Raw genomic sequence first — 55,289 nt, 5'->3', positions numbered from 1 at the left:
ATATAAGTAAAATTGAAACCCATTTATAAGAAAAACTTATATCCAGTTTAAAGAAAAGATGTTGCAATTTTCACAATCTTTTTTTAAAATAGTATTACATAGCAAAGGAGACATGTATGGTTACTTTTGACAAATCTATTCCTAAAGCGACAGCTAAACGCCTATCACTTTATTATCGTATTTTTAAACGATTCCATTCAGAAAATATTGAAAAGGCAAGTTCTAAGCAGATTGCTGAAGCAATTGGTATCGATTCAGCAACAGTCCGCCGGGATTTTTCTTATTTTGGTGAGCTGGGACGTCGCGGTTTTGGCTATGATGTCAAAAAATTAATGAATTTTTTTGCAGATATTCTCAACGACACCTCTACGACTAATGTACTGCTTGTCGGCGTCGGTAATATCGGCCGTGCTCTTCTCCACTATCGTTTCCACGAGCGCAATAAGATGAAAATTGCCATGGCTTTTGATACTGATGATAATGAGCAGGTCGGCAAGCGGACAGATGACGGTATTCCTATTTATGGTATTTCCAGCATCAAGGATAAGCTGGTCGGAACAGACGTTAAGACGGCTATTTTAACGGTTCCCAGCAGCAAGGCTCAGGAAGTTGCCGATACTTTAGTTGAAGCCGGTATCAAAGGTATTCTATGTTTTTCCCCTGTTCATCTGTCGCTTCCAAAAGGAGTCGTCGCTCAGTATGTTGATTTGACCAGCGAATTACAGACGCTATTATATTTTATGAATCAAGAAAAAAATGCTAAGAACTGACAAAGTAAGGAGGGTCTATGACCAAACCCAGACCAATTATCGGTATATCGGGCAATGAAAGATCTCATGCGAAATTTCCTGATATACTGTGGTCCTATACACCATCCGGCTACGTCAAGGGAGTACAGGAGGCTGGCGGCCTTCCGCTTGTTATTCCTATAAGTGAGCCGGATTTTGCTGCAGCTTATGTTTCCATGGTTGATAAGCTCATTTTAACAGGCGGTCAAAATGTTGACCCTGTTTTTTACGGGGAAGAAAAAGACGCCAGTGACGATGATTTTTATCTAGCGCGTGATTTGTTCGAATTTGCTCTTGTTGAAGAAGCCATTAAACAGGGAAAGCCAATTTTTTCTGTCTGCAGGGGAACACAGCTGATGAATATCGCTTTGGGCGGAACCCTTAATCAAGACATTGAGCACCACTGGCAGGATAAACCCAGTGATTATCTCAGCCAAAACATGCTGGTAAAGACCGGGACTGATCTGGAAAAAATTTACGGGACTTCTACTTCTATCAACTCTTTTCATCATCAGAGTATCAGGCAGCTGGCTGACGACTTGGAAGTTATTGCCTATGATCCTGCTGATGATACTATTGAGGCGGTGATGTCCACCAATCCCGACATAACGTTTTTGGGCGTTCAGTGGCATCCCGAACTCTTGCTTGAATCGCGCGAGGAAGATCGAAAACTTTTTAAATATGTTGTTAAAGAACTTTAGATCAGATCTGTTTCCTCACGAAAGCTGTAGTATTCCTTTTTTCCAACTATAATATGATCCAAAAAAACGATTCCCAGATCATCACAGGATCGTTTTATTTTTTCTGTAAATACCAGATCATTTTCACTGGGATAGGTTGAGCCTGAGGGATGGTTATGAACGACAATCAGCGAAGTTGCCATGCTTTTGCAAGCATAGTGCAGAATTTCTCTGGGCTCGGCAACGGAGCGCCTGACACTGCCGATAAAGATAATTTTCTTTTTAATAATACGGTTCTGCGTATCAAGATAAATGGCCACCAGATGCTCCTGTCTCTTGTCACCCAGCTCAGCCATCATTACTTTGGCTAAGCGTTCGCTGCTTAAAATGCGCTCTTTAAAACTATATTCTGACTGATTGATTCTTTTGGAGAATTCCAGAATGGCCTTGATTTCTATTGATTTTAACTGGCTGATTCCAGCAATAGTCTGCAGTTCTTCGATTGATAGGGTATGAAAGTCCGCGATACTGTCTAAACGCTCTAAAATATTATTGGATAAATTTAAAACATGCTCTTTCCTGGTACCAGTCCTCAGGATAATAGCCAACAGCTCCTGATTGCTGAGGCTTTCAGGACCGTAGGTCAGCAGACGTTCCCGCGGCAGCAGAGCTTCTTTTGTGAATTCAATACTATACATATGGATACCTCCACTACTATTATTCGTATTCATCCATGCGTTTTCCAAACATAATTAAAAAGATTTCTATTGTGCGGAAATAGAAATCTTTTTGATTATATTAAGCAAAGGGCATATGCTGCCAAAACACTGATAATACTGAATAGAGAACCTATGAGGTAGTATTCTGCAAAAGCCTGATTTTTAGAAATTTTATCATAACGCGCAATCGACTTGGCCGTAAAAACCAAACCGATAGAAGCAAACTGGCCAAATAGAAGAAATATTCCCATGATCAAGCGTTCCAGCAAACCAATGGTTGCTCCTGCGCCTGTAATGGTTTCATCGTCATTGACAGTTTTGACCTGATATTTGCTGAAAAATAGCTTAAAGATGATATTGACCGGTTTGGTAATAAGAACCACAAACAAAATTAACTTAAGGCCGTACCGAATATCGTTTAGCCATCCTACTGTGATTTGTTCGCTAAAAAGATAGAGCGCAGTTATCATTAAAAGATGCAGAGCTTGATCAAGAAGAAAAATAGCCTTATCTAATTGCCGCTTATGGTAAAAAGGGTAGAGCAGGAACTTAGCACTATCAATAACGACATGGCTGGCAAAGACCAACAGAGCCAAACCAAAGGATTGGGGAATACACAGACTAATCAAAATCAAAGGCAGGGCAACAATGCAAAGATGTTTGGCCAAATACCGCCAATCACGAGATTTTAAATCTGCCATTTTTTGACTCTGCCATTGAAAATCAGCTAAAAAATGAGCAAGGAAGAGCAAGGTCAGCATAGGGTTATGCGACAGAAAATGTGATACAAGATTTAAATTAATCATTCGCCGCCTCTCCTTCACTTTCAATAGCACCCAGCAATAAATCTGCAGCTGCCTTTTTATTTCTCAGGTAAATTTTTAAACCACTGGATTTGAGACGCTTGTTAAAGCTGCTGGGGCTTAAATGAAGCACCTTGGCCATCTCTTTATTAGAAAACTTTTCTTCATAAATTCCTTGGTGCAGCAGTGCCTCAAGCAGTTCTGCCTGAGTAGCTGTCCATTTTGATTTAATAAATTCACAGGCAGCCAAAACAGCATTGATTTGCCGGGCTGCTTTTTTATCATCTAAAGCTACCGATAAATGGTTGCTGCCGTAATCATTATTGTCATGGATGTAATCAATGGCAGCTCTGGCATGCCAGTAAGCCGGGCCATCTGACCCGATGCTTTGTTTGGGATTGACTGCCGTCAGCATACTGCCTGCTCCAATGCCAAATCTAATTTGATAGGGCCGAAATCCCATGGCAATATCATCAACAATCTGAAAAACATGTCTATTGGGACGCAGTAAGGCCTGAAATTCATCACCCGTTGTTATGGTAAATGGAGATTCCAGTACAGCTTTATAGCGAGAATTGACCCGATCTAAAATATCTTGAAGCTTCTCTTGGCTTTCGGACCGATCTTTTATTTCTCGTGAAGCAATAATATCTCCGATGATCGCTATATGAATCATAGTCCCTCCTTATAATGTCTATTATAACGGAAATTATTAAAAATGTCTGTTATAACGGAAATTTTAAGAAATAGCTGTTTCAGGGAAAATTCCGCCAGAGGTACTGCCGGTTTCAAGAAGCATTTGAGCCCTTATTTTCTTCTTTTCTTAGCCTTTTTCATTTTCTTAGCCATTTTTTTCATGGATTGTTTCATGGCAAATTCTCCGACCTTGCCTTTGAAGCCGCCGCCAAACATCTGACTCATATCCATATTGCCGCCAAGAGCTGACATATCGGGCATTCCGCTTTGTCCCATCATTCCATCGAGAGCTGATGTATCCATATTTTTAGGCATATTATTAGGATTAAGTCCCATTTGTTTCATCATTTTGTTCATATCACCAGACAAGACGCCCTGCATCATTTTTTTAGCCTGATTGAAGTCCTTGATGAATTTATTGACGTTAACAAAAGTATTGCCAGAACCTGCTGCAATACGGCGGCGGCGGCTCGGTGTCAAAAGATCTGGGTTTTCACGTTCAGCAGGTGTCATTGACGATACTATGGCACGTTTTCTGGCGATATCGCGCTCATCAACCTTAACATTAGCAAGTGCCGGATTATTGGCCATTCCCGGAATCATTTTGAGAATATCTTCCATGGGGCCCATATTTTGCACCTGATCTAACTGATCAATGAAATCATTAAAGTCAAAGGTGTTTTCGCGCATTTTTTCAGCAAGCTCTGCCGATTTTTGCTCATCATAGTCCTGACTGGCCTTTTCAATCAAGGTCAAAAGGTCACCCATGCCCAAGATACGCGAAGACATCCGATCCGGATGGAAGGTTTCAATGTCGGTGATCTTTTCACCAGTACCCGTAAATTTGATCGGTTTGCCAGTGATTTGACGGATAGAAAGAGCCGCACCGCCGCGTGTGTCGCCGTCAATCTTGGTCAGAACCAGACCGGTTATTTCCAGCTGATTGTTGAATTCCCGAGCTACATTGGCAGCTTCCTGACCGATCATGCTGTCAACAACCAAGAGAATTTCATTGGGCTGAGCCAGCGCTTTGACATCTCTCAGCTCAGCCATGAGCTTTTCGTCAATTTGCAGGCGTCCTGCTGTATCGATTAAGACATAGTCATTTCGATTTTCTTTGGCCTGAGCCAAACCTGCTCTTACAATCTCAACGGCTGTATGCTCTGTTCCCATTTCAAAAACAGGGACATTGATTTGCTGACCGAGAGTTTTCAATTGGTCAATGGCAGCCGGCCGGTAAATATCTGCAGCGATCATCAGCGGCCGGGCATTTTCTTCCTTGACCAGTTTATTGGCCAGTTTTCCGGCAAAGGTTGTCTTACCAGCTCCTTGGAGTCCGGCCATCATAATGATTGTCGGAATCTTAGGAGACTTTTCCAGTTCAGATGTTTCAGATCCCAGAATCGCTGTCAGCTCTTCATCAACGATTTTAATGATTTGCTGTGATGGATCAAGAGTATCAATAACTTCATGCCCGATAGCGCGCTCACGCACACGCTTGATGAAATCTTTTACAACCGGAAGAGCCACGTCTGCTTCAAGAAGAGCCAGACGGATTTCCTTAGTCACTTCCTGAACATCTTTTTCTGAGAGTTTTCTCTTGCCGCGCAAATTTTTAAAAACACCCTGCAGGCGTTCGGTTAAACTTTCAAAAGCCATTTCATTTTCTCCTTATTGTTGGAAATATTAATCTCGATTGTCAATACTGATAAGAACAGAAATCTTTTCCTGTAGATAAGCATCTTCAGGATACTTGTCCAGCAGATCGTCAAAAATCTCACTGCGAACAATATAGTCAGAATACATGTGCAGTTTCATTTCATAATCTTCTAAGATTTTTTCCGTCCGTTTGATATTATCGTAGACTGCCTGGCGGCTGACCTTAAATTCCTCAGCGATTTCAGCAAGACTGTAATCGTCAGCGTAATAGAGCTCAATGTAGTTCATCTGCTTATCTGTCAGCAGCGCTGCATAGAACTCAAAAAGGGCATTCATACGATTGGTTTTTTCAATTTCCATAAGCTTTATTTTATCATATTTGAGCCCTAAAATCATCTGGCGAGGAAAATAAAATGAGATTAGAACACTTCCTAATCTCATTTTATTGTTATTATTCATAACAGCTGAACTTATTTACTGTCTGTCCAAGAAGCAACTTTTTTAGGATGGTTTTTCACCCATTTTTTAGCTGCCTTCTCAGGTGACATCCCCTTATTAATATCAAGCATGACAGATTCCATATCGTCCTGTGTCCAATTGAAACGGTCAATAATCTTGTTGACTTTAGGCATATCTTTTTTCAGATTCTTCCGAGTAATTGAGTGGATATTTTCCTCGCTGCCAAAGTCTTTTTTAGGATCCTTTAAGTATTTCAGCTTATACTTGGCAAATATCCAGTGAGGAGACCAAGCAGTTACAACGATTTCTTTTTTATTTTTATAAGCTTGATCCAGACTGGTTGTCATCGCTCCTGTCGAAGAAGAAACCAACTCCCAGCCAGACAGGTTGCTATAGGATTTCTGAGCTTTTTGGGCGGCTTTCATAATACCGGCACCTGGTTCGATACCCGTAATTTTTTTATCAGCCTGATCGCTCAAATCTTCGATGCTGTTGACATCTTTCATATAAGTTGGTACAGCAAGTCCAAGTCTGACACCTTTTAGATTTGCTCCTAAATCAACAATATCTTGCTTATACTTTTTGTACTGGTCTGCATGTGTATTGGGCAGCCAGGCACTAACTGCGGCATCGGTTTCACCTTTGGCGATTGACTGCCACATAATAGCATTGTCAAGCGGGGTCATCTCTACTTTGTAGCCCTGTTTTTTCAAAACTTGGGCTAATACATTAGTAGAAGCGACTTCTGAGTCCCATTCAACATAGGTCAATTTGACGGTCTGTCCGGCACCTGCTGAGTCTCCTTGCACAAATAGGCGTGCCAGAGCGGCAAATACAAATAAGGCAAGAGCTGCGACAGCAACGTATGTGTTGGCTTTTGAAGATTTCTGCTTGGCATCTGTTACTTTTTTATTGGCCATCTGGCTGAAGCGGTCAATAATAATAGCTAAGATAACCAAAGCAAGACCATTGACAAAGCCCGATCCGATATCAGCGTGCTGCAGGGCAGATAAAACACCGCGGCCAAGACCGGGAGCTCCGATCATGGAACCTGTGACAACCATGGAAAGTGCCAGCATAATCGTTTGATTGACACCAGCCATAATTGTATTTTTGGCTAAAGGCAGCTCAACCTTGAACAATTTTTGTCTGGGGGTGCTGCCGAAAGCGTCTGCTGCTTCAATCAGCTCTGTCGGAATTTCACGAATGGCAAGATTGGTAAAGCGAACGGTTGGAGGCAAAGCAAAGATAACAGAAGCAAATACCCCCGGAACAATACCAATGCCAAAGAAAGCTACGGCTGGTATCAGGTAAACAAAGGCCGGCATGGTCTGCATGAAGTCCAAAACAGGATTAATCACCTGCTTAACGGTATTGTTCTTTGCCATCCAAATTCCTAAAGGAATCCCGATAACAATGGAAACAAAACTAGATACCAAAACCAATGTGAAAGTATTAATCAGATCTCCCCAGAGGCCCTGATTATAGATAAAGAGCAGGCCGATCAGGGTAAATGACGGCAGCGTCCATTTTTTTCCGGCTAAGAAAAAGGCGGCAACTGTCACCAAAGCAATCAAGAGCAAAGGATTAATAAATGACAGGGTATTTGTAATCCCGTCCATGATAAAGTTACCAACGAACTGGATAAAGCTAAATAATCCAGAAAAAGTATGCGTCAGCCAGTTGGTAAAAGCTTCAATCCATTGAGCAACAGGTAATTTTCCTATTAAAAGTGCATTCAAAACTATTCTTCCCCTCCTTCTTCTGCATCCTCTTTTGTGTTAGCCAGAGCTTCAATAACGCGGCCCTTGATAATGACACCTAAAAGCCGATTATTATCGTCCGTAACTGCGATTGGTGCAGCTGAATCATAAATCAGAGGCATAATATCCGTAATAACAGTATCTTTAGAAACTGTCCGCACATCGCGGTCAACGACATCTGCCAAAGGAACTCCTTTGCGTCTTGCTTCGATAGCAGCTTCTGCGGTAACCGAGCCTACCAATTGACGGCGTCGGTCAGTAGCCATCAGCATGCTGACTTCTTCATTGTGCATTCTGGTCAGGGCCACCTGAGGACCGTCAACTCCAATAAGAGTTGTCAGCGGCTTGATCATGATATTCTGAGCTGTTAACACTTTAGAACGGTCAACATCTTCAACGAATTCACGGACAAAATCATTAGCAGGCTTGGTTAAAATTTCTTCCCCGGTACCAATCTGCATGATTTGCCCATCCTTCATCAAGGCAATACGATCGCCGATTCTCAGAGCTTCATTTAAATCGTGAGTAATGAAGATGATTGTCTTTTGAACCTTCTCTTGTAAGTCCAAAAGTTCATCCTGCATTTCCTTACGAATCAAGGGATCCAAAGCTGAGAAAGCTTCGTCCATCAAAAGAATTTCCGGATCGTTGGCCAGAGCACGCGCCAATCCAACCCGCTGCTGCATACCGCCGGAGAGCTGATTAGGATATTGGTCCTTAAAAGCCAGCAGGTTGGAATTATCAAGAGCACGTTCAGCTAGTTCAACCCGCTCTTCCTTAGGAACACCTCTTAGCTCCAAGCCAAACTCTGTATTTTCTAAAATCGTTTTGTGAGGAAAGAGACCAAAGTTTTGGAAAACCATATTCAGTGCATGCCGTCTAACCTCACGGAGCTCTTCGGCATTCATCTTGGAAATATCGCTGCCGTTGATATAGATATCTCCTGAAGAAGGTTCAATAAGGCGGTTTAACAGTCGGATTAAGGTTGACTTACCTGATCCAGAAAGTCCCATGATGACAAAAACTTCACCTTCTTTGACATCAAAGCTGACATCATAGACCCCCACTGTAGCGCCTGTTTGTTCTAAAATCTCTGTCTTGCTTTTTTGCTGTTTGATCATCTCAAGCGCTGCTTTTTGCTTTTTACCAAAAATTTTGGTGAGATGCTTGACTTCAAGTTTGTTCAAGTATATCCCTCATTTCTAATCTATTTCCAAAAATCAACTGACCACACTATTATATAGTTATATGGTCAGTATGTCAAAGAGAAAGGCAGGCAGAAGCCTGCAATGTTTATTAAATTATTGTGTCATAAGATGTCAAAAAGATTTTTCATGCGGGAAAAAGACCGGTCATCGCCGACAAAGTAGAGGGTGTCGCCCTTTCTGACGGTGGCATAGGGACCCGGCGACAAAAGCAGCTCTTCTTGGCTTTTCAGAGCTACGACTGTTGCTCCCGTTTGATGCCATAAATTTAAATCTGCTAAACTTTTGCCCAGATTAGCACTGTCACTGTTAAGAACTAATTCAAAAGGTTCGAAGGGAAATTTCTTGCGAATCAGACTGGCCTGTGATAAAAAGACCTCAACCATCTTATTCATCGCTTCCAGTTCTTCTTTTTGTTTTTTTAAACTAACTTGAATATTCTGCTTAATCTCCCGTAAACCCGAAGTAGCCTCAAACTGCTCCAGAAATTCGATGGCTTTGTCTCTTGAAACAACAATAACTCCGCTTCCCTGCCTGACTGAAACGATGTCTAAATCAGCCAGCACATTAATCGCCTTTCGGGCAGTTTCTGGAGAAACATTGAAATAACTGGAGAGGGTCGAACGGGATTTTAATTTTTGACCCAGAGGAAATTTACCATCAACAATTCGTTGAGCAATCCCAAGAGCTACTTTTTGATAGCGGGGATTGCTGACCATTTTTTCTTTTGCTGCCATTGCACCTGCTCTACTTATTTTCTAAATAAAATTCAAAACGATCGCCAACATATTGGCTGCGAACATATTCAAAGGGAGTGCCATCCTCAAAAAAAGAAATCTGTGTCAGGCTTAAAACCGCATGACCGCGCGGAATCGCCAGATAATCAGCAGTTGTTTCACTGGCATTGCTGGCCGAAATAGTCTGCTGGCTCTTACCGATGACAAAGCCGTTATCTGTCAGAGTCTGAAAGAAGTGCTTGGTAATTTCTTCTTTTTTGAAATTCTTGATAATTTTTTCAGGGATAGCTGCTACTTCAAAGACGACAGGGATGTCATCGGCATAGCGTACCCGCTCCATTCGAATTACATAGGCATTTGGCTTCACATCCAAAAATTTAATTTCCTGCTCGCTCGGGTGTACCCGCTTATATGAAACGACTTTAGTTGAGGGTATTTTTCCTTGCGATTTGACAATCTCAGTAAAACTGGTCGTTCCCCGCATCTTTTCCTGAACGCGGCTGCTGGCGACATAGGTGCCGCTTCCTACACGGCGCTTTAAAATCCCCTCCTCAACAAGCAGCGTTACAGCCTGCCTGAGCGTCATCCGGCTGACTTCAAAACGGTCTGCCAGATCGCGTTCACTGGGAAGACGGGTACCAATTTTCCACAGTCCCTCATCGATTTCTTTTTTGATTTGATCATGAATCCGAATATAAGCTGGTAGCATGCTCTCTCCTTGTCCACATAAAACGGTTTTGTACTAATGTTACCAAATTTACAGGCCTTTTGCAAAAGCTCTCGAATGCTGAGCGAGCTGATTTGGCAAGGTTTTTTCTGAAAATTGGCTGTCAAATCCTGCAAATTATGCTAAAATAAAGTGATTATGTCTTTGCTAGCCGGCCTAGCAAAACAGTAAAAGAAAGGGAGACAATGACTGACATTAAAGACATTCAAAAAATCATTGTGCTTGACTACGGCAGTCAGTACAATCAACTTATTGCCCGGCGCATTCGTGAATTTGGTGTCTTCTCAGAACTGAGAAGTCACAAGATTACAGCCGATGAAGTTCGGGCTATCAATCCCATCGGTATTATCCTATCCGGGGGGCCAAATTCTGTTTATGCTGATAATGCTTTTGGAATTGATGAGGGTATTTTTGAACTTGGCATTCCCATTCTTGGAATCTGCTACGGAATGCAGCTGCTGACAGATAAACTTGGCGGCAAAGTGGTTCCAGCTGGTCAGACCGGCAACAGCGAATACGGTCAGTCCCTTCTTCGTTTAGCGGCTGATTCAGAGCTTTTTAAAGGAACTCCTGCAGAGCAGACTGTTTTAATGAGCCACGGCGATGCGGTTACCGAAATTCCTCAGGGTTTCCAGTTGATAGGGGACTCTACAGACTGCCCCTATGCTGCTATTGAAAATACCGATAAGAAAATTTTTGGCATCCAATTTCACCCTGAAGTCCGCCATTCTGTTTACGGCAATGATATCCTGCGTAATTTCGCCCTTGATATCTGCGGCGGCAAGGGAGATTGGTCCATGGATAATTTCATCGATATGGAAATCCAAAAAATCCGCGAGCAGGTAGGCAGCCGCAAGGTTCTTTTAGGGCTCTCAGGCGGAGTTGATTCATCTGTCGTCGGTGTTCTTTTGCAGCGTGCTATTGGTGACCAGCTGACTTGTATTTTTGTTGACCACGGTTTGCTTCGTAAAGGTGAGGGCGATCAGGTTATGGAAATGCTCGGCGGCAAATTCGGACTCAATATCATCCGTGTTGACGCTTCAGAACGCTTTTTGGAGCTTTTAGCCGGTGTTGAAGACCCCGAAAAGAAACGAAAAATTATCGGCAATGAATTTGTCTATGTCTTTGATGACGAAGCCAGCAAGCTCAAAGGCGTTGATTTCCTTGCTCAGGGAACACTTTACACAGACGTTATCGAATCGGGTACTGAAACAGCTCAAACCATCAAATCACACCATAATGTCGGCGGTTTGCCTGAAGATATGCAGTTTGAATTAATCGAACCCTTGAACACACTCTTTAAAGATGAAGTAAGAGCGCTGGGCACTGCCCTCGGTATGCCTGATGAAATTGTCTGGCGTCAGCCTTTCCCGGGACCGGGTCTTGCTATCCGTGTCATGGGAGAAATTACCGCAGAAAAATTAGAAACCGTCCGCGAATCCGACGCGATTCTTCGTGAAGAAATCGCTGCAGCAGGTTTAAACAGAGATATCTGGCAGTATTTCACAGTCAATACCGGCGTCCGCTCGGTCGGTGTCATGGGTGACGGACGAACTTATGACTACACTATTGCTATTCGCGCCATCACTTCTATCGATGGTATGACAGCCGATTTCGCCCGTATTCCTTGGGATGTCCTTCAAAAAATTTCCGTTCGCATCGTCAATGAAGTCGACCACGTCAACCGCATTGTCTACGATATCACCAGCAAACCGCCGGCAACGGTTGAGTGGGAATAAGATACTGTTTTTCAGTTTATAGTTATAAAGGCAGGACAAAATGTTCTGCCTTTTTGTCATGTCTTCGAAGCGAGACAAATAAACCACCCGTTAGACGGGCGGTCATGATTATTTCCCCCAGAGAAACCGGATAAGCACTTTATCGAGCTGAGGGTTCTCGTGAAGTTTACTGTGACTGGCTAATTTGCCGCTAAAGCGATGCTCTTTATACGATTTTGCTCTGTCGACAATCAAGTATTTCAGCGTGCGAGAAGATTCATTGGTAACTAATCCATCAGAACCATCTCCTATGTCTCCGTACAGATTTAAAACATCTACCTGATTTTTAGGATAACAGTTTCGCAGTTTCAGCAAACGTTTATAAGCTGCGGTCATCTTATTGGGACGTCCGGTTTTGCTGTCTACTGTCAGTCCCTCAGGCAGCTCATAACCTTTGATGCCATTAAAATGTCCGGCAATATCTACCTGCTTTTGCAGCTGAGGAAGCTTTGCATTTTGAGCATTGGCCAGCAGGTAAAAATGAATCGCCATATTCCCCATGGAATGCCCCACCATATTCATCTTTTTGAAGTGGTAGACAGCCTGCAGCTTGCTGACAACGGCCTTAGTATAGCGGCCGTCAGCTGCATAATCTGTGTTGCGGTTGTCCGCAAAATTGACCTTGACAATCGGATTAATGGCATTTTCAGGAATCTTCCCAACCAAAGCAACCTGTCCTTTGCGGTCAACATTGGCGCGAATAACCGTTTTTGTGACACCGGCATTTTTAGCGGCATTCACCATATGTGTTTCTGCACGGGCACTGCTTCCATAACCATGAAAGAAAATGGTCGGTGTTCTGGACTGAATATAATCAGCTTTATTGAGAGGATGGGCTAGACTTTGATAGGCAAAAAGAGCCAAAATCCCTGCGAGAGCTGCCATTAAGCCGATAAGTAACTGTTTCTTTTTCATTCTACTGCTTTCTTTATTAATTTAAGTCGTTATTTTATCATATTTTTCAGAAAAATTGGGCAAAATGATGTTTCAAATCCTTTAAAATCACAAAAACGGGTTAATCGCACGCCCTTATCTTCTTTAAAGGGAAAAAGAGAGTGATGTGGTCACTCTCCTAATTTAAATGTTCTTCATTGTTCTCTTAGAATAGGCCAAGGGCCGTTCCGTCAGCTGCAACGTCCATGTTCAGCGCTGCCGGTTTTTTAGGGAGTCCCGGCATGGTCATGACATCACCTGTCAAAGCGACGATAAAGCCGGCTCCTAATTTGGGAACCAATTCACGGATGGTAAGTTCAAAGCCAGTTGGTGCACCCAAAAGAGTCGGGTCATCAGAAAAGCTGTACTGAGTCTTAGCCATACAAATCGGTAATTTATCCCAGCCATTTTTAACAATCTGGGCAATTTGTGTCTTAGCCTTCTTTTCAAAAACAACCTTATCAGCACGGTAGATTTCACGGGCAATCTTAGTAATTTTTTCTTCAACGGATAAATTATTGTCATACAAGCGCCTATAGTTGGCTGGCTTCTCATCGATTGTTTTGACAATCGTTTCCGCCAAATCAATTCCGCCGCTGGCTCCGTCAGCCCAAACACTGGCTAACTCAACAGGAACGTCGATTTCGGCGCACAGTTCGCGTAAAACAGCAATTTCTTCCGCCGTATCTGTGACAAATTCATTGATGGCTACTACTACTGGCACGCCGTATTTGCGCATATTCTCAACGTGACGTGCCAGATTGGCAAAACCTGCTTTGACAGCTTCTGTATTTTCCTGACCGAGGGCATCCTTAGCCACACCGCCGTTCATTTTAAGCGCACGAATAGTTGCGACGATAACAACGGCATCAGGATTTGCTGGCAGATTTGGTGTTTTGATATCAAGGAATTTCTCAGCACCAAGGTCAGCTCCGAAACCAGCTTCTGTTACCGTATAATCAGCCAGACGAAGGGCTGTTGAGGTTGCAAGGACAGAGTTACAGCCATGAGCGATATTGGCAAATGGCCCGCCGTGAACAAAGGCCGGTGTGCCGTAAATCGTTTGTACCAAATTAGGCTTAATGGCATCTTTCAGAATCAGGGCCAGCGCTCCTTGAACTTTCAAGTCGCGGACATAAACCGGAGTGCGGTCATAACGGTAACCAATAACGATATCGGACAGACGCTTTTTAAGATCTTCAAGGTCTGTTGCCAGACAAAGGATAGCCATGATTTCAGAAGCAACAGTGATATCAAAACCATCCTCACGCGGAATTCCGTTGACAGGACTGCCCAAGCCCACCGTCACATGACGAAGAGCACGGTCGTTTAAATCCACCACACGCTTCCAGATGATGCGGCGCTGATCAATTCCTAATTCATTGCCCTGGTGCAGATGGTTATCAATAAGCGCTGCTAGGGCATTATTGGCAGTGGTGATGGCATGCATATCACCTGTAAAGTGCAGATTGATATCTTCCATGGGCAGCACCTGAGCATAACCGCCGCCGGCCGCACCGCCTTTGATTCCCATAACGGGTCCTAGAGAAGGTTCCCGAATAGCAATCATCGCTTTTTTGCCGATTTTAGTGAGAGCGTCGGCCAATCCAATGGTGACAGTTGATTTTCCTTCACCTGCCGGAGTTGGATTGATGGCAGTCACCAGAATCAGTTTCCCGGGTTCATTTTTTTCAACTGCTTTAATTTTATCAAAAGTCAGTTTGGCCTTATATTTACCGTAAAGTTCAAGGTCATCAAAATCAATTCCCAAATTTTTGACAACATCTGCAATTGGCTGCAGTTCTGTGCTTTGTGCGATTTCAATATCCGTTTTCATGATGGCTCCCATCCATATTTTTTCTTTATTATAACAAAGAATAATAAAAAACGCACTTTATTTAGATGGATAATTCATAACGTTCGGTTTTTATGTTGAATCTAATAATTATTCTAACTGTTAATCGGTTTTAAGCAGAATTTTTCTAACAATTTTTTTAATTTACTAAATCTTAAATTTACAGTAAAATAACACTATGAAAATTTTGATTACGTCCGGCGGGACTACCGAAAAAATTGATCGAGTAAGGGGTATTACCAACCACTCAACAGGCCGTTTGGGCAAACAAATAGCAGAGCGCTTTCTGGCAGCAAAGCACCAGGTAACCTTAGTTACTGCTCCTTCTGCTGTAAAACCTCCTAAACAAGAAGGTCTGTCTATTGTAGAGATCTCAACGGTTGCTGATTTGATTGAAACTTTAGAACCCCTGGTCAAAAGGCACGATGTCTTAATTCACAGCATGGCGGTATCTGATTATACGCCTGTTTACATGACAGATTTCGAAGAAGTTGAGAAGGCTGACAATCTGGCTCAGTTTTTGACCAAAGAAAATACACAGACTAAAATCTCATCTCAGGCAGATTATCAAGTGCTTTTTCTAAAAAAGACGCCGAAAGTTATCAGCATGGTCAAACAGTGGAATCCAGCTATAAAGTTAATCGGTTTTAAACTTTTGGTCGATGTTGATAAAAAAGAGCTCTTTCAGGTGGCACGCAGCAGTCTGAACACTAATCAAATGGATTATGTTCTGGCTAATGATTTGACCCACATTTCAGCTGAACAGCATCTGGCTTATCTGCTGGATGAAACTAATGCCTATAAAGCACAGACAAAGGCTGAAATTGCTGATTTAATTTTTGAGAAGGTAACTGATCATGACTAAAAATATACTCTTAGCTGTCTCTGGCAGCATCTCAGCCTATAAAGCTGCTGATCTAAGCCATCAGCTGACTAAATTAGGCTACAATGTTACTGTCTTAATGACCGAAGCGGCGGCGCAGTTTATCACACCCTTAACCTTGCAGGTCCTGTCAAAAAACCCCGTCCATATTGATGTGATGAAAGAAGACGATCCTCAGGCTGTTAATCATATTGAACTGGCCAAAAAGGCTGATTTATTCTTACTGGCGCCGGCATCTGCTAATACTATCGCTCATTTAGCTCATGGCTTTGCTGATAATATGGTAAGCAGTGTCGCTTTAGCCCTGCCGCCGGAAGTTCCAAAACTATTTGCTCCTGCCATGAATACCAAGATGTATGACAATCCCGCCACCCAGTACAATATGGACATGCTTAAACAATTCGGCTATGAGGAAATAGAGCCTCGCTCAAGCCTTCTGGCCTGCGGTGATGTCGGCCGCGGAGCTCTGGCAGATCTGGATACCATTATTCAAAAAGTAGAGGACTCCTTGTAGAACTTTGCAGAAAAGCTTGCTAGATTGACCGTAAATTTGTATACTTAAAATATCTATCATTTTAAGGAGAACTCATGAACAAAAAAAGAAAATCATCTGATATCGCTGTTATTGCTATCTTTTTTGCGGTTATGCTGATTATTCACTTGCTTTCCAGTTTTGTTTTTAACCTGTGGCCGGTTCCGATTAAACCAACGATTGTTCACATCCCCGTTATTATTGCTTCTATCGTTTACGGCCCCCGCATCGGAGCAATTTTAGGCGGTTTAATGGGAGTTATCAGTGTTGTCAACAACAGTATTATTTTACTGCCGACCAGCTATCTTTTTTCACCCTTTGTAGAAAACGGCAATTTTAAATCGTTGATTGTGGCTCTGGTTCCCAGAATTCTCATTGGGATTTTTCCCTATTTTGTTTATAAGCTGATGCAAAACCGCTTGGGGCTTGTTTTAGCTGGTGCTGTAGGGTCAGTGACAAACACCGTTTTTGTTCTGACTGGCATTTTTGTTTTCTTTGCTTCGGTGTACGGCGGCAATATTCAGGCCATGCTGGCTGGTATTATTTCTGCAAATTCTATCGCAGAATTAATCATCTCAGCAGCCCTAACTGCAATCACTGTTCCCCGATTGATAAAAGTGAAAAAATAATCACGTGAAAGCGTGATTTTTTTTACTGAAAGTGATATAATGAAAGCGGTTAAATAATTTAACGGAAATTTTCAAAAAGGAGCTTTGCATTATTATGGCTTATCAAGAAACTTATCAAAAATGGCTCGATTACGCCGAACTGCCTGCCTATCTTCGCGAAGAACTGTCCGCAATGGATGAAAAGACTAAAGAAGATGCTTTCTATACAAATCTTGAATTTGGTACAGCAGGTATGCGCGGTTATATTGGTGCTGGTACTAACCGCATTAATATTTATGTTGTCCGCCAAGCAACTGAAGGATTGGCAAAATTAATCGAAACCAAGGGCGAAGCCGTAAAAAAACGCGGTGTCGCTATTGCCTATGATTCCCGCCACTTCTCTCCGGAATTCGCTTTTGAATCAGCACAGGTTTTGGCTCAGCACGGCATCAAAGCTTATGTTTTTGAATCGCTGCGCCCTACACCAGAACTATCCTTTGCTGTGCGCCATTTAGGTACATTTGCAGGTATCATGGTGACAGCCAGTCATAATCCTGCACCATTTAACGGCTATAAGGTTTATGGTGAAGACGGCGGTCAAATGCCGCCTGCTGATGCTGATGCTCTGACCGATTTTATCCGTGCTATTGACGATCCCTTTACTATTGAATTAGCGGATTTGGAAGCAAGCAAAGCTTCTGGACTTATTGAGGTTATTGGGGAAGCCGTTGATGCTGAGTACCTCAAAGAAGTTAAGGATGTTAATATCAACCAGAAACTGATTGATGACTACGGCAAAGATATGAAAATTGTCTACACGCCGCTTCACGGTACAGGTGAAATGCTGGCTCGCCGTGCGCTGGCTCAGGCCGGTTTTGAGTCAGTTCAAGTCGTGGAAGCACAGGCTGTTCCAGATGCCGACTTCTCAACTGTTAAATCACCAAACCCAGAAAATCAGGAAGCCTTCTCGCTGGCTGAAGAGCTGGGCCGTCAAGTGGATGCCGATGTTCTGGTTGCAACTGATCCGGATGCTGACCGTCTGGGGGTTGAAATCCGTCAGGCAGATGGCTCTTACAAGAATCTTTCAGGCAATCAAATCGGTGCTATTATTGCCAAATACATCCTCGAAGCACATAAAACAGCCGGTACTTTGCCTGCCAATGCAGCGCTCTGCAAATCTATCGTATCAACTGAGCTGGTAACCAAGATTGCTGAAAGCTACGGTGCGACCATGTTCAATGTCCTGACCGGCTTTAAGTTTATCGCTGAAAAGATTCAGGAATTTGAAGATCATCACAATCACACTTATATGTTTGGTTTTGAAGAAAGTTTCGGCTACCTCATCAAACCATTTGTACGTGACAAAGACGCTATTCAGGCTGTACTTATTGTTGCAGAAATTGCTGCTTACTATCGTTCTCGCGGCCTGACTCTGGCTGATGGCATTGAAGAAATCTACAAAGAATACGGCTACTTTGCTGAAAAGACTATTTCCGTTACTTTATCAGGTGTTGACGGAGCCGCTGAAATCAAGAAGATTATGGATAAATTCCGCGACAATGGCCCTAGTCAGTTCAATGCGACGGCTATCGCCAAAACTGAAGATTTCCAAGCGCAAACAGCGACTACTGCTGCCGGCGTTGAAAAACTGACAACACCTCCAAGCAATGTGCTTAAGTATACTCTGATAGATGATTCTTGGATTGCTGTGCGTCCGTCAGGAACAGAACCAAAAATTAAATTCTACATTGCAACAGTCGGCAGTTCCCTGTCAGATGCTGAAAGTAAAATCGCTGCTATTGAAAAAGAAATCAATGACTTTGTCGGCTAATGACCGGCTGAATCCGATGAAAGAAAGAACCTGAGTTTAAATCTCAGGCTCTTTTTTTAATCATTGAAATGCTCTTGAGCTGTCTGCATCTGATAATAGACATCGTGCTGCTTCATCAATTCTTCGTGACTGCCCTGCTCAACAATATCGCCCTCTACCATCACCAAGATAAGATCTGCACTTTGGATAGTAGACAGACGGTGAGCAATGATAAAGCTGGTTCGGTTTTTCATCAGTTTTTCAAAGGCTTCCTGGACTAAAATTTCTGTCCGCGTGTCAATAGATGAGGTTGCTTCATCTAAAATCAGGATTTTAGGAATATGCACAAAAATCCGTGCTATGGTTAAAAGCTGCCGCTGTCCCTGTGACAGTGATTCCCCGGCATCCGCCAGATAGGTATCATAGCCTTGGGGGAGCTGCCTGATAAAGAAGTCAGCATTGGCCGCTTTTGCTGCTGCAATAACCTGTTCACGGCTGGCCTCGGGCCAGCCAAAAGCAATATTTTCAAGGACAGTAGCCGTCTTCAGCCAAGTTTCCTGCAAAACCATACCAATCTGCTGGCGGTAAGAGGCTTTGCTGTAGGCTGTTATCGGTACTCCATCCAAAAGAATCTGACCGCTTTGCAAATCATAAAAACGCATCAGCAAGTTAATCAAGGTTGATTTGCCGGCTCCTGTCGGACCAACGATTGCCACTTTGGAACCCGGAGGAATAGTAACAGACAAATTTTTAATCAGGGTCTGCCTGCTATTGTAACCAAAACTGATATCATCAAAAGTAATGGCTCCTTTGACCGATTGACTGTCTAATTCCTGTCGTCCTTCATCCCTAGCTTCTTCTTCGTCCAGTATCATGTACAGACGTTCGGCACAGGCTAGCGCGCTTTGCAATTCTGACAGGACAGATGAAATATCATTAAAGGGTTTGGTGTACTGGGTGACATAATTTAAAAAGGTCGTTAACTGTCCGACGGTAAAACTCCCGCTGATAATCCGCAGAGCTCCGATACCGGCTAACAATGCATAAATCAAGGCATTAATAAAACGAGTAGCCGGATTGACTGTTGACGAATAAAAGATGGCCCCCTGTGAGTATTTGGCATATGTATCATTGAGATGGACAAAGGTATCAATGAACTGTTCTTGCGCATTAAAGGTTTGAACGAGACTTTCCTGTCTCAGGCTTTCCTCAATATGCTGCGTAAAAGCGCCTCTGGCCTTTGTTTGGCTTTGATAAAGACGATAGCTCTTTTGAGCGATAAAACGGGCAACGAATAAAGAAAGCGGCGTCAGCGCCAATACCAGAACCATCATGAAAAGATCCAGCTCAGCCATGGTCAAAATGGTGAACAAAATCGTCAAAAGCCCTACAAAGAACTGGTTAAAAACCATGAGCAGACCATTTGAAAGCTGTTCGACATCCGTGGTCATGCGGCTGACCAAATCACCGGCAGAATGACTGTCCAGATAGGACAAAGGCAGACGGTAGAGTTTTTCAATCAGTTCTTGACGCAATTTTTGACTGTAGGCAAAAACCAGCCGATTGTAAATAAGAGGATTAATCCACTGAATCAAGGTGTTAAAGGCAACGACCAAAATCATTTTCCCCAGAATCGTTGGCAGGAGCTCCTCAACATTTTTAGCAAGGACAGCATCGACTGCCTGACCGATTAATACCGGCAGATAAACGGTTAAGCCTACTTGGATAAAGGTACCAAGCAAGGCAGCACCAACCAGCAATTTTTGCTGCAGCATGCCGGCTGTCAAACGTTTGAGGGTATCTCTGTTGTTTCGTGCTTTCATTGAATCCCCTCCTCTTTTGCATGCTGTGAATAGTGAATTTCCTGATAAAGCGGACTGGTTTCCAGTAACTTTTTGTGGCTGGCAAGAGCAATTTGCTTACCTTGATCTAAGACCAAAATCCGATCTGCTTTTGCAAGGCTGTTGGTCCTTTGAGAAACCATAATAAGGGTTGTTTTTTGTAAATTTTTTCTAATAGCAGCCAGAAGCCTTGCTTCTGTCAGATAATCCAGCGCTGAGGTAGCATCATCCAAAATAAGCAGGGGTCTGTCATGCAGTAAAGCCCGGGCAATGGTCAGCCGCTGCCTCTGACCGCCTGAAAAATTGCGGCCGAAGGCTTCTACCTGAGCATCCAGCTGTCCGGATTTTTGGCGGACAAAATCGCTGGCTTGCGCCATATCAAGCGCCTGCCAAAGTTCTTCATCTCCTACTGTTTTATCCAGACCAAGAGTCAGATTGGAGCGAATGCTCCCTTTAAAAAGCTCAGCTTTTTGCGGAACAAGACTGATCCAATTTCGCCATTCCTTGATTGTAGCGGCACTTCTGCCGCCATTAAAGACAGTTACCTGTCCCTGCTGAGGCGAATAAAGGCGCAGCAAGAGCTGAATGAGACTGGATTTGCCCGACCCCGTTCCGCCGATAATGCCGAAAAATTCCTGTTTGTGAATGGTAAACGAAATATCTGTTAAGGCTGCTTTAGCTGCCTGAGGGTAAGAAAAACTCATGTCGCTGACTTTGACAAGGGTATCATCAGCTGCTGAATCAAGAGGTAAGGAAGCTGTTATATCCTCATCTTCTTGTTCAAAGACCTGAACAATCCTTCGAGCACTGATAAAGCTTTGGTTTAAAGAAGAAACCAGCATAGTCAGCTTCAAAAGTTCAACCAAAATTTGCAGGAGATAATTAACTAAGGCAATGAGCATCCCTTGGCTTAAACGATTATCCGCAATAGCTATCTGCCCCTGCCAAATTACAACAATAAGGGTCCCATTGACTGCCAGATAGGTTAGAGGAGTTATTAAAGTTGCAATATAACCTGTTTTAATCTGCCAATCTGTATAGGCCTGATTGGTTGCTTGGAAATGCTGCTCTTCTGCTTCTATCTGGCCAAAGGCACGGATAACGCGGCTTCCTTCCAACTGTTCGCGTGTCAGACTGACTATTTTATCTGTTAAACGCCGAATCTTGTCATAGAGCGGATTTACAACAACAGACATCAGATAAACCAAGGCAAAAAGCACAACAACCATGAGCAAAAACCAAAGGGTAATGCTCGGGCTGATGAAAAAGGCCATTAGAACAGAGCCGAAGACAATAATCGGTGCTCTCAGAAAAAGACGCAAGAATTGATTGATCCCTGTCTGAATCTGAAAGGTATCACTGACCAGCCGTGTTACTAAGCTTGATGTCGTCAGTTCATCTCGGCTTTCCTTGGGCAGACGCATGATTTTTTCAAACAAGCTGCGGCTGAGCTGTTTAGAATAACCCACAGCTGCCTTGGCAGAATAAAATTGGGCAATAATAGCGACAATGATATTGGAAAAGGCCAGCAAAACAAGAAAGAAAATCATCAAATAGAGATGATTTTTATCATTATGAGGGATGTAAAGATCGACCATTCTGGCAATAACCAAGGGGACCAAAAGCTCAAAAGAAGCCTCTAAAAGCTTAAAAAGAGGCCCCAGAATGGTTTCTTTGAGATAGCCTCTAAAGTAAATAAACAAGTGTTTCATCCTCAGCTCACTTTCTTTTAAAGGGCACTGACAAACTTAATCAAAGCAAGATTGAGTTTGACCTGCTTGGCATAATAAATATTGCCGCCGTCTTTATAGAGCTCACCGCCGCCGTAAAAGAGGGCGACAAGGTTATAGTAACGATAGGTTTCTGCGCTATTATTGCCCAAGCTCGGGGCAACGACATCCTTCGAGTAGCGTTTAGCCAGTTTTATGGTACTTTTGCCGCCGTTTTTAGAAATATAGGCGATGTAGTTTTTACCAAAATTATAGGCTTGAACAGCTGTCCAGGCATCTGTATTTTTCTTTTTTGCTTCTTCCAGATTTTCTGACAAGACCATCACCCCCTGCCGAACACTTTCGCGGCTGTCTGTGATGGTGTTAGCAATGCCGCTTGAGCTTTCGCTGGACTGCATCAGATCGTCTTCTTGCCCCTTGGTTTCTGTATAAATCATGGCCAGTACCAGATTTTCATTGGTTCTTGTGTCATTTTCATCCAAAATTTCCCGCACCATAGGACGGTAGGCAAGAACATTTTTGACATTCTGATAGGTTGTAAAAAACTGGTAGCCAATAAAGAACAAGAGGCCTAAAAGAATGACTTTCACTAGCTTTTTTTTCATATTATTTACTTTGTATATCTTCAATATTTTTGATCAAAATAGAATAGGTTCCGTTTTGATTTTGAATAAATTCAACTGATTCAGCATCCTGATAAACATTGTTGGGGACCAAAAGCTCAATGCCGTTCGAGAGTGACAGCTTTTGGCTTTCTAATTTTTTGATTTGGCGGGAATGGTCAATATCAGCCACCTTAATCGGTTCTGGAATCGTCTCTTTCAGTTCATCAACAAAGGTGAGCCGTGCTGTCAAATTAGCATCAAACAGCTGATCCGCCAATTTTTCCGGAGACAGTTCTTGATCTTCCTCCAAATTTTTATAAATAGCTGATTTCATTTTAGACTGGAAGGCAAAATCATCCTGATTGAAATTGTCAGCTACCTTTTGAGCCGTTTTTTCCATCAGTTTAATGGATTTTTTAACAGACTCTTCAGGCTGAACCTGAAGCAGGTTTTCAGAAAAATAGTTGGCAAAGGAACCGTTGTGCTTGATTCGTTTTTCAATCAGATAGTACTGCCTGTTCTGCCGATTGATGATCAGGGCTTCATCCGGCGTCTGAGCAGCACTGGGCAGGTTGTTCTGAGTCAGGCGAATAGGGCTGTCGCTGCCGTCTGTAATGTGCGCCAAACTTTCCTTTAGAGCTATGCGCAAAAAGGCAAAATGCTCAATCCCTTCCTTGTCAAACTGCACAAAAATCAAATCATTGGTTTTTTGATTGTCACTGATGACAAATTCTTCCTTCCACAGCTGGGCGACTTTCTTGGAGCTTTCCAAGAAGTCCTCACTGAGGTAGCTGAGAAAAACATTATCATCAGCAAATTTTCCCCGCTTAGCTTCGTCTGAAAAGACCCTGCTCAATTTCTTTCGAAAGTACTCGTCTAATTTGGGTGTGATGCTTAAAAGTTTATCCGAAAAAATCAGTTCGGTATCATCTGGCGTGAATTGGTGAATGACAATTTTCTTAAGATATAAATCCATCATGCGAGACTCTCATAAAGCGGGAAAGCATCAGTCAGCACTTGCACTTCTTGGCGGACTTCTTCTAAAACAGCCTCGTTATCAGTATTTTCAAGGGTTTTGACAATAAGCTCAGCAACCTTGCGGCATTCTTTAGGACCAAAGCCGCGCGCTGTTACTGCTGCTGTTCCGATGCGGATACCGGAGGTCTTAAATGGGGACAGTGTTTCAAATGGAATAGAATTCTTATTTAAGGTAATATGAACATCATCCAAAATATTTTGCGCTATTTTCCCATTTTCAATCACTTGTGTCACATCAACGAGGAAAAGATGATTTTCACTGGCACCTGAAACAACACGGAACTTATCATGAGCATTGAAGACCTCAACCATGGCCTGACAGTTGTCCAGAATATTCTGGGCATAGACTTTAAAGTCCGGATCCATATTTTCCTTGAACGTAATGGCCTTAGCAGCAACGATATGCTCTAAAGGACCGCCTTGCAAACCTGGGAAAATGGCAGAATTAATCTTTTTAGCAAGGTCTTCATCATTGGTCAGGACAAGACCGCCGCGCGGACCGCGCAGGGTTTTGTGGGTCGTACTTGTCGTAATATGAGCATAAGGTACAGGACTTGGATGCAGACCCGCTGCCACAAGACCCGCAATATGAGCCATATCAACCATGAGTTTAGCGCCGACTTGGTCTGCAATGTCACGGAATTTAGCAAAATCAATAATGCGAGAATAGGCAGAAGCACCTGCAACAATCAGCTTGGGCTGAACTTCTTTGGCCTGCTCTAAAATTTGGTCATAATCCAATAATTCTGTTTCAGGATCGACATTATAGGCAACAAAGTTATAGGTTTGCCCTGAAAAACTGACAGGTGATCCATGTGTCAAGTGTCCGCCGGCAGCTAAATCAAGTCCCATAACAGTGTCACCGGGTTTGATAAGCGCCATGTAGGCTGCAGCGTTGGCCTGGCTGCCGGAATGCGGCTGAACATTAGCAAATTGAGCACCGAAAAGCTTTTTAGCACGTTCGATAGCCAAACTTTCAACCACATCAACGCATTCTGTACCTCCATAGTAACGGCGGCCCGGATAGCCTTCGGCGTATTTATTGGTTAAAATGGATCCCTGTGCTTTCATGACAGCCTTGGAAACCACATTTTCAGAGGCAATTAATTCAATATTGTGTTGCTGACGCTCTTCTTCTGCATGAATGGCTTCCCATACCTCTTCATCATACACTTCGTAATTATCTTTATCAAAAATCATAATTTCTCCTTAAAATTTAACAGCACTTACACGGGCTTCAATATCAGCCTGTGTGATGTCTCCCTGACGTAAAATTTTAGCGGTCGGGCCGGAAATATCCAAAATGGTCGAGTCCACTTTTCCAATTGCTTCATCATCTTGAATGCCTAACAGCTGATGGTCAAAGCTTGCCTGAACACTGGCATAGTCTAAGCCACTGGTTTGCCCGGACAGATTGGCAGACGGACCAATCAGCGGTCCGGTTTTCTTAATATAGGCTAACGTCAGCGGGTGGCTGGGAACTCTAAAGCCAACAGTCGGCAGACCGGAATTCACCCAGACCGGCACTTTTTCATTAGCTTTTAAAATAATGGTCAGAGGCCCCGGTAAAAAAGCCTGATAGAGTTCTGGCAAATAAGCCGGCACTTCTTTGGAAAAAGCTAAAATATCTGCTAAAGAGGCAACATTTAAATTCATGGCCTTTTCCGGCGGGCGTTTTTTGAGAGCATAGACATTTGCAACGGCCTCGGCATCCAAGGCTCTGGCAAAAAGACCGTAAACCGTTTCTGTGGGTAGAATAACCGCCTGTCCAGCCAGTAAAGCCTCTTCAATCTTATCCATCATCAATCACAACCATTCTATCCTTGCCAAAGCTATCCTGCAAAAGGCGAGTCCGTTTATCAGGAAAATAATTTCGGAAAAGCTCAGAAACAGGAATTCCCTGTTTATAGCCAATTTCCAAATAAATCTTTCCTTTCGCATTCAAATGTTCAGCAGCACCCTCAGCTATCTTTTGATAAACAGCCAAGCCGTCATTTTCAGCAAACAGTGCTAGGTGCGGCTCGTGCAGCAGCACATTTTGACCGACTTCATTCCTGTCCTCAAACGCTATGTAAGGGGGATTGGAAACAATAATATCATATTTATCTGAAATCTGGCTGAAAACATCCGAATGCAGGAAATTGACCGCTGCCTGATTAGCCTTGGCATTATCCTGAGCCAGCAGTAAAGCTTCCTCAGAAATATCGCTGGCGCTGATTTGCCAGCTTGTTCTCGCCTTAGCCAGTGCGACAGCAATGGCACCGCTCCCTGTTCCGATATCCAAAACGGTCAATGATTCATCTGGATTTTCCTCCAAGATCAGATTCACCAGCTCCTCAGTCTCAGGACGCGGGATAAGGACACGTTCATCAACAGCCAAAGTCAAATCTGCAAAATAAGCCTTGCCTGTAAGGTACTGAGCAGGCATGTGCTGCTTTAACAGCTTTGTGATTCTGTCTAATTGCCTAAGATCAGCTTCTGGTATTTCATGGGACTGATGAAGGATAAAATCAAGCCGGTTCCAATTCTTCCAATCATTAAAAACGTAGGCCAAGGCTTCTTTTTCCTCACCATTGGCAGCCAAATCCGCTTCATACTGAGCAAAAGCTTGAGCGTAATTCATTAGTTACCCAGCTCTTCCAGCTTTTGTGTTTGGTCATAAAGGACTAAGGCGTCAATAACCTCATCTAATTTCCCAGCTAAAATAGTATCTAACTTTTGCAGGGTCAGTCCGATGCGATGGTCGGTTACACGATTTTGCGGGAAATTATAAGTTCTTATGCGCTCAGAGCGGTCCCCAGTACCAATCGTGGACTTACGTTCGGCATCCTGTTCATCCTGAGCAATCTGTGCAAAATGGTCTGCCACACGAGCGCGGATAATTTTCATGGCCTTGTCACGGTTTTTTTGCTGCGTCCGCTCCTCCTGCATCTCAACCTTAATATTGGTTGGCAGGTGGATAATCCGAACAGCTGTTGCAACCTTATTGACATTTTGACCGCCGGCACCGGAAGCGTGGTAAATGTCCACACGCAGATCCTTGGGATCAATCTCGTACTCTACTTCTTCAACTTCAGGCATTACCAAAACTGTCGCTGTTGAGGTATGGACACGCCCTTGACTTTCTGTGACAGGAACCCGCTGAACCCGGTGGGCACCGGATTCGTATTTGAGCTTAGAATAGACAGACTGTCCCGAAACCATAGCCACAACTTCTTTGATGCCGCCGACACCGTTCATCGAAGCCTCCATGATTTCAAATTTCCAGCCCTGGCTTTCTGCATATTTTTGATACATATTCAGCAGGTCTCCCGCAAAAAGGGCTGCCTCATCACCGCCGGCAGCACCGCGGATTTCCAGAATAATGTTTTTATCATCATTGGGATCCTTAGGCAAAAGGAGAATTTTAAGTTTTTCTTCATAGTCTTCTTTAGCAGCCTTAGACTCTTTCAGCTCCTCCTTAGCCATTTCTTCAAGCTCAGGATCGCCGCCCGCCTCCTTGATCATCTCTTCTGCATCAGCAATATTTTGGATAATTTGCTTGTATTCGCGATAGACTGTTACCGTTTCGCGAGTAGATGCCTCTTCTCGCGAGAGTTCCATAAAACGTTTGGTATCACTGACAACATCCGGATCACTGAGCAATTCACCCAGCTCCTCGTAGCGATCTTCAACAGCCTGTAATTGGTCATAAATATTCATTTTCTTAAACAGTTCTCCTTCTCAACATCACAAAATAACGAAACTCATCAAAATCAGCACCCTGACAACAGATTGGCCTTAGGTGCTGAGCTGCTTTAGCAGCCATCACCTATAACCGGGTGAAAATAATGCTTCCTGCAAACGGGAATATAGGTTTCATTGCCGCCGATTTGAATCTGCTCGCCCTCATAAACAGGCTTGCCATCCCGAGTTCTCAGCACCATAGTTGCCTTTTTGGAACAAAATTGACAGATTGTCTTAATTTCTTCAATCTTATCTGCCATAAGCAGCAGTTCACGCGACCCTTCAAAGAGATGGTTTTGAAAATCATTTTTCAGGCCGAAAGCCATTACCGGAACATCCAGCTCATCAACAATTCTAGCTAAATCATAGACATTTTTCTTGCTCAGAAACTGGCACTCATCAATCAAGACACAGTAAGGTTTATCTTTCAAATTGGCAATGTAAGCAAAAATATCCATATCATCTGTTATGGGAATGGCTTTGCGCCGCATACCGATTCTGCTTGAAATGACACCGAATTCATCCCGCGTATCGAGACTGCTGGTCATTATAACAACGGGCTTGCCCTGCTCTTCATAATTATGGGCAACTTTTAAAATTTCAATCGTTTTTCCTGAATTCATGGTCCCGTATTTATAATACAACTGCGCCAAGACTTTCAACCTCATCTCATACTAATATCTCATCTATTTTACCATAAAAGCTAAAAAGGCGCACTGAGTTTTCACAATAAAAAGACAGTTTAAGGGGAGCACATCCTTTGAAAATATGATAAAATAAAGGTATTAACTGTAAATCGAATACGGGCTAAAATCCTTCGTTTGGTTAGTCGATCTTACTAAGCAAACGAAGTTAGCGGGAGAGGCAGGGAGTGGGAAAGAACCCAAAAATTGAAAATTTTGGTTCGTATTCCCACCCCCGCACAGTTGGCTAGGTTTTCCGCTTTGGCCTTGTGGCAAAAGGAAAGCCAGCCAACCACTGCGTCAAGAGCTTATTCCAAAACAGGATATTGGACAAGTTTTTGTCCAGCTTCGTTTGTTATCAAGTGCAAAGCACTTAGATAACAATCCTCTACCGTATCTTATATTAAAGGAGAAAATGTATGCCATTTGTTAAAATTGATTTGTTTGAAGGCCGAACTGAGGAACAGAAAATTGAACTTGCCCGCGAGGTGACTGAGGTCGTTTCCCGTGTTGCAAAAGCTCCCAAAGAAGCTATCCACGTCTTTATAAACGACATGCCAGAGGGAACCTATTACCCGCACGGTGAGATGAAGAAAAAGGGTTAAGCTGATGCTTAATTCTTTTATTTTGACTTGATTTTACTTTCAGAAAACGCTATCATATATATAAAGAATTCTTCGAGGAGGTGAACGAATTGCAGGCACAGCAAACTTTGCACCTGATGGGAACAACGATTGATATCGTGGTTGAAGCCAGCAATGCCAAAGAACTTGCCGAGAGTGCTTGCCAACTTTTAAACATCTATGAACAGCGCTTCAGCGCTAACCGTGATGATTCAGAACTAATGGCTGTCAATCATCAGGCCGGACGGAAAGCTGTTGCGGTTCATCCCGATTTGTTTGACTTGATTCAGATTGGAAAAGAGCACAGTTTGGCGAATCCCAGCAATCTTAACATTGCTATCGGACCTCTGGTGCAGACTTGGCGCATCGGCTTTGAGGATGCTCAGATTCCAAATCAGGAACAGATCGATGACAAATTACAACTCATCGATCCGCACAATATCATTTTGAATGCACACAAGCAGACGGTCTTCCTATCTCAAAAAGGAATGAAGATAGATCTTGGTGCCCTGGCCAAGGGCTATATTGCCGATAAAATTATAGCCTATTTAAAAAATCAAGGTGCTGCTTCTGCTATGATTAATCTGGGCGGCAATCTTTTGGTCTTCGGACCCAATCCAAAGCGCCCCGGCGGATTCTGGAACATTGGTATTCAAGACCCTAAAAGACCTAGAAATCAAAATATCGGAATTGTTAAAATCTGCAATCAATCTGTTGTCACATCCGGTATTTACGAACGCCATCTGCAAGTCAATGGGAAAGATTACCATCATATTTTTGATAAAAATACAGGCTATCCGATTGAAACACAGATGGCAAGCCTCAGTATTATCTCAAAACTTTCGCTTGACGGTGAGATTTGGACCACACGGCTGTTTGGCCTGCCGATTCCGCTGGCTATGAAGACAATCAATCAAACGGAACATATCGAAGGCATTATCGTTACCAGAGATAATCGCCTCGCCGTCTCAGACGGCTTAAAAGATACTTTTATTCCCCTTTACTAAACCTAAAGAAAGAGGTAGAACATGATGAAACTTATTGGATTAGTTGGGACAAATTCAAAAAAATCGACCAACCGCCAATTGCTGCAATATATGCAAAAACACTTTGCTGACAAGGCTGACATTGAATTGGTTGAGATCAAAGATCTTCCTATGTTCAATAAACCGGCTGACAAAAAACTCCCTGAGGGCGTTATTGAAATAGCTGAAAAAATTGAAGCTGCAGACGGAGTTATTATCGGCACACCAGAATATGACCATTCTATCCCTGCTGCTTTGATGAGCGCCTTAGCTTGGCTGTCTTACGGTATTTATCCGCTTCTAAATAAGCCAGTCATGATTACAGGAGCTTCTTACGGAACACTGGGATCATCGCGTGCACAACTGCAGCTGCGGCAGATACTTAATGCTCCCGAAATCAAGGCCAATGTCCTGCCGGATGAATTTTTACTTTCTCACTCTCTGCAGGCATTTGACAAAGACGGCAATCTTGCTGATTTAGAGACTTTCCAAAAACTTGACGCTATCTTTGATGATTTCCGTATTTTCGTTAAAATCACTGAAAAACTATCAAGTGCTCAAGAACTTCTGCATAAAGAAGCCGAAAATTTTGATTGGGAAAGTTTATAAAGTGAATTGAACACGGGCTAAAAGCGTCGAGAAAAAGACAGCCTGCCTTATGCGCTAAAGCGCATGGCGTCAGTCTCCTATTTTCTTCTCACTTTCTTAACGCCCTTTGCGATCCTTCGTTTGGTTAGTCGATCTTACTAATCAAACGAAGTTAGCGGGAGAGATAGCCAATTCACTATAGTGATTGGCGTTTGTTATCAAGTGCAAAGCACTTAGATAACAAACCTCTACCGTATCTTACATTAAAGGAGAATTCAATATGAAATTTGTAGGACTTGTAGGTTCTAATGCGGAGCAATCATACAATCGCAAATTGTTAGAATACATCAGAAAACAATTTAAATTAAAATTTGAATTGGAAGTATTAGAAATTGATGACGTTCCAATGTTCAATCAGGATCAGGACTGGAAAGAAAGCTTTCAGTTAAGACTTCTGTACAATAAAATCACACGCGCAGACGGTGTTATTATCGCAACTCCCGAACATAATCACACGATTACTGCTGCCTTAAAAAGCGTTTTAGAATGGCTGTCCTGTGAGGTGCATCCTTTCGAAAACAAACCGGTTATGATTGTTGGGGCTTCCTATTATGATCAAGGAACCTCACGCGCTCAGGTTCATCTGAGAAAAATCCTGGATGCACCGGGAGTCAATGCCTACACCCTTCCGGGAAATGAATTCCTGCTTGGCAAAGCGAAAGAAGCCTTTGACGATGATGGCAATATTATTAACAAAGGAACGGTTGAATTCTTGGAAACCTGTTTAGATAATTTTGTAAGTTATGTAGGAGTGGTGTCAAAATTGCAAAAACCAAAACCAATTGAACCAGAAGATTTAGACTGCAATCATCCTATTGCAACATCCGTTACGGAAGTTGATCCCGACGATCCCGAATGGGTTGAAAAAGTTGCCGAGGTTACAGGCGCTGTTTCAGGTGATACCTATGTTAAACTGGATCACGGTATTTTGACAGTTGATCAAATCAATATGTTCTTAAAAGCTATGCCGTTTGAACTAACCTATTCTGATGACAACAACCAATTCTTATACTACAACAATGCTCATCAGGATCCTGATACTATGTTTGCTAAACGGGTACCGTCCCAATCGGGCAGCCGTTTGTCAACGGTTCACAACAGTCTTCCGCCTGGACGGATGAAAAATGTTGAATGGGTAATCGGAAGCCTTCGCAACGGCAATCAGGAATATGTCCGCACACTTGTTCCCAATCCAAATCCGACCGTGATTAATACTCATAACTATCAGGCTATGTACTATCCGGACGGCTCCTTTGCGGGTATTAACGAAATCGTCTTCAACTTCAGACCTTGGTTAGACTGGTATCTGCAAACAACTGGCCAAAGACTGGTCGGCGGTGCCGGCAGTTCCGACGCAACCTCTGGTGCTTCTGACAGCAGTGCTGATGCTACTTCCGGTGCTTCAGATAGCGGGAACAGCGCAGAAGCTGCTGATGCTACTTCTGGTGCTTCTGAACACTGATCATTATTCTAAATATTCTCAGCTGGCTCTTTTAAAAGAGCCGGCTTTTTTCTTTTTCATAAAATACAAACCAGGAAGCTCTTTAAGCCTCCTTTTAGTTTTCTTTCAGGCTTATTTAAGTCAGCCGTCATAAACTCATCTTATCACGATTGCGGAGGTGGTTTAATGAATTTTATAAAACGTGCTTGGCTGCTAATCAAAGCAAAAAAGGGCCGTACAGCCCTTTTAACTCTGGTTACCAGCAGTATTCTCATCTTTGTATTGGCTGGTCTCACTATAAAATCAGCGGCAGATAAGGCCGTCGACAATGCTAAGAAGGAAACTGGAGCAACGGTCAATCTTCAAATTAGCCGTGATTATATGATGGAAAAAGCCCAGCAGGCATCATCTAGTGACACAAACAGCAATCAGCCGCCAAAATTTGAGATGACACCTATTTCTCTGTCAACAGCTCAAACCATAGCTAAGATGACCGGAGTAAAATCATATCTCTATACATCAACAACAACTGCTGCAGCTGGCAACATCACCCCTATATCAACTCAATCAACATCGTCAGATTCTTCTAGCTCCAACAGTCCATTCAGTATGGGAGGAGCCAGCGGCCAAAATGCTAAAATGACCTCTGGAGACTTTACGATTACCGGGGTCAATACAACTGACAGTGTTTCAGAATTTTCAAGCGGCACAACTAAAATAACCAAGGGAAAAGGTATCACTCAGCAGACGTCCAATAATGAAGCGGTTATTGAATCTGATTTAGCAAAAACAAATAAGCTATCGGTTGGTGATCATTTTACAGTAAAAATATCCAGCGACAGCGGCAGTGAAAAGACTTATACGCTTAAGGTCATTGGTATTTATAAATCAAATACCAGCGTTACTTCTTCTCAGCTTCAAAACAATGCTTCCAATCCTTCCAATAAGCTTTATGTCAGCCTGCAGACAGCAAATACAATGAAGGGGCAGAAAAATACCGTTGACGCTGCCAGCTATACCTTATCAAATCCTGCCAGCATGAAATCCTTTGTTAAAGAAGCTAAAAGCAAGATTGATACCGAAAAATTTACAGTCGAAAGCAACGACCAGCTTTATCAGCAAATGCTGACACCTCTTAACAATGTTTCCAGTTTCTCCAGAAATATTGTTATCCTAGTTGCCGCAGCCGGTGCTGTTATCCTGACTCTTATTATCATTCTTAACATTCGCGAACGTCGGTATGAAATTGGCGTTCTGATGAGCCTGGGAGAAAATCGCCTAAAAATAATCGGTCAGTTTTTCACAGAGCTGTTCTTGGTCACATTAGTTTCTTTAGCCATCGCAGCGATTGCCGGCAATTTCGTTGGCAATGCTGTCGGCAACCAGCTTCTTTCACAGCAGACGTCTTCCAGTCAGCAAAACAGACAGATGGGTGCCGGCGGTTCCCAAGCAAATAATTCTAAGCAGTCCGGTCAAAACCCAGCTCCTTTGGCTGGCGGTCCCGGTGCTCTAATGAACAGGACGGCTGTTAATCAAATTAATAAATTAAATGTCAAGCAAACTCCCCAAAGCATCGCTAAGCTTGGGCTGATTGCTCTTCTTATCACTTTTATCTCAACCATTCTGGCAAGTATTGGACTTATCAGAATGAAGCCTAAAGATATCTTATCTTCAAATTAGAAAGCAGGTTTTCAATGACATTAAAAACGAATAATCTTGGCTACTGGTACAGTAATAATCCGGATGACTGCCTTTTCAGAAAAGTGAATCTTGAATTTGAAGAGGGCAAGGTTTACGCTATCCTTGGGCAGTCAGGAAGCGGAAAGACCACTTTTTTATCTCTCTTAGCAGGGCTTGACTGTCCTAAAGAAGGGGAAATTCTTCTTGATAATCAAAATATCAACCAGCGGGGTTTAACTCATTACCGAAGAAATGCCGTCTCTACAATCTTTCAGTCTTACAATTTGCTGCCCTATATGACAGCCCGCCAAAATGTTGAGACAGCTCTGGATATTTCAGGCATTGAGCAGTCAGATGACACAGTGACAGAACTCTTTCACTGTGTAGGCATTTCCAAAGAGCTGATAGATAAGCCCGTTTTGCAGCTTTCCGGCGGTCAGCAGCAAAGGGTTGCCATTGTCAGGGCACTCGCTGTTAAGCATAATATTATTATTGCTGATGAACCTACCGGCAATCTAGACGAAGAAACAACCAAGGATATTGTTGCTATCTTTAAAAATATTGCCCATGAGCAAAATAAAATTGTTATTATTGTCACTCATGAACGTGAGGTTGCTGACAGCTCAGACATCATCTTTGAGTTAGGGCAAAAACAGTTTACTTTGCTTTAACATAAAAACCAGTCCGTAAAAAATTTCGGACTGGTTTTTATCATCTAATACTCAATTTGTTAGAATTTTTTTACAGGGAATCGGCTCTTTCAATTTCCTGAACTCCCTGATCCAAAATGTCAATCAGGCTGATGGTCTCTTCATCCCGAACCAATTTTTGCCTGCCTTCAGCTAAGGTTTCGTATAAAGCCTGGTAAAAAAGGCTGTAGTCACCGATTTCAGAGATGACCTTTTCTTCATGATAGGTATTCTTCTCATCCAGATAAGTCAAAAGGCCGTAGTCTTCGGGTCTGTCAAGACCAAAGTCTTCATGGTCAGGCAGATAAAAGTGTTTCAGGTCATATTCCTGACGGTCCTTCTTTTCTTTGACAAAGACTCCCTTAGTTCCGTAGAGAACAAAGCTGGGACGTTCTTTCAGCCTAAAATAACTGGATTTTACAGAAATTTTCAAAGGATGTTCATAATAGAGATCAATATCAAAATAATCATTCATCCTATTTTTTCCCAACAGCTGGCGGACATCGTAATGAATGCGCTCGGGCTGGCCCCAATAAGAAAGTACCTGATCAACAGTATGGCAGGCATGGTTAAAGAGGTAGCTGCTTGTTCTTGAGTACTGGTGAACAGCTTCAGGAACTTCCGGTCTGTAGTAATCGTAGTGCATCTCAACTTCTAGCAGTTGTCCTAGGCGGCCGGATTCAATTACCTTTTGAACGGTTAGAAAATCTGAATCAAAACGGCGGTTTTGATAGCCTTGAATCATCAGTCCCTTTTCCTTAGCCAGCTGGAACAGCTCCCTGGCTTCTTCTGGTTTCTCGGTAAAAGGCTTTTCCAGCAGAACATTGTGACCGTGCTCCAAGGCCAGCTTAGCATAGTGATAATGCCATTGATTAGGCGTCGTGATGATGACCAAATCCAAATCATCATCCTGCCAGACATCATCAATATTAGTGGTATAATGAACACCGGCTAATTTAGCCCAGTCATCTTTTATGGTGCGGGCATAGATGGTTTTAACGCGGAATTTGTTCGTTTTAAGCAGGAAGGGCAGGTGGTAACGGTTGGTACTTTTGCCATTTCCGATAAAAGCAGCATTTAACATAATTTTCTCCTATACTTCGGCTTCAAGATCATTTTCAATCGTTCTAATAAGCTTGGCTGGTACACCGCCTACAAGACTGTTGGCCGCTACGTCCTTAGTCACTACTGCTCCAGCAGCAATAACCGCATTATCGCCAATCGTGACTCCTGGCAAAATGGTACAGTTTCCGCCAATCCAGACATCATTGCCGATTTTTACAGGCTGCGCCTTGCCCAAATGCTGTCTTCGTCCCTGCGGAGACAGGGGATGGCCGACGGTTGTAATCAAAGTATTTGGTCCAATCATAACATGGTTTCCGATTTCTACAGGGGCAATATCTAAAATAATGCCATTGTAATTGATAAGAAAGTCATCACCAACATGGATATTCTTCCCATAATCACAATTAAAAACCGGCAAAACAGTCGGGTTGTCTCCGACAGAGCCAAAGAGTTCTTTTACCATGGCCTGACGTTTAGCAGTCTCTAAAACACTCACATTGTTAAGTTTTTGACAGCCTTCTACAGCTCTCAATTTTCGTTTGTCGACTTCTTCATCAGTGAAGTCGTAAGGTAAGCCGGCTTCTAATTTTTCCAATTCCGACATGGCCATCTCAGTCACCTCAATTCTTAAATAGGCTTCGTGCTTCTTTAATGAAAACAGCTCTTAGCTTTATTTTAACATTTACAGGCAGTTAAGCAAGGAAAAGTCCAAAGCTGTGCTGCATTTCCTAAAGGAAATCGTTTGTCATTTTTTAGCTTAGCAGAGAATCGGTTCTTATTTCAGCAGACCCGCTTTTTTCAGATAATTGTGGGCTACTGTTTCAGCCGATCTTCCCTTTACCTTAACCTGATAATTCATGTCGCTCATTTGACTTTCTGTTATCTTTCCAGCCAGACGGTTCAAAATCCTCTTTAACTCCGGATGTTTCTGCAATAATTTCTTTTTAAGCAAAGGTGCTCCCTGATAGGGCGGGAAAAGAGCCTTATCATCTTTGAGGGTAACCAGGTCATATTCTCTTATTTCTGAATCTGTGGAGTAAGCATCCGTAATATCAATATCTCCGCTCTCAATAGCTTGATAACGCAAAGCAGGTTCCATGGTGCTTACCTGTAAATTCAGACCGTAAAGACTTTTCAAACCTTTATTCCCGTCTTCTCGGTCGTTAAATTCCAGAGTAAAGCCTGCCTTTGCTGTGTTTTCAACCCTTTTCAAATCAGAAATAGTTTTTAAGCCATTTTCCTTGGCAAATGATTTCTTAACGGCTACAGCGTAAGTATTTTGATACTTCATCGGTTTCAGATAGACGAGATTGTCCTGCTTCAAAATACCGTCATGCGCTTCCTTGTAAACCTTTTGAGGGTTATTGGATGGTTTGGGCGGATTTTTCAGAAGACTGGCTGTAACTGTCCCGGTAAACTCTGGATAAATATCAATATCTCCTTTTTTAAGGGCTTCGTAAAGAAAGCTCGTCTTTCCAAAGTTAGGTTTGACAGTTACCGACAGACTGCTGTCTTGCTCAATTAATTTCTTGTACATATTAATCAGGATTTCAGGTTCAGGTCCCATTTTCCCGGCGATGACAATCTCCTCTTGACTCTGGCTGGCTTTAATGATATTGGGAAGGTAAGAAATAAGCAAACCTGCCAGCATGGCCACAAAAGCAAGCATAATTTTTCTCAGCGAAGCTTTTTCCAAAAATTTAATAGCAAGATTAAAGACAATAGCCAAAAGCGCTGATGAAATGGCACCAATTAAAATCAAGGAGCTGTTATTGCGGTCAATCCCAAGAAGAATAAAAGAACCAAGGCCGCCGGCACCTATCAGTGCCGCCAAAGTTGCCGTCCCGATAATCATTACAGCTGCTGTTCTGACACCGGAAATCATAACCGGCATCGCTAAGGGCAGCTCAAATTTTTTCAGCCGTTCCCACTTGGTCATGCCAAAGGCCTGACCGGCTTCAACCAGACTGGGATCGATAGTTGTTAAACCTGTGATCGTATTCTGCAAAATCGGGAAAAGCGCGTAAATAACCAGAGCAGCAACAGCCGGCACTGTTCCAATCCCCATAAAAGGAATGAACAGTCCTAAAAGAGCTAGAGAAGGAATGGTTTGAAAGATTCCTGAAATCTGCAGGATAATCTCCGACAGGCGCTTACGGTGGCTAATGATAATGGCCAAAGGAATCGCAAGAATAATGGCAAGTAAGAGTGACAGCAGAGAAATTTGCAAATGTTCCAGCAAGGACTGCGTCCAATCTCCAAAGCGTTCTTGGAAGGTCGTGATTAAATCTGTCATTGTCTGTCACCTCCAAATAAGTCTGCCACAAATGCATTGGCAGGGGACTCCTCAACTTCCTTGGGACTGGCCAGCTGCACAATTTTTCCCTTTTGAAAAACAGCCACCCGATCCGCCAATTTCTTAGCTTCATCAATATCGTGGGTCACAAAAACGACCGTTATCCCCAGTTCTTTTTGAAGAGAAAGCGTCAGGTCCTGCAGCTGTTTTCGAGAAATAGGATCCAAAGCTGAAAAGGGCTCGTCCATCAAAAGAATGGACGGGTTAGCGATGATAGCCCGTAAAATCCCGACCCGCTGCTGCTCGCCGCCTGACAAGTCTCTAGGATAGCGCTCCAGATACTTATCCGCATCAAGCCCAACTTTGTTGAGCAAATCCCTGGTTTTTTCCAAACGCTCCGCCTTTGACCATCCCTTCATTTCAGGAATCAATTCAATATTTTCCCTGACAGTCAAATTTGGAAACAGTGCAATCTGCTGCAAAACATAGCCTGTTGACAAGCGCAGCTCCCGCAAAGAAAGATCGGTAATGGCTTGCTGATCCAAAAAGATTTTCCCTTGGCTGGGCTCAATTAAACGGTTAATCATCTTTAGCGTTGTTGTTTTACCGCTGCCGCTGGGGCCGATAAGAACAAAGAATTCCCCTTTAGCAACTTCAAAATTGAGATTATCCAGCACCTTTTCCTGTCCATAAGACTTGCTGACATTTTCAAAACGAATCATAGTTTCTCCTTCCATCTGGGACTGGCAGCTTCCAAATTTTGCCTAACCTTGGTCAGCATTTTTTCAAACTGCTGAATTTCTTTTGGCGAAAAATCTTTGTAAAAAATTTCTCCTAAAGCCTGACTGACTTTCTCGCCGACAGCCTCCTGTGATTTCCCCAGCTCTGTTAAATAATAACAGCGTTTGCGTTTGTCTTTAGGATGGGGCCGCGAAACAATTAAACCTTGAGTTTCCAGACGCTGCAGCATTTTAGTCAGCGTATTATTAGCCAGTCCGGTCTTTATGGCTATATCCGTTGCTGTTAAGGGCTCTTTAAACCAAAGACAGCTCAGAATTTTGCCCTGCTCTCCTGAATAGACAGCTCCTTCTTCCTCAGCCAGCAGCTTGTTGAACAGGCGCCCATTCAGGAGATTGATGTGACTGATTAAATAACCGCCTCTTGCTAATTCAGTCATGTGACCTCCTTTTACAATTATTTCTAAATAGAACTATTTAAATTATACAACCTCGGTTTCAAAAAATCAATTATTTCTATATAGAAAAAAAGACAGGACCGAATTTATAAAGATTTTTCCGCTAAATTCCTTGTCCCGTCTTCACTGTAATTTTCTATAACGATATAAACTATTTTAGATAGTTTAAACTACTGGCATTACTCTTTGATTACTGCTTCCTTTCAATTGTCTTAAGAAACTCTGTGTTTGTTAAGGGGCAAGCAGACCTAATTTTTCAAAAGCTTTGTAAAGTCCGTCCTCTTCCACATCGTCTGTCACCATATCAGCCATAGCTAAGATTTCAGGCCCGCCATTGCCCATAGAGACCCCTATCTCACAGTAGTCCAGCATCGGAATATCAACTTTGGCATCGCCAAAGGCAATGGTATCTTTTTTATCAGCTTTTAAATGCTGTAAGAGCACATCAATAGCATGAGCCTTGGTGATATTTTTGACACCCAGATCACCGAAGAGCGCAGTTTCTCCGCGTCCGCCCCAGGTTCCTACCTTTAAATCCGGAAAGGCCTTTTGCGCATCCAGGTAATCTTGATAAGAATCAAGGACGAAGCTGATTTTATTGAGATCGTCACGGTGAAGATTGCCGCCGAAAATAAGACCGTGTATGGCATCTTCGACTTCCTGATTTTCAACTTCAGCCGATGTTTTCCCCTTGCGCACGGCATAAATTTTTAGGGTTTCCCGCGCACGCTCCTTAAAGTTTCTGCTAGCAAAAAGTCCATTGTTGCTTTCTAAATAGAATTCCAGACCGCGTTGGTGCAGCCAATCAACGGCCGCTTTGGCTTGTGCTGGAGAAATCAGCTGATGCATAAGAACCTGATTGTCATATTCTACATAAGAACCGTTGCCGCCAATCATACCATCGAGGCCGATATCCCAAAGTTCCGGCTGCATTTCTGCCCGGCTGCGTCCCGTTGAGACAAATACCAGATGTCCGTTTTGGCGCGCCTTGCGGATGGCTCTTATTGCTGACTGCGGGATACGGTTGTTGTAATCCACCAGAGTTCCGTCCACATCTAAAAAAATAATCTTCCTGTTCATGTATCTACTCCCAATATTTTTCTAGTTTTATTATAAATGATGCTGTTTGTAAAAAGATAGTGTCATTCTCTTAATATCTGGTACTATCCTACTATCTTAAAAGAATAGCAAAACACCAAGGTTTTTAATTTCCTTGGTGTTGGTTTTGAGCTTGCTTTTTATAAACATGATCTTTGATGATTTGATAGAGACTGGCTAAAATCGGAACGGCTACCAGCATACCGATAATCCCTGCCAAGGCGCCGCCGACAGTAATAGCTAGAAGCACCCACATTGATGGCAGGCCGATTGATCCGCCAACCACTCTGGGGTAAATAACATTGCCTTCAAACTGCTGCAACAGAACGATAAAGACTAGGAAAATAACGGCCTGTGAAAATGACTGGGTCATAATGAGAATGACACCGACAGTCACCCCGATATAGGCCCCTACAACCGGTATTAAGGCTGTAAAAGCAATTAAAATACCGATAGTTGCTGCATAGGGCAAACCGAGCAGCAGCATTCCCAGTGCGGTCAGACTGCCCAAAATCATAGCCTCTAAAGTTTGTCCAACGAAAAAGCCATGGAAGCGCTCATGTAAAATAGCGCGAAGATAATGCACCTTCTCAGCATTCCTGCCAAGATAGGTATCCACCAGAAGATTAAACTGATGGCCCAGCTTTTCCTTACTAGCCAAAACATACATGGAGAAAATGATGCTGACAAAGATGGAAATTAAAGCCGAGGCAACAGAAGTCACCGAAGCCAAGACATTGGTCAGCACTCCTAAAAACTGACTTAAAATCTGGCGGCTGTAGTTTGAAATTAAACTGCTGAGCTGGGTATCTGACCCAAAAGCAGTCAAGAGTTTTGAAACCCATTTATTGTGCTGAACATCTTTGATCAGCTCCTGAACATCTTTAGGATCAATAGCCAAGAGCGCCTGAATGCTGGCAATCAAATCCGGCAGCACGATGGTGAAAATCAAGGTTACAACAAGCACGAAGGTGGCATAAGCCAAGATCATGCTTAAAGGCCGCTTGGCCTTTTGCAGGCGAGGAGGCTTTATGAGCTTGTCATATAGTTTTTCATAAGCACTCATGACAATATTCACAATATAGCCGATAGCTGCTCCTGTTAAAAAGGGCGAAAGAGCACCCAAAAGGGTATTTAATAATTTAGCTCCTGCTGACCAGTTTGCTACAAGGGCATAGCAAATCAGAAAAACGAAAACAGGATAAGCAATATAAGATTTTTTTATTTTCATAACTGTTATTATACACTAAAATTTCTTTAAGGGAATTCTTATTGCCTAAAAATAAGCGATTTATCAGTGGCTAAACTTTTACGGTGTGATTTTATAATTTTGCAAACAGCTTTTCTGAGTAGGGATGGCAAAAGGCAATAACGCGTCCTGTCATCAGCATAGCCACTACTGTTCCAAAGCCAATACCTAAAAAGCTTCGCCTGAAAAACCAGCCTAAAAATAAGGCAATGAGAATACAAATGGCATCCAAAAGATTTTTGCCAAAACCAAAATTTCTGCGGCAGACAAACCCCAGAGTGTTTGCCAAACCGTCTGCAGGATTAGGAATAATCTGCATAGCAATAGTTAAAGAAGCGCCGATCCCAGTTAAAATAATAGCTATAAAGAGCAAGAGCCATTTGGACAGGAGACTTTCCGGAACGGGGAAAATAGTGTCATAAAGTTGGATAAAAAAACTGCTTAAAAAACTGGCGATAACCTGTAATAGCTGCACAGCTTCAAAATTCTTTCTCAAAAGGCAGAATTGCAAGAAAATCAAAAAACAGTAATAAACAAAGGTGGCTATTCCAATTGAGAGTTTAAAGATTTGTGCCCCATTATAGGCCACTGAAATAACGGGTGATACTCCCAAGTGCGTTTTAGTATTCAGACAGACTCCCGCTGCCAAAATGATATTTCCCAGCAAATAAACCAGCACCTGCTTTAGTCCTATTTTCTTTGAGCCCAACGTTTCACCAAACTTTCTAAAATCTTACAGCAAATAAACTAATCACTCAGTCTTTCTATTTCATCAGCTCTTCATGCCTACACAGAACCTTCAAACCTTAAAAAGGGGTTGGGCAAAAAGTCCAACCCCACTCCCTATGTTATTAATCAATGTCTGTTCCGTTTGAAGCAATAACTTGCTTGTACCAGTCAAATGATTTCTTCTTAGAACGTTTGAGAGTACCCTTGCCAGCATTATCGCGGTCAACATAAATGAAACCGTAGCGTTTCTTCATTTCACCTGTACCTGCTGACACAAGGTCAATACAGCCCCAAGTTGTGTAGCCCCAAAGCTCAACACCGTCTTCATTGATAGCGGCATTCATGGCTTTAATGTGCTCACGCAGGTAATCAATCCGGTAATCGTCCTCAACATAGCCCTTTTCATCCGGAACATCTACTGCACCAAGACCATTTTCAACAATGAACATGGGTTTTTGATAACGGTCCCAGATGGTATTAAGGGTAATCCGAAGACCGAGCGGATCAATTTGCCAGCCCCATTCAGATGATGCCAGATAAGGATTTTTAATAGAAGCAAAGATATTGCCCTGTGTCTTATCATTGGCTTTTGGATCGGCAGAAGCCACCCGGCTGGAATAATAAGAGAAGGAAACAAAATCAACCGTATTTTCACGAAGCAGCTGCAAGTCTTCATCTGTCATGACAATGTTAAGCCCATCGCGTTCAAATTGCTTCTTGGCATAGTTGGGGTATTCGCCACGTGCTTGTACATCAATAAAGAAATAGTTAGACCGGTCTTCCTGCATAGCCTTCCAATAGTCATTAGGATTGCAGGTGTTTGGATAATACTGACCGGCAGCCAGCATACAGCCAACCTTGTTATTAGGGTCGATTTCATGAGCCAGTTTAGTGGCAATGGCTGATGCCACTAATTCATGGTGAGCAGACTGATACTTCACTTCTTCTTCATTTTCGCCTTCTTCAAAATAGAGGCCCGCTCCCATAAACGGCGCGTGAAGAATCATATTGATTTCATTGAAGGTTAGCCAATATTTTACCAGACCTTTGTAACGAGTGAAAAGGGTGCGGCAGAGACGTTCGTAAAACTCTAACATCTTACGATTGCGCCAGCCGCCGTACTCTTTAATCAAATGCATAGGACAGTCAAAATGAGTAATGGTTACCAGCGGTTCAATACCGTACTTATGGCATTCCTTAAATAAATCTTCATAGAACTGCAAGCCGGCTTCATTGGGCTCCAATTCATCTCCTTGCGGAAAAATGCGCGTCCAAGCAATAGAGAGGCGGTAGGTTTTAAAGCCCATTTCTCCAAAAAGCGCAATATCTTCCTTGAAATGGTGGTACATGTCAATGGATTCTTTGGCCGGATAGAAATACCCTTCTTCAAAGTCGAACATCTTCTTTTTACCGGCGATGATTGGAAAACGATCTTCGCCAATCGGCACCACGTCAACATTGGCTAAACCGCGGCCGTCAGCATCGTACGCCCCTTCGCATTGGTTGGCAGCTGTTGCGCCGCCCCATAAAAATCCGTCTGGAAATGGTTTTAAAGTTGTCATTTACGTCCCCTTTTATTAGTTATTTTGAATTTCTTATTCATCCATCAACGCGCTTCTTCCTTGCTATATACTCTTTTACCTTCAACTGGATCGGTAACAGACAGCAGGTCAAAGCGGCTCTTTTCATAGGTAAATTTTAAAATAGCACAGTTGGTCATGCGAATGCGCGGATAATCGGCGATAACTTGGCGGTAAAATTGAGCTATAGCTGCTCCATGGCTGACTATAAGAAGGGTTGAGGATTCTTTTTCAGCTTCCAACAGCTGCCGAATCGTTTTCTCCATGCGGTAACGAACATCTAAATACGATTCACCGCCGTAAGTTACAAAATAATCACCATAGCCGATATCACCCTGCAAGGGAGGATTAAGATACTCCTGCTGACCCTCGAAAGCTCCAAAATCTTGTTCTTTCAAGCCTTTCAGCCGTACATAATCAGTCCGCCCGCTGGCCAATTCAGCCGTATCACAGGCTCGTTCCTGCGTGGAGGTATAGATACTATCAAAGACAATACCCTTTTGATCAAAATAATGCCTAGCAGCTTTGGCCTGTTCAATTCCCAGCTCGGTCAGCGGCGAATCACTGGCGCCCTGAATACGCTGCTGCACATTGAAGCGTGTCTGCCCATGCCGCATTAAATAAAATGTTCGCACTGAAATAGAATCTCCTTTATAAGTCAATTTTTTGATCAGTCAGCGGATTGATGAGGCTGACTAAGTTCAGCTCGCTGCCGGAATAATCAAATTGACAGATGGCACAATTCCCGAAACGAAAGCCCTGCGGCAGCTCCTGTTCAAGCTTTAAAATAAGGCCGTAAAGAGCCGCTCCGTGGCTAACCATCAGATTTGTCTGTGCCCGCTCCTTGGCAAGTATTTCTACAATAGTGTCATGAACACGCTTGCCGACTTGATAAATATCCTCGCCACCATAGGGAACCAGTAAATCCTCAAAAGAGCTGCCGCCCGGTCTGAATTTAGGCAGCAGTAATTCAGGCTGGGCCTCAAAGATACCGAAATTCATTTCTTTTAGCCCCTTTAGCTGCCGATAGGGAAGGTCAGTAATGAGTTTCAAGGTATCTGTTGCTCGTTCCTGTGTTGACGAATAGGCCCTGTCAAATAAAATTCCCTGCCTTTGAAAATAGTCTCTTGCTTGCTTCGCCTGTTCAATCCCCGTTTCAGTCAGGGGAGAATCACACCACCCCTGAACGCGTTTTTGTTGGTTAAATAAGGTTTCTCCGTGGCGCATGAGATAAAGCGTCTGAGCCATTCTTACACTCCTTTTAATCTTCTTTGTTCAATAAATTAGCACCGTTGCTTGCAATCAATTCCTTATAATAAAAGAAAGAATCCTTGCGTGAACGGTTAAACGTTCCCCGTCCTTTATCATCTGCATCCACATAAACAAAGCCATAGCGTTTGGACATTTCTGAGGTTGATGCGGAGACAAGGTCGGTACAGCCCCACCACGTATAGCCCATCAGATCGACACCATCTTCAATGGCTTCGTACATCTGTTCCACATGGGATTTGAGGTAATCAATGCGGTATTGGTCGTGCACAGAACCATCTTCTTCAACCTTATCAAGAGCTCCCAGACCGTTTTCAACAACCATGAGAGGAATCTGATAGCGGTCATAAAGCTTGTTAAGAGTGATCCGAAGTCCTACGGGATCAATCTGCCAGCCCCAATCCGAAGCCTGAAGATAAGGATTTGGTTCGCTGAGAATAAGATTTCCTGCCGTTTCTTCATCAGCCTTCTTCTTACGAGCAAGGGAGCTCATATAGTAAGAAAAAGACATAAAGTCAACGGGATAGTTCTCCAGAATTTCCAAATCACCATCGGCGATAGCCAGCTCAATCCCATTTTCTTTGAAAAACCGTTTGGCATAAGACGGGTATTTGCCGCGCACCTGAACATCGGAAAAGAAAAGATTTTCATGATCCTTTCGGACTTCTTCCATGACATCATCCGGATTGCAGGTCGCCGGATAAGCCTGCATGCGCGCCAGCATACAGCCGATTTTAAAATCAGGATTAATTTCATGACCGACCTTGGTAGCTAAGGCTGACGCTACAAATTGATGATGGGCTGCCTGATACATTTCCTGCAGATTTAATTGGCCGTCTTCAAAAAGGAGACCTCCTGACAGATAGCCTGTCATACCAATAATATTGATTTCATTAAAGGTCAGCCAGTATTTAACCTTATCCTTGTAGCGTTTGAAGACCGTTTCTGCATAATGCACAAAGAAATCAATAACCTGGCGGTTTTTCCAACCGCCGTATGCTGTCACCAGATGAATCGGAAACTCATAGTGCGACAGCGTCACCAAGGGTTCGATGCCGTATTTATTGAGCTCGTCAAAAACCTTATCGTAAAATGCAAGCCCTGCTTCGTTGGGCTCTTTTTCATCACCCTTTGGAAAAATCCGCGGCCAGGCAATAGACAGGCGGAAAGTCTTAAAACCCATTTCAGCATAAAGTGCAATATCTTCCTTATAGCGATGATAAAAGTCAGACCCCCAGCGCTTGGGATAAAGACCTTCCTTATCCTTAAGAGCAAAATCTAAACGTTCCCGGTTCATGGGTGTGCTAAATTCGCTTCCCATCGTCTTGCGTTCTTCCGGAGCTACAGCGCGAGAGGTATCAGATGTTGCCGGCCCGCGGCCGGCAACATTCCAAGCCCCTTCAAACTGATTGGCAGCTGTCGCACCGCCCCACAAAAAACCTTCCGGAAATTGTTTGGTCATAGCAAGTACCTCCTGTTATGATAATCATTGTTATTATAACAGCTAGGAAACCGCTTTTCCTCTATAATCCTCAGATATACTGATACTATCCTACGATTGGAGATTTACACAGTGATTTCGATCTGACAGTTTTCAATTCCCAAAATAGAGGATTCATAATAACCGTCACCCGTTGTCCGCGGTCCGCTCAAAACAGGATAACCATCGCTTTGCAGGCGCCTCGTCAGTTCATCGACTTTTTCTTTGCTGCCTGTACTGACTGCAAAATGAATCAGTCCCAGACGTTCCTGCGGCAGGTTTGTCTTAGCCATACCTTCCTTGGTCATAATTTCTAAGCGTGCCCCGTCATCAAAAGATAAAAAGTAGGATTTAAAACCTTTCTTTGGATTATGGTAAAGTTCATTTGATCGAGCCCCAAAATATTTCTCAAAAAAACTTCTTGCAGCTTCTAAATCATCGACATAGATTGCCACATGTTCTATCCTCATACTAACTCTCCCAAGTCTTTATTTAATGCTAACGGCGGCTTTTAACTATCCAAATCACTTCCAAAATCAAAACAAGCATTGCAAGAACCAGCAAGAAAACTGACAGAGACTGCATTGCTGCATTGAGGCTAAATAAGCCGGCAGAGAGCATTAAGGCCAGAAAAATCAGACTGAATACTAGGCGATTGGCAATACTGTTGACTGTTTTGACGCGGTTAGCGTAGTCATAAAAGTCGTGATTGATTAAAATACGGCCGTTGAGCACCTGTTCCAGCAGCTGATTTATCCGCCTGGGAACATTTTTGCCATTTTTCAAAAGATAAAACAGTTCAATCAGCAAGGCCTCTTTGTTCAGAGCCTGTTTCAGCAGATCGGGCCCCATATTTTCAAGGAAATAATTCTTGGCTAAGGTCATCAAATCAATATTAGGCGCCAAATCCCGGAAAATCCCTTCAATCTGCAGCGCAGCCTTTTCCAAAATAACGATTTGCGATGGCGATTTCAGGTGATTTTTAAGGAAAATATCAACTAGATCCTGCAAGAGATCCGTAATGGATAAATCGCCCAAATCAAGACTGGAATATTTGGCCAGCATGCGTTCAACATCCTGACTCAGCTCCATCTTATTGATAGAGGTATCAAAACTGGTAATATCAAGGACAGCCTTAGTCATGCCATCCACGTCTTGGGCTGTAAAGCCATAGAGGATATCATTTAGAGAAGACCGCATAGCATCTTCTAAGCGTCCGGTAATCCCAAAGTCAATAAAGTAAATCTGTCCTTCATGAATCAACAGGTTTCCCGGATGGGGATCTCCATGAAAACACCCGTCCTTGAAGACTTGTTTGATAAAAGAGAGCATCAGTTTTCGGCCGATATCCTCTAAATCATAGCCGGCCTTGAGCAAGTCTTCATAATGATTGATAGGAATTCCGGAGATATATTCTTCGACAATCATATGCCGGGTTGTGTAATCCGAAAAGACTGCCGGTACAGCAACACACTTAACCCCCTGGTTGAGTTCAGCAAAATCCAGCATGGCCTGTGCTTCATTGCGAAAATCAATTTCCAGAATCAGACTGTCCTTTAACTGGTATAGGACCTCTGTCACATTAACCATAGGAATAAAGGCAGACGGAATTCGGCGGGATAAGCGAATCAAGAGACTGATATCTTCTTCTATAATGTCTGCCAAATGAGGCCTTTGGATTTTAATCACAACTTCCTGACCGGAATAAAGCTTGGCCAGATGCGTCTGAGCAACGGAACCGCTGGCCAAAGGCTCATCCGAAATCCATTGAAAAACCTTATCAATCGGTTCTTCAAGCTCTGCTTGAATAGCAGACATGACAATGTCTTTGGACAGGGGCGGCACATCGCTTTGCAGCTTACTCAGTTCTTTAATGTAAGCTTCCGGCAGCAAATCACTTCGGGTCGATAAAATCTGACCAATTTTGACAAAACTCGAACCCAGTTTTTCAAAGGCTTGGCGCAGTTTTTGCGGTGCTGTTCGGTCATCGAGCGGTTTTCTTTTATCCTTTAGTGCTGTCAGGCCGACAGAGCTAAAGACGGCAACTATTTCTCTTAAACGCTTAGTTGACATAAAACTTCCCTTGTCTGAAACTATTCGTCAGATGATTGCTGCAAAAGAGCATCCAGTTTTGCTTCCAAACGGGAAACGTCTTCCTTGGTTGCGTACTGCACATTTTGCGTCTTAGCATTGACCTTATCCAAAACTTCCTGTGCTTCTGCCTGGCTCTTGCGCTTTAATTCAGACTGTAATTCCTTGCCTTCATCAACCGTAATGCGGCCTTTTTCAACCAATTCCTTAACGAAGCTGTTTGCCTTTTCATAGGTCATCGAAGTAAAACCGATACCAGCCAATAAAATTTTTTTCAATTCATCCATCATAAGTCCTCCTTGAATGATAGAGCTGCAGCAAGAGGCAGCTTATTTTGTTATACTTTTATCTTACTACTTTTTGTGAAAAATATGGGGATTTTTCCGAATTTTTCGAGGGATTTTAAACATTTAATTGTTAAAGGCAAGCAAGAAAAAACTGCAGAAGGTTTACATTTCTGCAGTTTTAATGCTATCTTTTGAACAGTTTGTTTTTACAGCTCCCCCTTTAAAACAGCTGCTATTTTAGCATAGCCTTCCTGACTTAAATGCAGTCCGTCAATGGTATTAGGCTCTGCTAAATTTCCGCTATCATCCAAGAGCAAAGGATATAAATCAATATATTCAGCACCTGCCAGAACCTGCAAAGCCTGATTTAACTGCTGCACAGCAGCGTTGTTTCTGATCTTCACCTTTGCAGCATACTGATCTCCCTCATTGACTGGCAAAACAGACAAGAGGTAAATCTTAGTAAAAATATTCTGGCTGCGAATCTGTGCTATCATATCGGCAATTCTGCCGGCAATAGCTGACAAGGCATAGCCCCTGCCGATATCATTGATACCAATCATTAAAAAGACTTTGGCCGGATTTAAGTCCAGCACCTGCTCTTGCAGATGCTCCAAAAGCCAGACAGAATCGGTGCCGGCAATTCCTCTGTTGATCAGCGGCTTCTCACGGCCCAGATATTTTTTCAAAGGGAAAAATTCGGTGATTGAATCACCAGCAAAAACAATCCCCTCTGCTGATTCCTGCGGATTAGCTTGTTGGAAAGAACGCAGCCGCTCCATCTGATAGCTATCTAATTTAGCGCTGCCCTTTTCCTTGGAACGCTGAGCGGGAGTTTCCTGCCCGTCTAACATGTTATACCTCCTTAGTCTCCTTGTACGCGACAGCTAGTGAAATTAGCTCTAAAACCTGTCACTGTGCTTTGTCTTATACATTTTCCAAATAATTTTCAATCGTCTCCAGTACACCAGAGGCATCATTTGACCCTGCCTGATAGCGGGCGGCTGCTCTAGCTTCCTTTGCAGCGTCAGCCATGGCATAGGAATACTTGGCAAGCTTCAGCATTTCGACATCATTGCCGCTGTCTCCAAATACCATCAGATTATCTCTCGTATAATTCCAGCGCTTTAGCAGTTGCTCAAGGGCCCAGCCTTTATGCAGACCCTTTGTGATGACATCAATGCAGCCAAAACCGCTGCTGGTGCTTACTAAACGATCGCTGGTTTTAAAGGTATCAATAGCCCGCATCACCTGCGTCACAGCTTCTTCTTCAACTTTCAGGGTTAATTTGAAGAAACGCTCCTGAGGAAGCGGAAGCAAGGCCTCAACAAGTTCTAAGTTAGGCAGAAAAGGCAGCAGCCATTCGATGATATCATGGGGAACATCTCTGCGCAGATAAGCTTTCTCCTCCCCCGCCAAAGAAATGACAGCTTCAGGGTACTTTTTCTCAACAAAATCTATCAAAAGGGCGATGTCTTCTCTTTTTTGAAAAACTTCAATCAGAGGTTCGTCCTTATAAACAATATTAGCACCATTTTCACCAACAAAGGTCAGCTGCTCATGGCAATCGGGAAACTGATCTCTCAGCTGCCGATACTGATTGCCGCTCGCCACAACAAAGCGAATGTCCCTTTCCTGCAGCTGCTTTAACAGCCTTTGAAAACGCTCACGGTCGTATTTCCCCTGTGAATTCAAAAAAGTACCATCCATATCAGTTGCGATTACTTTTACTGTCATTTCGACTCCTTAATAATGCATTTCATGAAACAGCAGCTACCTGTGCTGCTATTTTAAATCAAACAGTATTTTCAGCTCTGTCACATTGGCAGGCAGAACATCCTCCTTCTCCAGAAAATCTGCCAAGTCTTCCGGAGCTACCCAAATATGACCGTCTGTCTCCCCTTTTTGATAACGAACCTGGTCTTTATCAGCTCCGGTCCTAGCCAAATAATGATCAAAATGGGAGTGGTACTGAGGATCGCTGTACTGGAAAAGAAGCTGGAGGCGCCCAGCCTCCAAGCCTGTCTCCTCTTTTAATTCCCGCCGGACAGCTGTTTCTGAATCTTCCCCCTGTAAAACTGAACCGCCGGCTGTCGCCTCATAATAGCCCGGGAAAATTTCCTTTTCGGAAGAACGATGCATAAAAAGCACCGCATTGTCCTCATGTAAAAGCAAAACCTCAACGACCAAGTGAAAGTCATCTGCTGTTGAAAACGTCTCACGCACAATCGTTTTTCCCGGAATCAGCTGCCGATTTTCATCATAGGCATCCCAAAGTTCTGTCATAAGCGTATCTTCCCTCACTCACAGTTTCCTTTATTATATCCCTAAAGATGGTGAAAATTCAAGTTTTTTGTCAGCTATCTGCTGCTCATCTCTACTCGTGATGCAAAACAAAGCACCCCAATTATTAGACTCTTCGTCTAACTTCTAGGGTGCAGATTGTATGTTCATTCCGGTTTTTCTTTTTTAAGCAGCAGGCTCAATCAGCCGATAAGACCTGTAATATAGGCAAGAAAGAAGAGGGCAAAGCCAGACAGGTAAATAATCCCGGCAACAGACAGTCCGGACAGCCACGGTGACAATTTATGTTCCTTGCTGTTAACCAAGGAGAAGTTCAAATAAGCATAAATTGGTGTTGTCAGGAAAGAAGCAATCATGGCAAAACGCATTAAGGTAGCAACATTACCGGCAAACAGGATAACAATAATAATTCCGACAACAGAAGTCAGTGTTATCCAAATGTTTAACTGTTTTTGACTGGACTCTTTTTTATTGAGAAGAAGACGAAGACTTTCATTGTTGGCGCGGGAATAGCCATCAATAACGGTAATGGTCGTACCAAAAATACACAAAAAGGCAATAAAGGCAATCAAGAGCCGAGACCAATTTCCGATAGCATAGGCATACATGCTGATAAATTGCGCAATGTAAGCTGCGCTGGCACCTTTGACAGGTTCGCCAGAACCAAACTGAATCAAAGCTCCCAAAGCCAAGAAGATGAAGGCAAGGATGGCTGTGCCGATGTAACCGACGTTAAAGTCAAGCAAACCGTCTTTGTAGGTGACCTTAGTCGTCCGGCGTTTTTCAACAGACCACATGGAATTAATCGCTGATATTTCAATAGGTGCAGGCATCCAGCCCATCAAGGAAACGATGAACGGCAGGGCGCTTAACCGCCATGGCGACGGTGCCTGAAAATCAGGCGCCAGCTCTCTGTGTTTGAAAACAGCAATAATGACGGCCAAAGTCGTTGCCAAAGTCAAAGAGATCATGACAAACTTAGACAGGCTGTCAAGAAACTTATAACCGCCAATCAAAAGCATAGCCCAAGTGACAACAATCAAAATTGTTGTCAGCTGTGAAATACTCAGACCAAATCCATGCGGAAAAATATTATATAAGATAGCAGCCGCTAAAATACCTACCGCAGCAGTATTAACAACAGCTGAAAAAATATTCATAATAAAGAATACCCAGAGGTAGAAAGACCCTTTTTCCTTATAGCCTTCAATCAGACTTTTATTATTTTGCAGGGTGTACTGTGAACCGAATCTAAAAAACGGGTATTTAAATAAATTAACCAAAAGAATAATAATTGCCAGCTGCCAGCCGTAAATAGCTCCTGCCTGTGTTGAAGAGACAATATGTGACCCTCCGACTGCTGCTGCGGCCATCAGTACTCCCGGACCAAATGCTCGGAATTTTTCTCGCCAGGTTGTTGACTGTTCCTCAGTGTTTTCTACCATAAATGTTCTCCTTATTTATTTATAATTGTCAGATTTTTCAGAATCTGATATACAATTATTATAACACCGATTCTAAAGCTGTCAAGAGGATTTTCAGAAAAGTTCAACGCTGCCATCTAAATGAATCATGGCCACCCGTCTAACGGATGACCATGATTCAATATTAATTGGCAATTAGAGTGATATTTGATTATAAGACTGACGAAAGGCTTTTTTGACTTTCTTAGGTGCTTTTTTAAAATCAACTTCTCCTTCGTAACTGCCATGAACAATCGTTCTGGCTGTTGCTCCGGCATCTGTACAGGTCACCAGAGTAATTTCTGTCTGACCAGGGGTATCATTTATAACCTCGACATGCTCGGGTGTAACTGTTTTTACTTCACTGATGACGTAAGTGTAAATTTTAGTTTTGTCAGTAAGGTAAATCTTCATTCCATTTTGGGCACGTTCCAACGGTGAAAAGAGCATCTGAGAAGATCCTGTCATCCCAAAAACATGGTGGCTGGCCAGAGCATAATTATTTTGCCCCATAGCCTGATTCTCTTTCATCGTACCGGCACCATAGGTCAGTCCGACATTATCTAGCCCTTTAAAAATCGGCAGATTGATTTTCAAATCCGGAATCGCAATACCGCCGATGACCGGCAGTTTCTGCGCCGCCATCTGCGCTGCTAAAACTGACTCGGTGCTGATTGATTCAACTTTGTTAAAATCAAAGGAAGAGTCGGCATTTTTATTTTTTTTGATATCTTCCTTACTGACCTTGCTGACCTGATATTTATTGGTATTCCATGCAATCAGGCTGTTTCTGATTGGGGTATTAAAAATTAATGCCAAACCAATCAAAAGCAGGAGAAGGAAGAAAAAAGTGCGAAGGAAATGCCGCTTTTTTCTGGGTTTTCTCTTGTTATTCATTGACTTTCTACTCATTTTCATCACCATCAGAAGCCGTTTCTTCTGCTGCTTCTGGTTTTACAAGTGCAAAGGTAACAATTTTTGCCTGCTTATCCAGGCGCATGACCTTAACTCCCATGGCCGAGCGGCCTGTTTGAGAAATATTGGCGACACTTGTACGGATAATCACACCGGTATCCGTAATAACCATGATATCCTCATCGCCGTTAACCGTCACTAAGCCCGCAAGAGGACCGTTTTTAGAAGTGATATTGGCCGTTTTGATCCCCTTGCCGCCGCGGCCCTTGGTCGGATACTGATCTGCAGGGGTTTGCTTACCATATCCTTTCTCAGTAATGGTTAAGACATCCTGATTGTCAGTGATGTGGGCAGCGCCGATAACCATATCCTGCTCACGCAGATTAACTCCTTTAACACCAGTAGCTGAACGTCCCATATTGCGAACAGCTGTCTCATTGAAACGAACGGAATAGCCTTGGCGTGTTCCGATAATAATATCGTTTGATCCATCTGTCAACAAGACATTGATGAGCTCATCGCCATCACGCAGATTAAGAGCCTTGAGTCCGTTTTGGCGGATATTGCCAAAGGCAGAAACGCTGGTGCGCTTGACAAGTCCCTGTCTGGTTGTGAAAAAGAGGTACTTATCATGGAAATCATCGGCTTTGACATTGATAATCGTCTGAATCGTCTCTCCCTCATCCAGCTTCAATAGATTCACAACCGGCAGCCCTTTAGCGGTACGTCCGTATTCAGGAATTTCATAGCCTTTCAGGCGGTAAACCCTGCCTTGATTAGTAAAGAAGAGCATAGAATCGTGGGTGCTGGTCGAAACCAGGTCAAGGACAAAATCATCATCATTGACGCCTGTTCCCTGAACACCGCGGCCGCCGCGTTTTTGGGCACGGAACTCGTCTTGTCCCAGACGCTTGATGTAACCCTTGTTAGATAAGGTAATCAAGACATCTTCTTCTTCGATCAAATCTTCGTCTTCCAGTGACAGGACTTCACCAACCATGAGTTCTGTCCGGCGGTCATCAGCAAACTTCCGTTTGATCTCTTCCAGCTCTTCCTTGATAATGGCGATGACACGTTCTGGTTTTGCCAAAATATCTGCCAAATCAGCAATCAGAGCCAGTAGTTCATTGTATTCAGACTGAATTTTGTCTCTTTCCAAGCCAGTCAGGCGGCGCAGACGCATATCAAGAATAGCCTGACTTTGCCGTTCTGATAAATCAAAGCGGCTCATCAATTCTGCCTGCGCAATGGTATCAGTCTCGCTGCTGCGGATGATTTGGATAACTTCATCCAGATGGTCAAGCGCAATGAGCAGACCTTCTAAAATATGCGCGCGGCTCTCAGCCTTAGCCTTATCAAATTCTGTCCGTCTGACAATGACTTCTTTTTGGTGGGCAATATAATTATCTAAAATTTGTCTCAAAGACAGGATTTTTGGCACACCATTTTCAATGGCCAGCATGTTAAAACTAAAGTTTGTCTGCAAGCTTGTCAGCTTAAACAGATTGTTCAAAATAACGCTGGCGCTGGCATCCCGACGGACTTCAATAATGAAACGGACACCTTCGCGGCTCGATTCGTCACGAACAGCGGTAATGCCTTCGACACGCTTTTCCTGCGCCAGACGGACGATATGTTCATGAACCTTAGTCTTATTGACCATATAAGGGAATTCCGTCACAACAATACGTTCCCGGCCAGATTTGGTCTCTTCAATTTCAGTGCGGGCCCTAAGGACAATCGTACCCTTACCGGTATCATAAGCACGATGAATGCCTGACTTGCCCATGACAAGCGCTCCTGTCGGAAAATCCGGACCGGGCAAAACTTCCATCAGTTCGCGTGTCGTAACATCAGGCTTGTCCATGACCAATTTCACAGCATCAATGGTCTCTCCCAAATTG

At 43.1% G+C, this 55,289-nt stretch carries 54 protein-coding genes (1 of these 54 only partly in view); 13 read left to right on the top strand and 41 right to left on the bottom strand.

Annotated features, from left to right (window positions below):
- Positions 1-116: 116 nt before the first annotated feature.
- Complete coding sequence (locus tag BMI76_RS08595; protein WP_075347161.1) at positions 117-770, top strand: redox-sensing transcriptional repressor Rex; 654 nt, start codon at positions 117-119, stop codon at positions 768-770.
- A 17-nt stretch (positions 771-787) separates the two neighbouring features.
- Complete coding sequence (locus BMI76_RS08590) at positions 788-1,489, top strand: gamma-glutamyl-gamma-aminobutyrate hydrolase family protein (RefSeq protein ID WP_075347160.1); 702 nt, start codon at positions 788-790, stop codon at positions 1,487-1,489.
- Here BMI76_RS08590 and radC read toward each other — a convergent pair.
- The 9 genes from radC to BMI76_RS08545 all read right to left on the bottom strand — a co-directional run bounded on the left by radC (position 1,486) and on the right by BMI76_RS08545 (position 10,218).
- A complete protein-coding gene (gene radC, locus BMI76_RS08585) occupies positions 1,486-2,166 on the bottom strand; it encodes a DNA repair protein RadC (protein WP_075347159.1) in 681 nt (226 codons plus the stop codon). The genes BMI76_RS08590 and radC overlap by 4 nt on opposite strands.
- Before the next feature lie 95 nt (positions 2,167-2,261).
- Positions 2,262-2,993 carry a DUF3307 domain-containing protein gene (locus tag BMI76_RS08580; RefSeq protein WP_075347158.1) on the bottom strand — a complete coding sequence of 244 codons (732 nt, stop codon included), beginning with the start codon at positions 2,991-2,993 and terminating at the stop codon, positions 2,262-2,264.
- Complete coding sequence (locus BMI76_RS08575) at positions 2,986-3,666, bottom strand: SatD family protein (RefSeq protein ID WP_075347157.1); 681 nt, start codon at positions 3,664-3,666, stop codon at positions 2,986-2,988. The genes BMI76_RS08580 and BMI76_RS08575 overlap by 8 nt, the downstream gene beginning before the upstream one ends.
- 131 nt (positions 3,667-3,797) lie before the next feature.
- A complete protein-coding gene (gene ffh / locus BMI76_RS08570; RefSeq protein ID WP_075347156.1) occupies positions 3,798-5,345 on the bottom strand; it encodes a signal recognition particle protein in 1,548 nt (515 codons plus the stop codon).
- Positions 5,346-5,372: 27 nt separating this feature from the next.
- A complete protein-coding gene (locus BMI76_RS08565; protein WP_057490846.1) occupies positions 5,373-5,705 on the bottom strand; it encodes a putative DNA-binding protein in 333 nt (110 codons plus the stop codon).
- A gap of 110 nt (positions 5,706-5,815) precedes the next feature.
- Positions 5,816-7,546 carry an ABC transporter permease/substrate binding protein gene (locus BMI76_RS08560; RefSeq protein ID WP_075347155.1) on the bottom strand — a complete coding sequence of 577 codons (1,731 nt, stop codon included), beginning with the start codon at positions 7,544-7,546 and terminating at the stop codon, positions 5,816-5,818.
- A gap of 2 nt (positions 7,547-7,548) precedes the next feature.
- Positions 7,549-8,754 (bottom strand): glycine betaine/L-proline ABC transporter ATP-binding protein, encoded by a 1,206-nt coding sequence (locus BMI76_RS08555; RefSeq protein ID WP_075347154.1) that lies wholly within the window; start codon positions 8,752-8,754, stop codon positions 7,549-7,551.
- A gap of 122 nt (positions 8,755-8,876) precedes the next feature.
- Positions 8,877-9,509: a TrkA C-terminal domain-containing protein gene (locus tag BMI76_RS08550; RefSeq protein ID WP_075347153.1), complete on the bottom strand. Its 633-nt coding sequence runs from the start codon at positions 9,507-9,509 to the stop codon at positions 8,877-8,879.
- Positions 9,510-9,519: 10 nt separating this feature from the next.
- On the bottom strand, positions 9,520-10,218 hold the full coding sequence (locus tag BMI76_RS08545; RefSeq protein ID WP_075347152.1) for a GntR family transcriptional regulator: 699 nt from the start codon (positions 10,216-10,218) through the stop codon (positions 9,520-9,522).
- A gap of 203 nt (positions 10,219-10,421) precedes the next feature.
- Here BMI76_RS08545 and guaA point away from each other — a divergent pair, with 203 nt between their 5' ends.
- On the top strand, positions 10,422-11,975 hold the full coding sequence (gene guaA, locus BMI76_RS08540) for a glutamine-hydrolyzing GMP synthase (RefSeq protein ID WP_075347151.1): 1,554 nt from the start codon (positions 10,422-10,424) through the stop codon (positions 11,973-11,975).
- Between the two features lie 108 nt (positions 11,976-12,083).
- On the opposite strand, the gene BMI76_RS08535 is transcribed toward guaA, so the two are convergent.
- Together BMI76_RS08535 and BMI76_RS08530 are read right to left on the bottom strand one after the other, a co-directional pair.
- The gene (locus tag BMI76_RS08535; RefSeq protein WP_075347150.1) at positions 12,084-12,929 is read right to left on the bottom strand and encodes an alpha/beta hydrolase; all 846 of its coding nucleotides are present in this window, start codon (positions 12,927-12,929) and stop codon (positions 12,084-12,086) included.
- Between the two features lie 184 nt (positions 12,930-13,113).
- A complete protein-coding gene (locus BMI76_RS08530) occupies positions 13,114-14,784 on the bottom strand; it encodes a formate--tetrahydrofolate ligase (protein WP_075347169.1) in 1,671 nt (556 codons plus the stop codon).
- A 196-nt stretch (positions 14,785-14,980) separates the two neighbouring features.
- On the opposite strand from BMI76_RS08530, the gene BMI76_RS08525 reads away from it, so the two are divergent.
- The 4 genes from BMI76_RS08525 (at position 14,981) to BMI76_RS08510 (ending at position 18,656) form a co-directional block, all read left to right on the top strand.
- Positions 14,981-15,667 (top strand): phosphopantothenate--cysteine ligase, encoded by a 687-nt coding sequence (locus tag BMI76_RS08525; RefSeq protein ID WP_075347149.1) that lies wholly within the window; start codon positions 14,981-14,983, stop codon positions 15,665-15,667.
- Positions 15,660-16,199 carry a phosphopantothenoylcysteine decarboxylase gene (gene coaC, locus BMI76_RS08520; RefSeq protein ID WP_075347148.1) on the top strand — a complete coding sequence of 180 codons (540 nt, stop codon included), beginning with the start codon at positions 15,660-15,662 and terminating at the stop codon, positions 16,197-16,199. Before BMI76_RS08525 ends, coaC begins: the two co-directional genes overlap by 8 nt.
- A gap of 74 nt (positions 16,200-16,273) precedes the next feature.
- Positions 16,274-16,846 carry an ECF transporter S component gene (locus BMI76_RS08515; RefSeq protein WP_075347147.1) on the top strand — a complete coding sequence of 191 codons (573 nt, stop codon included), beginning with the start codon at positions 16,274-16,276 and terminating at the stop codon, positions 16,844-16,846.
- A gap of 94 nt (positions 16,847-16,940) precedes the next feature.
- Entirely contained in the window at positions 16,941-18,656 is a 1,716-nt protein-coding gene (locus BMI76_RS08510) for a phospho-sugar mutase (RefSeq protein ID WP_075347146.1), read from the top strand.
- 56 nt (positions 18,657-18,712) lie between these two features.
- Here BMI76_RS08510 and BMI76_RS08505 read toward each other — a convergent pair whose 3' ends face one another.
- From BMI76_RS08505 to BMI76_RS08465, 9 genes are all read right to left on the bottom strand, one after another.
- The gene (locus BMI76_RS08505) at positions 18,713-20,458 is read right to left on the bottom strand and encodes an ABC transporter ATP-binding protein (protein ID WP_075347145.1); all 1,746 of its coding nucleotides are present in this window, start codon (positions 20,456-20,458) and stop codon (positions 18,713-18,715) included.
- The gene (locus tag BMI76_RS08500; RefSeq protein ID WP_075347144.1) at positions 20,455-22,188 is read right to left on the bottom strand and encodes an ABC transporter ATP-binding protein; all 1,734 of its coding nucleotides are present in this window, start codon (positions 22,186-22,188) and stop codon (positions 20,455-20,457) included. Before BMI76_RS08500 ends, BMI76_RS08505 begins: the two co-directional genes overlap by 4 nt.
- A gap of 17 nt (positions 22,189-22,205) precedes the next feature.
- Entirely contained in the window at positions 22,206-22,811 is a 606-nt protein-coding gene (locus BMI76_RS08495; RefSeq protein WP_075347143.1) for a lysozyme family protein, read from the bottom strand.
- A 1-nt stretch (position 22,812) separates the two neighbouring features.
- The gene (locus tag BMI76_RS08490; protein ID WP_075347142.1) at positions 22,813-23,790 is read right to left on the bottom strand and encodes a nucleoid-associated protein; all 978 of its coding nucleotides are present in this window, start codon (positions 23,788-23,790) and stop codon (positions 22,813-22,815) included.
- On the bottom strand, positions 23,787-25,049 hold the full coding sequence (glyA, locus tag BMI76_RS08485; protein WP_075347141.1) for a serine hydroxymethyltransferase: 1,263 nt from the start codon (positions 25,047-25,049) through the stop codon (positions 23,787-23,789). The genes BMI76_RS08490 and glyA overlap by 4 nt, the downstream gene beginning before the upstream one ends.
- 9 nt (positions 25,050-25,058) lie before the next feature.
- A complete protein-coding gene (locus BMI76_RS08480; RefSeq protein ID WP_075347168.1) occupies positions 25,059-25,649 on the bottom strand; it encodes an L-threonylcarbamoyladenylate synthase in 591 nt (196 codons plus the stop codon).
- Complete coding sequence (gene prmC, locus BMI76_RS08475) at positions 25,642-26,472, bottom strand: peptide chain release factor N(5)-glutamine methyltransferase (protein WP_075347140.1); 831 nt, start codon at positions 26,470-26,472, stop codon at positions 25,642-25,644. Before prmC ends, BMI76_RS08480 begins: the two co-directional genes overlap by 8 nt.
- Positions 26,472-27,551 (bottom strand): peptide chain release factor 1, encoded by a 1,080-nt coding sequence (gene prfA / locus BMI76_RS08470; RefSeq protein WP_075347139.1) that lies wholly within the window; start codon positions 27,549-27,551, stop codon positions 26,472-26,474. Before prfA ends, prmC begins: the two co-directional genes overlap by 1 nt.
- 95 nt (positions 27,552-27,646) lie before the next feature.
- A complete protein-coding gene (locus BMI76_RS08465) occupies positions 27,647-28,228 on the bottom strand; it encodes a thymidine kinase (protein ID WP_075347167.1) in 582 nt (193 codons plus the stop codon).
- A 449-nt stretch (positions 28,229-28,677) separates the two neighbouring features.
- On the opposite strand from BMI76_RS08465, the gene BMI76_RS08460 reads away from it, so the two are divergent.
- The 6 genes from BMI76_RS08460 to BMI76_RS08435 all read left to right on the top strand — a co-directional run bounded on the left by BMI76_RS08460 (position 28,678) and on the right by BMI76_RS08435 (position 34,346).
- Positions 28,678-28,863, top strand: coding sequence for a 4-oxalocrotonate tautomerase (locus BMI76_RS08460; RefSeq protein WP_057490821.1), 186 nt, complete (start codon positions 28,678-28,680; stop codon positions 28,861-28,863).
- Between the two features lie 89 nt (positions 28,864-28,952).
- Complete coding sequence (locus tag BMI76_RS08455; RefSeq protein WP_075347138.1) at positions 28,953-29,888, top strand: FAD:protein FMN transferase; 936 nt, start codon at positions 28,953-28,955, stop codon at positions 29,886-29,888.
- Between the two features lie 24 nt (positions 29,889-29,912).
- The gene (locus BMI76_RS08450) at positions 29,913-30,515 is read left to right on the top strand and encodes an NADPH-dependent FMN reductase (RefSeq protein ID WP_075347166.1); all 603 of its coding nucleotides are present in this window, start codon (positions 29,913-29,915) and stop codon (positions 30,513-30,515) included.
- Between the two features lie 259 nt (positions 30,516-30,774).
- Positions 30,775-32,016 carry an NAD(P)H-dependent oxidoreductase gene (locus BMI76_RS08445; protein ID WP_075347137.1) on the top strand — a complete coding sequence of 414 codons (1,242 nt, stop codon included), beginning with the start codon at positions 30,775-30,777 and terminating at the stop codon, positions 32,014-32,016.
- Between the two features lie 165 nt (positions 32,017-32,181).
- Positions 32,182-33,675, top strand: a complete 1,494-nt coding sequence (locus BMI76_RS08440; protein ID WP_075347136.1) for an ABC transporter permease — start codon at positions 32,182-32,184, stop codon at positions 33,673-33,675.
- 14 nt (positions 33,676-33,689) lie between these two features.
- The gene (locus BMI76_RS08435; protein ID WP_075347135.1) at positions 33,690-34,346 is read left to right on the top strand and encodes an ABC transporter ATP-binding protein; all 657 of its coding nucleotides are present in this window, start codon (positions 33,690-33,692) and stop codon (positions 34,344-34,346) included.
- 70 nt (positions 34,347-34,416) lie between these two features.
- Here BMI76_RS08435 and BMI76_RS08430 read toward each other — a convergent pair whose 3' ends face one another.
- The 21 genes from BMI76_RS08430 to gyrA all read right to left on the bottom strand — a co-directional run.
- On the bottom strand, positions 34,417-35,448 hold the full coding sequence (locus BMI76_RS08430; RefSeq protein ID WP_075347134.1) for a Gfo/Idh/MocA family oxidoreductase: 1,032 nt from the start codon (positions 35,446-35,448) through the stop codon (positions 34,417-34,419).
- A gap of 9 nt (positions 35,449-35,457) precedes the next feature.
- Complete coding sequence (locus BMI76_RS08425) at positions 35,458-36,039, bottom strand: sugar O-acetyltransferase (protein ID WP_083623730.1); 582 nt, start codon at positions 36,037-36,039, stop codon at positions 35,458-35,460.
- 165 nt (positions 36,040-36,204) lie between these two features.
- Positions 36,205-37,725 carry an ABC transporter permease/substrate-binding protein gene (locus tag BMI76_RS08420; RefSeq protein WP_075347133.1) on the bottom strand — a complete coding sequence of 507 codons (1,521 nt, stop codon included), beginning with the start codon at positions 37,723-37,725 and terminating at the stop codon, positions 36,205-36,207.
- A complete protein-coding gene (locus tag BMI76_RS08415; protein WP_075347132.1) occupies positions 37,722-38,447 on the bottom strand; it encodes an ABC transporter ATP-binding protein in 726 nt (241 codons plus the stop codon). The genes BMI76_RS08420 and BMI76_RS08415 overlap by 4 nt, the downstream gene beginning before the upstream one ends.
- The gene (locus BMI76_RS08410; RefSeq protein WP_075347131.1) at positions 38,444-38,902 is read right to left on the bottom strand and encodes a MarR family winged helix-turn-helix transcriptional regulator; all 459 of its coding nucleotides are present in this window, start codon (positions 38,900-38,902) and stop codon (positions 38,444-38,446) included. The genes BMI76_RS08415 and BMI76_RS08410 overlap by 4 nt, the downstream gene beginning before the upstream one ends.
- A 249-nt stretch (positions 38,903-39,151) precedes the next feature.
- On the bottom strand, positions 39,152-40,000 hold the full coding sequence (locus tag BMI76_RS08405; protein WP_075347130.1) for a Cof-type HAD-IIB family hydrolase: 849 nt from the start codon (positions 39,998-40,000) through the stop codon (positions 39,152-39,154).
- A gap of 124 nt (positions 40,001-40,124) precedes the next feature.
- Positions 40,125-41,249 (bottom strand): AI-2E family transporter, encoded by a 1,125-nt coding sequence (locus BMI76_RS08400; RefSeq protein WP_075347129.1) that lies wholly within the window; start codon positions 41,247-41,249, stop codon positions 40,125-40,127.
- Between the two features lie 91 nt (positions 41,250-41,340).
- Positions 41,341-41,976 carry a YitT family protein gene (locus tag BMI76_RS08395; RefSeq protein WP_142355073.1) on the bottom strand — a complete coding sequence of 212 codons (636 nt, stop codon included), beginning with the start codon at positions 41,974-41,976 and terminating at the stop codon, positions 41,341-41,343.
- A 142-nt stretch (positions 41,977-42,118) separates the two neighbouring features.
- Positions 42,119-43,558, bottom strand: a complete 1,440-nt coding sequence (locus BMI76_RS08390; protein WP_075347128.1) for a 6-phospho-beta-glucosidase — start codon at positions 43,556-43,558, stop codon at positions 42,119-42,121.
- Positions 43,559-43,602: 44 nt separating this feature from the next.
- Positions 43,603-44,193, bottom strand: a complete 591-nt coding sequence (locus tag BMI76_RS08385; RefSeq protein ID WP_180372837.1) for a histidine phosphatase family protein — start codon at positions 44,191-44,193, stop codon at positions 43,603-43,605.
- A 34-nt stretch (positions 44,194-44,227) separates the two neighbouring features.
- On the bottom strand, positions 44,228-44,824 hold the full coding sequence (locus BMI76_RS08380; RefSeq protein ID WP_075347126.1) for a histidine phosphatase family protein: 597 nt from the start codon (positions 44,822-44,824) through the stop codon (positions 44,228-44,230).
- A gap of 13 nt (positions 44,825-44,837) precedes the next feature.
- Positions 44,838-46,307 carry a glycoside hydrolase family 1 protein gene (locus BMI76_RS08375; protein ID WP_075347125.1) on the bottom strand — a complete coding sequence of 490 codons (1,470 nt, stop codon included), beginning with the start codon at positions 46,305-46,307 and terminating at the stop codon, positions 44,838-44,840.
- A gap of 104 nt (positions 46,308-46,411) precedes the next feature.
- On the bottom strand, positions 46,412-46,795 hold the full coding sequence (locus BMI76_RS08370) for a VOC family protein (protein WP_075347124.1): 384 nt from the start codon (positions 46,793-46,795) through the stop codon (positions 46,412-46,414).
- A 28-nt stretch (positions 46,796-46,823) separates the two neighbouring features.
- On the bottom strand, positions 46,824-48,398 hold the full coding sequence (locus tag BMI76_RS08365; protein WP_075347123.1) for an AarF/ABC1/UbiB kinase family protein: 1,575 nt from the start codon (positions 48,396-48,398) through the stop codon (positions 46,824-46,826).
- Positions 48,399-48,418: 20 nt separating this feature from the next.
- Entirely contained in the window at positions 48,419-48,703 is a 285-nt protein-coding gene (locus BMI76_RS08360) for a phasin family protein (RefSeq protein WP_075347122.1), read from the bottom strand.
- Positions 48,704-48,909: 206 nt separating this feature from the next.
- The gene (locus BMI76_RS08355) at positions 48,910-49,557 is read right to left on the bottom strand and encodes an SGNH/GDSL hydrolase family protein (RefSeq protein ID WP_075347121.1); all 648 of its coding nucleotides are present in this window, start codon (positions 49,555-49,557) and stop codon (positions 48,910-48,912) included.
- A 73-nt stretch (positions 49,558-49,630) separates the two neighbouring features.
- Entirely contained in the window at positions 49,631-50,440 is an 810-nt protein-coding gene (locus BMI76_RS08350; protein ID WP_075347120.1) for a Cof-type HAD-IIB family hydrolase, read from the bottom strand.
- 48 nt (positions 50,441-50,488) lie between these two features.
- Positions 50,489-50,989 (bottom strand): NUDIX domain-containing protein, encoded by a 501-nt coding sequence (locus tag BMI76_RS08345; protein WP_075347163.1) that lies wholly within the window; start codon positions 50,987-50,989, stop codon positions 50,489-50,491.
- Positions 50,990-51,189: 200 nt separating this feature from the next.
- On the bottom strand, positions 51,190-52,452 hold the full coding sequence (locus BMI76_RS08340; RefSeq protein ID WP_075347119.1) for an NRAMP family divalent metal transporter: 1,263 nt from the start codon (positions 52,450-52,452) through the stop codon (positions 51,190-51,192).
- Between the two features lie 174 nt (positions 52,453-52,626).
- Complete coding sequence (locus tag BMI76_RS08335; RefSeq protein ID WP_075347118.1) at positions 52,627-53,367, bottom strand: class A sortase; 741 nt, start codon at positions 53,365-53,367, stop codon at positions 52,627-52,629.
- Between the two features lie 7 nt (positions 53,368-53,374).
- A protein-coding gene (gyrA, locus tag BMI76_RS08330; protein WP_219335331.1) for a DNA gyrase subunit A crosses the window boundary here: on the bottom strand, positions 53,375-55,289 show its 3' portion. Its footprint extends 548 nt past the window's final position; the window shows 1,915 of its 2,463 coding nt (coding positions 549-2,463); its start codon lies off the right edge, out of view — the gene reads right to left on this strand; it ends in the stop codon at positions 53,375-53,377.

The sequence above is a fragment of the Streptococcus sp. 'caviae' genome (assembly GCF_001937065.1).
GTDB lineage: Bacteria > Bacillota > Bacilli > Lactobacillales > Streptococcaceae > Streptococcus.
The sequence above is the reverse complement of the archived record's forward strand: the minus strand, read 5'-3'. Positions and strand labels throughout refer to the sequence as shown.

Excerpts from the sequence above, each read along its gene's own strand:
- BMI76_RS08595 (WP_075347161.1), top strand. The coding sequence starts at position 117 with ATGGTTACTTTTGACAAATCTATTCCTAAAGCGACAGCTAAACGCCTA.
- BMI76_RS08590 (WP_075347160.1), top strand. The coding sequence starts at position 788 with ATGACCAAACCCAGACCAATTATCGGTATATCGGGCAATGAAAGATCT.
- radC (WP_075347159.1), bottom strand. The coding sequence starts at position 2,166 with ATGTATAGTATTGAATTCACAAAAGAAGCTCTGCTGCCGCGGGAACGT.
- BMI76_RS08580 (WP_075347158.1), bottom strand. The coding sequence starts at position 2,993 with ATGATTAATTTAAATCTTGTATCACATTTTCTGTCGCATAACCCTATG.
- BMI76_RS08575 (WP_075347157.1), bottom strand. The coding sequence starts at position 3,666 with ATGATTCATATAGCGATCATCGGAGATATTATTGCTTCACGAGAAATA.
- ffh (WP_075347156.1), bottom strand. The coding sequence starts at position 5,345 with ATGGCTTTTGAAAGTTTAACCGAACGCCTGCAGGGTGTTTTTAAAAAT.
- BMI76_RS08565 (WP_057490846.1), bottom strand. The coding sequence starts at position 5,705 with ATGGAAATTGAAAAAACCAATCGTATGAATGCCCTTTTTGAGTTCTAT.
- BMI76_RS08550 (WP_075347153.1), bottom strand. The coding sequence starts at position 9,509 with ATGGCAGCAAAAGAAAAAATGGTCAGCAATCCCCGCTATCAAAAAGTA.
- BMI76_RS08545 (WP_075347152.1), bottom strand. The coding sequence starts at position 10,218 with ATGCTACCAGCTTATATTCGGATTCATGATCAAATCAAAAAAGAAATC.
- guaA (WP_075347151.1), top strand. The coding sequence starts at position 10,422 with ATGACTGACATTAAAGACATTCAAAAAATCATTGTGCTTGACTACGGC.
- BMI76_RS08535 (WP_075347150.1), bottom strand. The coding sequence starts at position 12,929 with ATGAAAAAGAAACAGTTACTTATCGGCTTAATGGCAGCTCTCGCAGGG.
- BMI76_RS08530 (WP_075347169.1), bottom strand. The coding sequence starts at position 14,784 with ATGAAAACGGATATTGAAATCGCACAAAGCACAGAACTGCAGCCAATT.
- BMI76_RS08525 (WP_075347149.1), top strand. The coding sequence starts at position 14,981 with ATGAAAATTTTGATTACGTCCGGCGGGACTACCGAAAAAATTGATCGA.
- coaC (WP_075347148.1), top strand. The coding sequence starts at position 15,660 with ATGACTAAAAATATACTCTTAGCTGTCTCTGGCAGCATCTCAGCCTAT.
- BMI76_RS08515 (WP_075347147.1), top strand. The coding sequence starts at position 16,274 with ATGAACAAAAAAAGAAAATCATCTGATATCGCTGTTATTGCTATCTTT.
- BMI76_RS08510 (WP_075347146.1), top strand. The coding sequence starts at position 16,941 with ATGGCTTATCAAGAAACTTATCAAAAATGGCTCGATTACGCCGAACTG.
- BMI76_RS08505 (WP_075347145.1), bottom strand. The coding sequence starts at position 20,458 with ATGAAAGCACGAAACAACAGAGATACCCTCAAACGTTTGACAGCCGGC.
- BMI76_RS08500 (WP_075347144.1), bottom strand. The coding sequence starts at position 22,188 with ATGAAACACTTGTTTATTTACTTTAGAGGCTATCTCAAAGAAACCATT.
- BMI76_RS08495 (WP_075347143.1), bottom strand. The coding sequence starts at position 22,811 with ATGAAAAAAAAGCTAGTGAAAGTCATTCTTTTAGGCCTCTTGTTCTTT.
- BMI76_RS08490 (WP_075347142.1), bottom strand. The coding sequence starts at position 23,790 with ATGATGGATTTATATCTTAAGAAAATTGTCATTCACCAATTCACGCCA.
- glyA (WP_075347141.1), bottom strand. The coding sequence starts at position 25,049 with ATGATTTTTGATAAAGATAATTACGAAGTGTATGATGAAGAGGTATGG.
- BMI76_RS08480 (WP_075347168.1), bottom strand. The coding sequence starts at position 25,649 with ATGGATAAGATTGAAGAGGCTTTACTGGCTGGACAGGCGGTTATTCTA.
- prmC (WP_075347140.1), bottom strand. The coding sequence starts at position 26,472 with ATGAATTACGCTCAAGCTTTTGCTCAGTATGAAGCGGATTTGGCTGCC.
- prfA (WP_075347139.1), bottom strand. The coding sequence starts at position 27,551 with ATGAATATTTATGACCAATTACAGGCTGTTGAAGATCGCTACGAGGAG.
- BMI76_RS08460 (WP_057490821.1), top strand. The coding sequence starts at position 28,678 with ATGCCATTTGTTAAAATTGATTTGTTTGAAGGCCGAACTGAGGAACAG.
- BMI76_RS08450 (WP_075347166.1), top strand. The coding sequence starts at position 29,913 with ATGAAACTTATTGGATTAGTTGGGACAAATTCAAAAAAATCGACCAAC.
- BMI76_RS08445 (WP_075347137.1), top strand. The coding sequence starts at position 30,775 with ATGAAATTTGTAGGACTTGTAGGTTCTAATGCGGAGCAATCATACAAT.
- BMI76_RS08440 (WP_075347136.1), top strand. The coding sequence starts at position 32,182 with ATGAATTTTATAAAACGTGCTTGGCTGCTAATCAAAGCAAAAAAGGGC.
- BMI76_RS08435 (WP_075347135.1), top strand. The coding sequence starts at position 33,690 with ATGACATTAAAAACGAATAATCTTGGCTACTGGTACAGTAATAATCCG.
- BMI76_RS08430 (WP_075347134.1), bottom strand. The coding sequence starts at position 35,448 with ATGTTAAATGCTGCTTTTATCGGAAATGGCAAAAGTACCAACCGTTAC.
- BMI76_RS08425 (WP_083623730.1), bottom strand. The coding sequence starts at position 36,039 with ATGGCCATGTCGGAATTGGAAAAATTAGAAGCCGGCTTACCTTACGAC.
- BMI76_RS08420 (WP_075347133.1), bottom strand. The coding sequence starts at position 37,725 with ATGACAGATTTAATCACGACCTTCCAAGAACGCTTTGGAGATTGGACG.
- BMI76_RS08415 (WP_075347132.1), bottom strand. The coding sequence starts at position 38,447 with ATGATTCGTTTTGAAAATGTCAGCAAGTCTTATGGACAGGAAAAGGTG.
- BMI76_RS08410 (WP_075347131.1), bottom strand. The coding sequence starts at position 38,902 with ATGACTGAATTAGCAAGAGGCGGTTATTTAATCAGTCACATCAATCTC.
- BMI76_RS08405 (WP_075347130.1), bottom strand. The coding sequence starts at position 40,000 with ATGAACAGGAAGATTATTTTTTTAGATGTGGACGGAACTCTGGTGGAT.
- BMI76_RS08400 (WP_075347129.1), bottom strand. The coding sequence starts at position 41,249 with ATGAAAATAAAAAAATCTTATATTGCTTATCCTGTTTTCGTTTTTCTG.
- BMI76_RS08390 (WP_075347128.1), bottom strand. The coding sequence starts at position 43,558 with ATGACAACTTTAAAACCATTTCCAGACGGATTTTTATGGGGCGGCGCA.
- BMI76_RS08385 (WP_180372837.1), bottom strand. The coding sequence starts at position 44,193 with ATGCGGCATGGGCAGACACGCTTCAATGTGCAGCAGCGTATTCAGGGC.
- BMI76_RS08380 (WP_075347126.1), bottom strand. The coding sequence starts at position 44,824 with ATGGCTCAGACGCTTTATCTCATGCGCCACGGAGAAACCTTATTTAAC.
- BMI76_RS08375 (WP_075347125.1), bottom strand. The coding sequence starts at position 46,307 with ATGACCAAACAATTTCCGGAAGGTTTTTTGTGGGGCGGTGCGACAGCT.
- BMI76_RS08370 (WP_075347124.1), bottom strand. The coding sequence starts at position 46,795 with ATGAGGATAGAACATGTGGCAATCTATGTCGATGATTTAGAAGCTGCA.
- BMI76_RS08365 (WP_075347123.1), bottom strand. The coding sequence starts at position 48,398 with ATGTCAACTAAGCGTTTAAGAGAAATAGTTGCCGTCTTTAGCTCTGTC.
- BMI76_RS08360 (WP_075347122.1), bottom strand. The coding sequence starts at position 48,703 with ATGGATGAATTGAAAAAAATTTTATTGGCTGGTATCGGTTTTACTTCG.
- BMI76_RS08355 (WP_075347121.1), bottom strand. The coding sequence starts at position 49,557 with ATGTTAGACGGGCAGGAAACTCCCGCTCAGCGTTCCAAGGAAAAGGGC.
- BMI76_RS08350 (WP_075347120.1), bottom strand. The coding sequence starts at position 50,440 with ATGACAGTAAAAGTAATCGCAACTGATATGGATGGTACTTTTTTGAAT.
- BMI76_RS08345 (WP_075347163.1), bottom strand. The coding sequence starts at position 50,989 with ATGACAGAACTTTGGGATGCCTATGATGAAAATCGGCAGCTGATTCCG.
- BMI76_RS08340 (WP_075347119.1), bottom strand. The coding sequence starts at position 52,452 with ATGGTAGAAAACACTGAGGAACAGTCAACAACCTGGCGAGAAAAATTC.
- BMI76_RS08335 (WP_075347118.1), bottom strand. The coding sequence starts at position 53,367 with ATGAATAACAAGAGAAAACCCAGAAAAAAGCGGCATTTCCTTCGCACT.